We start from the raw sequence: 56,916 nt of genomic DNA, 5'->3' as shown, positions 1-56,916 counted from the left end.
GATAATAGCCTTTAACTTAACCCAATTATACTTTTTTAGAAACATTCGAGGATTCAGAGAAAAAAGGCTTTTGCAGATAAATATAATAGAAGATTTGAAAGATGAAATGTTGATAATTATGAATTGGATTAATCCAATTTTTAACACCGCATAGTCGATAATAAAATTGGAAATACAGCTTTTCATTATGATGGGGAGGGGGAAGGTGTATCTATATACATGGCCTACGGCCTTTTTCCCTTCCAAAATTTCAATAAAATAGAAAAAATCTAATTTCCTATAAAGAAAAAAGCTTTACTGGAAATTAGATGCGAAATCTCTGTAAATCTATTTTAAATCTTGTCTCATATATTTTTTTATCATATATACTTCTAGCATTTTTAAGAAGAGGTGCAAACTTTCCATTTTTTAGCCTTATAATTGATGGATTGTCAAACTCTACAATATACCCTTCACCACTACTGTAAATTTCAAGTATAGAAAAGGTAGAATAGGCAATACCTCTTTCTTTGCATACAGGAAGAGTTTTTGCTATGGTTTCTACTGCTTCATCTATGCTTGAGCCTTTAGAGAGCATAGTTCCTATTATTTTGCTAGTCATAGTTGCAAGTATATTAGCCTTAACTCCACTTCCAAGCCCATCTGCAAGAACCACAATAACCGAGTCTTTACTTTTTATGATTTCAACCTTATCTCCACAGAGCTCCTCATTAAATTTGTTAATACTCTCATAAGCTGCATCTATAAAAAAGTTCATTCGCTTTCACCCATCTTTGTTACTATTGTATCTTTTAGTTTAGTTAACGCTACTTTTGTCTCTGCCGTAGTCTCTCCAAGGAGACTTGCTATTTCTTGTGCAACTCTCATTTGTTTTTCAATAACTCTTTGTGCAATTTCAACAGTTTCTCTTCTAAATTTATTTAATTGCTCCTGATTTTTTTCTTCTTTTGTTATATCTTTCATTATTATTATAATTGCATCATGGTCCTTTACATATATTACTGACTGTTCCACAGTGACATCAAATTTTTCATAATAAACCTTTTTATTTAAAATGTCCTTTCCAGTGTCCATTACAATTACAAAATCAGGGCAATCAAAAAATTCAAACACATTTTTTCCAGCCAATTTTATATTTTCTATATTAAAAATCCTGTATACTGAATTATTAGCTTCTTGGATATAAAGCTCACTATTTAAAGCAAGTATTGCATTAGGAGAGGAGTTAATAATTATATTAGATATTGATTCAGCTTTTTCTTTCATATAAGGCAGACACATATTAAGATCCGCCTTATTATTATAAACTGCAATTGCCTTTTCCCTACAACTTGAATATCCGCATGCACCACAATTAAGCTCATCTTCCTTTTTAAACTTACCTATTTTTTTTAATATATAACTGATGGACTCATCATCAGGTATACTATTTTTTACTTCTCTATTACAAAAAAACTTTGACAAATTAACATTAACTTTAATATCTTTCAAATCACTTATTGTATTTTTATTACTTGCATAATTTAAAATATCATCATAGGCTTCAATAAAGCTTTTACTTGTATTGCATGGACCGTTAATGCATCCACCCCTGCAGCTGTTCATCTCAATAAAATATCCATTAATATTTCCTTTTACTATTGAATCAAGAGTTTCCATGCAATTCTCTAAACCATCTACGCTTAAAAGTTTATAATTGCTTTGATCATCTAAAGTTTTTAATATACCGCCAACTATTGGATAATATCTTTCAATAAGAGGTTCATCATATTTAATATTTTCATCTTGGAACTTATTCAAATTGATGCCTTCATCCTCAAACCATTTTTTTAGTTCATCGAAGGTAATAACAGCATCGATTAAATAATCATTTTCTCCATCTCTGTATTCTTTTTTCTTAGAAAGGCAAGGCCCAATAAATACAACCTTTATATTTTCCCCGTAGGTATGTTTTAACATCTTTGCATGGGCAATCATAGGGGATACTACAGGGGCAAGAAATTGTATAGCCACAGGATAATATTTTTCAACAAGGGATACAACAACTGGGCAAGCCGTTGATATAATATTGTTCATTTCACATTTTTTAATAAGTTTTTCATATTCCATAGATACGGCATAAGCTCCTATTGCAGTTTCTTGAATATAAGAAAAACCAAGTTTTTTAATGGCAGAAAACAGAGCTTTTGCATTATGTGATTTAAATGCAGAGGGGAAGGAAGGTGCAATACTTGCATAAACACTATACTTTTTTTCTATAAATTTTTTTACTTTTTCTGTTTCATCTATAACACTTTTAGCATGCTGAGTACATACTTTAAGACAGTTTCCACAAAGTATGCAATTATCATCGATTATTTTAGCTTGGTTATTATTAAATGATATGGCCTTTATGGGACAACTTCTTATACACTTATAGCAGTTTTTGCAGTTTGATTTTTTAAATTCTATTATATTAATCATTGTTATTAACCTTCTTTAGTATATATTCATCAAATTTTTCTTTTGCATTTTCAGGATTTATATTTCCAAAAATCTCGTTGTTAACCTTTATTGAAACACCTTTTGTACAATTACCAAGGCAAAATGATGCTTTAAGGTCAATTTTCTCTTCTAAATTTTTATTCTTTATTATTTCTTGAAATATTTTCATAATTTGATATGAACCTTTAAGATGGCATGAACTTCCTACGCATATATGCACACTTATCATATTGACCCCTCCAAATTATAATTGTCAATATATTAACAATTATAATTGTAACAAATAATAAAATCGTGTTCAATATTATCTATCTTATTTTTATTGCAGTCATATCACATATAACTTATGAGTGTAGTAAAAAAGATAAATTGTTGATTTATATGTATATAAGTTGAAAAAAATAATTAAATGTAATAATATAAAATTTAAGAAGATAATTATTACCAATCTCAAATAGATGTAATATATAAAAATTAGTAGGTGAAAATATGAAAATAGAAAATCCCCATCATAAATTTTTCAAAGAAACCTTATGATTTAAAAATGAAATTTCAAGAGTTAGGTGTAGCCATATTAGAAATTATAGTTTAAAATATATTAGATATGCAAAGCATAGATGAAATAAATATTTAAATAAGTAATTCGAAGGTTGATTCGGTAAGGATTAGATATATCACTTGATATATCTAAGTTTTATATTAAAAGGAGAAGGGTAAAATGGCAATAGAAAGGGTACGTGAATATTTTAGAAAATATAATAGAGATAAAGATATAATGGAGCTTGATGCATCAAGTGCAACAGTTGAATTGGCTGCTCAGGCTTTAGATGTTGAACCTGCAAGAATAGCAAAAAGCCTTGCTCTAAAAAATGGAGAGAGAGTAATTATGATAGTTACAGCAGGTGATGCCAAAATAGATAATGCTAAATTTAAGGCTGAATTTGGAACAAAACCTAAGATGTTAAGTATTGAGGAAACATTTGAATATACAGGTCATCAGGTAGGAGGGGTATGCCCCTTTGCATTAAAAAACGATATACCAGTTTATTTAGATATATCTCTAAAAAGATTCAAAACTGTATTCCCAGCTTGTGGTAGTAGTAATTCTGCAATTGAATTAACGTGTGACGAATTGAATTATTATTCTTTAAACCAAAAATGGGTTGATGTGTGTAAAAATTGGGAATAAAATTATATTTATTTTTTTTAGAAATTATAATCGAAAATGTAGATGTAGAACTATAGTTAAGAAAAATTAATAATATAGTTTAGATGAAGATAACAGAAAAAAGATAATTTTATAATTATCCATAAATTTAGCAATCATATGAAAGAAACTTTGTATCACTATTATCTTCCAAAGACAAATTAAACTATACTTTCACACGGTAGATAGAAGCCTTCAGAAATTAGGACTTTTTAATGACAGCAATATCACATATAATTTTTAGATTGGTGATATTGCTGTTTTTGTATTATTTTAGTGACGTAAATATAAACTTAGTTTAAAATAATTATAAAATAAAATAATATCTATAAGTATGAATGCAGTTTAAAAGGCGAATAGTGTAAAAATAATTCTATTAAAGCTAAATGTAGTAGATATACCACAATCTAAGATTATGAGCTACAGAGTTATAATATGTTCCAGTCTATCATAAGGAATCAGTGAGATGGATAATGCAATATTTTCAGAGAATATATTGACAACATCAGGGAAGATGGCTTAATTTTAGGTTACAAAGTTATTTGAACATAGTTAATATAAAAAACATCGATTTTATATTAAAATCCTGTCCAACATTTTGTATTGCTTCAATGTGATAGAGGAAATTATGTAATACATTTTTTAAATTATAAATAGGATGGAGGGGTATTATGTTTAATCTTTTGGGTACTATTGTAAATGCAATAGCTATTATGGTTGGGAGTTTAGTAGGAATTTTTATCAAAAAGGGTCTTCCAGATAATATAAAGGAAACAGTGATGAAGGGGCTTGCACTTTGTGTGTTGTATTTAGGTTTTTCAGGAACATTAAAGGGCAATAATCCACTTTTAATGATTTTGAGTATTGTAATTGGTGCAGTTGTTGGAGAAGCAATTGATATTGATAATGCGATTACAAAATTAGGCAACAATATAGAAAAAAGATTTAGGGGCGGAGAGAGTAAAATTTCACAAGGTTTTGTTGCTTCAAGTTTATTGTTTTGTGTAGGTTCAATGGCAATTGTCGGTTCTTTAGAAAGTGGACTTACAGGTAATCATCAGATGCTGTATGCAAAATCAATATTAGATGGTGTAAGTTCTATTATTTTTTCGTCAACATTAGGAATAGGAGTTATGATTTCAGCTATATCAGTATTTATTTACCAAGGGTTTATAACTATTTGTGCAGCTTTGCTCAAAGGCATTTTACTTGAAACCGTAGTTGCTAATATGACAGCCATTGGTAGTTTACTTATAATAGGTATAGGTCTAAATATGCTTGGTATTACAAAAATAAAGGTAGCAAATTTACTCCCAGCAGTATTTATCCCTATAATATATCAATTATTTATAAGATAAAAGGGGGACAAAAGATGAGAGTTAGTAAATTATTTATGCCAACACTAAGGGAAGTTCCATCAGAGGCTGAAACTGTAAGTCATCAGTTGATGTTAAGGGCAGCACTTATTAGAAAGTTAGCTTCAGGTGTATATAATTTTCTTCCATTAGGACTTAGAGTATTAAGAAAAATAGAAGAGGTTGTTAGACAGGAAATGAATAGAGAAGGTGCACAGGAAATTCTATGTTCAGCTCTTCTACCTTCAGAATTGTGGAAAGAATCGGGAAGATGGGAAGTTTTCGGCCCTGAAATGTTTAAACTTATAGATAGAAATGATAGAGAATTTTGTTTAGGGCCAACTCATGAGGAAATATTTACAGATATTATTAGAAATGAAATAAAGTCATATAAGGATATGCCACTAAATCTATATCAAATTCAAACAAAATATAGAGATGAAAGAAGACCAAGATTTGGAGTAATGAGAAGTAGAGAGTTCATAATGAAGGATGCATATAGCTTTGATACTTCTTGGGAAGGTTTAGATGAGTCATTTAATAAGATGTATAGGGCATATAATAAAATTTTTGAAAGATGTGGATTGGATTTTAAGGCAGTTGAAGCAGATACAGGTGCTATGGGCGGGACAGGTTCAATGGAGTTTATGGTTAAATCAGATATAGGAGAGGCAGAAGTAGTATTTTGTACATCGTGTGATTATGCGGCAAATGTTGAAAAGGCTCCAACCTTTGAAGCTGAAATCTTAAGCAGTGAGGATATGAAAAATATAGAAAAGGTTGAAACACCAAATGTAAGAACAATAGAAGAATTAGTAAAGTTTTTTAATACAACTTCAGAAAAGTTTGCCAAAACCTTGATATATAAAGCCGATGATAAAGTTGTTGCAGTTATGGTTAGAGGAGATAGGGATGTAAATGAAACAAAGGTTATTAACCAATTAAAGTGTATAAACTTTGAAATGGCAGATGCAGAAACAGTTAAAAGAGTAACAGGTGCAGATGTTGGCTTTGCAGGTCCTATTGGAATAAAAGTAGATGAGCTATTGATAGATTATGAAGTTAAAAACACAAAAAATATGATTGTTGGTGCAAATGAAACAGGATACCATATCATTAATGCTAATTTTGGAAGAGACTTTAATGGTATAGTTGGTGATTTTAGAAATATAACACAAGGTGATAGATGTCCTAAATGTGGTGGAAGTATAACAATAAATAGGGGGATAGAAGTTGGACATATTTTTAAGTTAGGAACAAAGTATTCTGAAAAGATGAATGCAACATTTGTTGATGAAAAGGGAGAACAAAAACCAATTATTATGGGTTGCTATGGAATAGGAATTAATAGAACAATGGCTGCAATAATTGAACAAAATCACGATGAAAAGGGAATTATATGGCCAATATCTATTGCACCTTATAAAGTAATAGTTGTACCTGTTGCTATGAAGGATGATGAACAAGTTAAGGTGGCAGAGGAGATTTATAATAAGTTAAATGATATGGGTGTTGAAACTTTAATTGATGATAGAGATGAAAGAGCAGGAGTTAAATTTAACGATGCTGACCTAATTGGTATTCCAATTAGAATAACTGTTGGAAAGAAAATTAAAGATGGCATAGTTGAGTTTAAACTTAGAAATTCAAGTGAAGTAATAGATATTAAGGTTGAGGATATCTATAATAGGGTACTTGAGGTAATTAAAGAAAATATAAAGTAAAATTGTTTGGAAATTATAAAAAACAAGAAGGAGAAGGGTATGGAAAAAAGTATACATATTTTAATTTGTGATGATAATTAAGCCATTCACGATACAATTGGTGCTTATATAAAGGCTGAAGGTATGACATATTCTTCAGCCTTTGATGGATTGGAAGCACTTGAAATTTTCAAAAAAGAAAAACCTGATTTTGTTATATTAGATATAATGATGCCTAAAATGTTTGGTACGGAAGTATGTAAGGAGATAAGAAAAATAAGTGATGTACCAATCTTAATGTTAACTGCAAAGGGAGAGGAGATAGATAGAATTGTTGGACTTGAAATTGGTGCTGACGATTATGTAGTAAAACCATTTTCACCAAGGGAAGTTGTTACAAGGGTAAAGACTATTTTAAAGAGATATCAAGCAAACAATAAAGAAATAAAAGAAAATAAGAAAGTTGTTAAAGTTGATAATTTAGTTGTAGATTTGGAAAAATATACAATAGAAATAGACAATCATCCTATAGATGCAACACCTAAAGAAATTGAGATTTTGTATCTACTTGCAAGTAATATAGGTAAAGTATTTACAAGAGAACAAATTTTATCAACAATATGGGGATATGATTATTTTGGTGATACAAGGGCAGTAGATACGCATATAAAAAGGTTAAGAAAAAAATTACCTGAAAGTGGTGTTAGTTGGGGAATTAAATCTATTTATGGAGTAGGATATAAATTTGAGGTGCAAAGATGAAAAAAAGTTTTATTTATTAATATAACTTTAATATTAGTAATTGTTTTTTCTATATCTTTGTTTGTAGGTAGATTTGTAATTGAAAAATACTATATTAATATTAAAGTAGATGAACTAAAACCTGAATTACAAAACATAATTGATGAAATTAATAGTAAAGGGAAAAGTAATGTTAATCTCAATAGATTACCTTTTATTGTGAAAGCTTATGATATTTATAAAAATGAGATGAATGTTTTTGAGAATCCATTTAAATCAATTGAGGAATATGGTGAAGATAAAGAACCATATTTTGAAGACAATATAAAAAAGTCAATAGAACCATTTATGAATGAAGTTTTTTCAGGTGAGGAGATTAAAAAAATAACCAATCTAGAAGCAATTGAAGGAACATCCATTGTTTTAGGAATACCTATTAAAAAAGATGGACAAATAATAGGGGGAGTGTTTTTATTAAAACCTGTTAGTGATTATATATCTGCATTAAATGGATTTAATATGGTATTTTTATTTATGAGTATATTGATATTAGTTATAATATTAATCTTATTATATTTCTCTATAAAACCACTTATAATTCCACTTAAAGATATGGCTTATAGTGCAAAAAAAATGGCACAGGGAGATTATAGTGTAAGGATACAAGAAAAAGGATATGGAGAAGTTGAAGAATTAGCAAACAGTTTTAATATTCTTGCTATTAATTTAGAAGAAGCATCTAAGTTGGCAGAGGGGCTTGAAAAAACCAGGAGGGAGTATGTAGCTAATATTTCACACGAATTAAGAACTCCAATAGCTTCTTTAAGAGCCATGAGTGAAACATTATTGGATGGAATGATTAATGATGAGCAAGAAAAACAAAGATACTATCAAATAATGCTGACAGAGTCTATAAGATTGCAAAGATTAATAAATGATATGTTAGAACTTTCAAAACTTCAATCAGGTAATGCATATTTAGAAAAGAGTACAGTAGACATATCAAAACTAATAAATTTAGTTTACCAAAAATTTGCTGGTATTGCAGATGATTTGGGAATCGAATTAAAATTAAAAAATGATATAAAAAATTTGCCTTTAACATACACAAATGCTGAAAGAATAGAACAGGTTTTGATTATTTTATTAGATAATGCTTTTAAATTTACCCAAGAAGGTGGTGTAGTTACTATTTCCTCAAATATAGATAATGAAAAGGTAATCATTAGTGTTGAAGATACAGGGGAAGGGATTAAGAAGGAGGATATTCCATATATATTTGAAAGATTTTACAAAGTAGATAAATCCAGAACAACACAGGGTACAGGATTAGGCCTTGCGATAGCAAAGCAAATAATAGAGGCATTAGATGAAAAAATTTGGGTTGAGTCTACAATAGGAAAGGGTACTAAATTTAGTTTTACAATAGGAATAAAAAAATAAATTCCTTTTTAAATCAAATTACCGCCATTTTTTTGCCACAATTATATCTTATACTTAAAACATCAAGAGGAAAACAATAAGAAAATGGAGGTAATAAAATGAAAAAGTTAACTGTTTTAACATTAGGATTAGTATTAACAATTTCAACTTTAGTAGGTTGTGCTAAAACATCACAAAACAATTCAACAAATAATACAAATACAGCTCAAACTCAACAAGGAGCTCCACAAGGAGGAAGACCTATGGGTGGAGGATTAGGTGGTCAATCTCTAGATACATCAAAGTACACAAAAAAGTATCTTGATATAGCTTATGCAAATAAGTCACAGAGCCAAAAATTAGACATATATCTACCAAATGAAGGGGATGGACCATTCCCAGTAATCATTGCAATACATGGCGGAGCATTTAAAATGGGAAATAAAACAGGTGGAGATTTAGCCGCTATGTTTGAAGGATTAAATAGAGGATATGCAGTTGTTTCTGTTGATTATAGATTATCAGGAGAGGCTACATTCCCAGCAGCTGTAAATGATATAAAGGCAGCAATAAGATTTATAAGGCAAAATGCTTCAAAATATAATTTAAATCCTGATAAGATAGCACTTTGGGGAGATTCAGCAGGTGGAAACTTGGCATCAATTGCAGGAACTACAGGAGGTACAAATGAACTTTATGATACTTCATTAGGATATGCAGATGTTTCAGATGATGTAACTGCAGTTGTTGATTGGTTTGGACCAATTAATTTCTTAGAAATGGATAGCCAGTTTGAGAAATCAGGCATAACACCAAGGTTTGGGAAAACAAGCAGTGAATCTTCACCTGAATCTGCATATATTGGAAAGCTAATCACAGAAGCTAAAGACCTTGTTGCAAAGGCAAACCCAGAAACATATATATCAGCTGACGACCCAGCATTCTTTATAGAACATGGGACACAAGATGCAAATGTACCAGTACAACAATCAATTAATTTCGCACAAAAATTACAATCAGTTTTAGGAAAAGATAAGGTTGAACTTGTTCTTTTAGATGGTGCATCACATGGAGGTCCACAATTTGAAGAAAAGAGTAATTTAGATAAGGTATTTGCATTCCTTGATAAGTATATGAAGTAAATATTAAAATTCATATAAATTGTTGAATATTATATATTATAAAAGGGCAGTTAGCTAATGATAGCTGTCCTTTTATATTTTATCTTAATTAAATTAATAAGTAGTATTTACTTTTGTGTGAAAATAGTTCATATATATAGTTAGTTTTAAAAGATTGAAAAAAATTTGACTGCGTGGTAAAATTTCAACAAGAAGAAAAAATTTATTAAAAGTTTTTTAAAATATACATAAAATATAAAAAAACATTTATATTAAAACATTATTTTAAAAGAAGAGAGAGGATAAAATGGCAGTAAAAATTTTGACGGATAGTACAAGTTATTTAAGTGAAGAAATCTGCAGAGAATTAGACATCAAAAAAATTTCACTTAGTGTATCTTGGAATGATATGAGTGTGAAGGAAGTTGATATCAATAATGAAGATTTTTATCGTATGATGGAAGAAAAGGGAATACCTAAGTCTTCACAGCCTTCCATCGGAGAAATGTTAGAGGAAATGAAAAGGGTTGTAGCCAATGGAGATAGCCTTGTTTGCATATTTCTTTCATCAGAAATGAGCGGCACATATTCATCTGCACTTATGGTAAAAGATATGGTGCTTGAAGAATATAAGGATGCCCAAATAGAAATTATTGATTCAAGGTCAAATTGTATGCAGCTTGGTTTTGCAGCAATAGTTGGTGCAAGAGCTGCAAAGGAAGGCAAAACACTAAATGAGGTTGTTGAATTAGTTAAGCAAAACTTAAGACGAAGCAGATTCCTATTTATCCCAGATAATCTTGAATATTTGAAAAAAGGTGGTAGAATAGGTGGTGCCAAAGCACTTATAGGAAATCTTTTAAAGATTATTCCAATATTAACAGTTGAGGATGGAAAAACCGCAATTCTAACTAAGGTTAGAACGAAGAAAAATGCTGTATCTGCAATGATAGATAAGTTGGTTAAGGATAGTTCTATTTATGGTCTTAAGGAAATAGTTGTTCATCATATCAATTGCTATTCAGAGGCATTAGACCTTTCAAAATTGATAGAAGAAAAGCTTGGAGTTAAAGCTGATATTGTAGATATTGGCCCTGTAATTGGACTACACGTAGGTCCAGGTGCAATAGGGTTTGTTTACTATACTGAAAAGGATATGAGATAATATCAATAATATGTTAAAAAGCCTTGTTTTTTCAAGGCTTTTTATTTTATAGAAACGTTTATATTGTTTATGTATTATTTAAAAACTTATTTTTCTTGAAATAATATTTATAAAGTAATATAATTATTAACAAATAATAATTTTCTAAAGAGGTGTTTATTATGGAGTTTTATGATAAGTTGATGTCATATTTAGAAAAAGAAGATAAAGAATCAGCAGTAGCGTATGCAATAAATCTATTAAGTGAATAGATTCAGAATCTACAGAAGCTGTATATGAGATAATGAGGGATATTAATAAAAAAATGGGTACAACGTTTATAGTGATAACACACGATAGGAGAATAGCAGAAAAGGCTGATAGGATAGTTGAGATTAAAGATGGAAGGGTATATATGGATATAGTCAGATAAAAATATAAAATTTTTTAGACTCAAAATATTATTAAGTCTATTGATAACTTTGTATTATTTTATATTTTAAATTCTAATAAAAATTACCCAAAAATATGCTAAATTTAATCTCCTTTTAGTGAGGTGATATAATGAGTTTTTCTAAATTTAGTCCAGTAATATTAGCATTATTTGGGACACTTTTTACTTGGTTTTTAACAGCTTTAGGGTCTGGGATGGTTTTTATATTTAAAGAACTCAATAGAAAAGTATTAGATGGAATGCTTGGATTTGCAGCAGGAGTTATGATTGCTGCAAGCTTTTGGTCTCTTTTAAATCCAGCCATTGAAATGGCTGAGAATATGGGAATTATTCCTTGGCTTCCTGCTGTTGTAGGATTTTTATTAGGAGGTTTCTTTTTAAGAGCAGTAGATATGTTTATGCCACATCTACATATGTTTTCAGATGAGGCAGAGGGAATAAAGACAAGTTTAAAAAGAAGTATACTTCTTGTACTTGCTATAACACTGCACAACATTCCAGAAGGGCTTGCGGTTGGAGTTGCCTTTGGTGCCTTAAATAATGGAGATGTATCGGCTAATTTGGCAGGGGCGATTGCACTTGCAATAGGAATTGGGCTTCAAAACTTTCCAGAGGGAGCAGCAGTTTCTATTCCACTTAGAAGAGAAGGACTATCACGATTTAAAAGTTTTATGTATGGTCAGGCATCTGGGGTAGTAGAGCCAATTGCAGCTGTTATTGGTGCATCTTTAGTTGTCTATATGAAGGGTATATTACCCTATGCATTATCCTTTGCAGCGGGTGCAATGATATTTGTAGTTGTTGAGGAACTTATTCCAGAATCACAGGCAGGGGAACATACGCATATAGCCACATTAGGAACTATGGTAGGATTTGCTGTTATGATGCTTTTAGATGTGGCTTTAGGATAAAATATGATTACGTAATAAGAGTTGGGATATATACCCAACTTTTTAATTTTAAGATCATTCGTATCTCTTATAACATATTAATTTAGGGAAATAATTTAAAATGACTGTACTTAATTAAGAGTTTAGTAAATATTTATATAATATGAATTAAATTTTTGTGGGGGAGTTTTATGTCAGAGAACCTAAGAGGTATGACAGAGATAGTATTCAATATTACGTATTTATTCTTAATATGGTTAATGGTTATAAAGATGAAATTAAACAAAGTAAAATTACAAGATAAGCAGCAAAAAGTGGGGGGATATTTGCTTTTAGCGTTCTTTTTACTTGCTCTTGGAGATACAGGACACGTTGGATTTAGAGCATATGCATATATGTTAGGGGGAATAGAAAAGTATTCAGTATTAGTTGGATATGGTGCCTTAGCAACAGCTATTACGGTAACATTATTTTACATTGTTTTTCTATATGTTTGGAGATATAGATTTAACAAGGAGTTTGGAATATTTCACTATTTTTTAATAGCATTAGGTATTTTAAGAATATTTATTTTATTTTTACCTCAAAATAATTGGTCAAGTTTAAACCAGCCATATATTTGGTCTATTATAAGAAATATCCCTCTTACAGTTCAAGGCTTAAGTGTTGCCTCTTTGATGTATATTGATGCACAAAAGGCTAAAGATATAACCTTTAGATGGATAAGTATTATGATTTTTGTATCTTACTCCTGTTATATACCTGTAATACTTTTTAATAATATAAACCCAATGATAGGATTATTGATGATACCAAAGACAATTGCATATCTTTTAGCAGGATATATAGGTTATAGAGGAGTATATAAACCTTAAATCCATATCCTGCTTATTTTGTTTTTATGATAATGCAACAAAAACAATAAGAAAAAAGGATTGGGATGATTTTATCAGACAGTTGAAATAGTATTTTTTTAGAATTTATTATAGATTCCTTCTTAGTTTATTTAAAAATTATAGCTGAGAAGGAATTTTTTGATAGTTTATATGCTATAAATTAAAGTATTAACAAAAATATAAATAGATAAAAATTCATTATATTGAAGGAATAATAAATTTTTACACGAATATATATTGATAAAAGTATATAAATAAATTTATATTAAATAATTTTTAACTAAAACAAGAAATGTACCTTATAAAATTAAGGGATGGAGGGGGTAATGTGAGGATTGAGGAATTTACATTTAAAGATAAGCAGAATGTGGAAATTTATACTTACAAGTGGCTTCCAGATGAGGATAAAAGGATTAAAGGTGTAATTCAGATAGCACACGGAATGGCTGAAACGGCTGCAAGATATGAGAGATTTGCAAAATTTATAACTAACGAAGGGTATGTAGTATACGCAAATGACCATAGGGGGCACGGTAAAACAGCTAAATGTATTGAAAATGTCGGATATATAGGAAGAGATGGATTCTACTGGATGATAGAGGATATGAAGCAACTAAATGATATTATTAAAAAAGAATATGCTAATATTCCAGTATATTTAATGGGACATAGTATGGGATCATTCCTTTCACAGGGATATATTCAAAAGTATGGCGATAGTATAGATGGAGTAATTTTATCAGGAACTGCAGGTAAACAGGGATTTTTATTGGAATTTGGAATACTTATTGCAAAACTTGAGATGAAAAGAAAAGGTGAGAGGTGGCAGAGTAACTTATTAAATAAACTATCCTTTGGAAATTATAATAAATCATTTAAGCCCACAAAAACAAATTTTGATTGGCTAAGTAGTGATGAAAAAGAGGTAGAAAAATACATAAATGACCCATTTTGTGGAACTGTATTTACATCAAGCTTTTTTTACGACTTTTTAAAGGGACTCAAGATGATACATCAAAATTGTAATATGTCTAAAATACCAAAGGACTTACCTATTTATATTTTTGCAGGTGAACTTGATCCAGTAGGAAATAAGTGTAAATCGATTATATGGTTGATAGAAAGATATAAAAAATTAGGAATCAAGGATATAGAGTATAAGTTCTATAAAAATGGAAGACACGAGATGCTAAATGAAATTAACCGTGATGAAGTTATGAGGGATATTTTAATATGGCTTGAATCACATAAAAATAAGTGATATGGTTGTCATATCACTTATTTTTATTAATTTATTTTTTTTGTAATTTTATTTCTCCATAATTAGGTATTATTAGTTTAAACAATTTGTGTTCTTCGTAAGAGCTTATTTTAAAATTAGTGGATATTGTAGTTTTACCGTCATTAGTATTCATAGAACAGATATTTGTTTTATATTCGTTGCCATTTTCATCGATAAGTATTAGATTGTCTATAGGGAACTCTTTATTTTCATATACTTGATTTACGTTAAAGATAATATTAAGTGAAGTAGGCTCAGCCTTAATAGAAACTATATCTATATTCGGTATGCTGTTTAAAGCACTATAATTATATTCTTTAACATACTCCAAATTATTTTGTATTAATTTTAAAGTCCAGTTACCTTTTATTGAAGTTTTATTATTTTTATATAATATATTAACTTTATCTACTTTTATAACTGCTTCTTCTATTTTAGGTATAGAACTATCGCAGGATTCAAGAATTATGTCATACTGTACTTCACCTTTTTCTAAATCGAGTAGTTCAAATTTATCTTCTACACTTGATATGATTGATTTTTTTATATTTAAATTTTCTTCTTCAGTATAACCAGATTGTCCAATATAATTACCATTTTTATCGATAATGCTATAACTTAAGTATATTTTTTCTATATCTCCTTTTAATAATGATAAATCTTCAATTTTTATTTTAAAACTAATACCTATTTTATTAGAATCAGCAAAATAGCTTTGTAATTTTATTGATATATCATTATTAGTTGTTTCTGATTCTATCCTATTTATATAGCCATTATTAATAGCTGTTTCAATACCTTTATCGTTAAATTTAAAAAATGATTTTATTACACTTGCTATTACATCATTTGACAGAATAGCACAAACCATAAGTAAACACATAGCAGCAGCAATTGTATTTTTAAAATATTTTTTTCTTTTATTTTTCTTTCTTATTGATTCATATGCATTATCTATTGATGCTCTAACCTTATCAGAAATTGCACATTCACTATTTAAAACCTTTGATAATTCAATTTCAAAATCATATCTCATTTAATATCACTCCTTCATCATCTAAAAAATATTTCTCTCTCAATATAGTTTTTGCTCTTGATAATCTTGATTTAATTGTACCTTCAGGTTCATTAGTTAATTCACTTATTTCCCTTATGTTAAAGCCAGCAATGTAATAAAGAACTAACACCAATTTATATTCTTTATTCAAAGTATTAAGTGCATCATTTAATTCAACTTTAAAAAATTCGTTATTGTTGTTATTCTTTTGAGGTAATATATCTTCTACAGGGATAATTTTTTTATTCTTATTTAAAATAGAATTACATTTATTAATGAGAATTTTGCATATCCAAGTATTAAAATATTTTTCATTTTTAAGTGTTTTTATGTTTTCATATGCTGAAATAATTGTATCTTGAAGTGCATCTGCAACATCATCTTCATTAATAAGCATACGTTTTGCAACTTTATAGAGAACTATTTCATACTGCTTCATAAGATTAATAAAGGCTTCTTCATCTCCTTTTTTAGCCTTTTTAACCATCAACGATATTTCCAAACTATTGCACTCCCTTCTAAGTGTAGTCTAATATGTGCACATATTGTTTCATTCACTTTATTAGATAAATAACGAGCTTGTTTAGTTGCATAACTTTAAAAAAATATTATCAATTATGTATGTTGCTATTATACGTTATAATTAATAAAGTTAAAATAAAAAAGAGATAGTAATATTAATCACTACATTATTAGCATAAGATAATAACCTTTACAAAATGGATTTATGTGTTAGAATAAAATTAAAAGCAATGTTAAATTTTTAGGAGGAATTATGAGTATAGAAAAGGATATGATTTTGCTTGATATTGTAGAAAAATATCCAGAGACAGAAGATGTTTTTCATATGTATGATGAGAGAGCAGGTGTATGTATTATGTGTTCTCATCTGTTTGATTCATTAGAATCTGTAACAGAAAAATATGGTATAGAATTAGATGAAATATTAAATAAACTAAATAGAGCTATTAATAGTTAAAGTTATAATATTAAGAGGTGAGTAAATGTATACTTGTGCAGCCTGTAATGAACATTATTGTAGAAGAGGAGAGTTAGAAAAAACACCCTCAAACTGCCCTTGTAATGAAACTGAAGAAGTTGAGAAATTTAAGGAATTATATTTACAGGAGGAAAATTATAAATTATCTTATAATTCTGCTTTGGTGGAAGCAGAGGGTTATTGTAAAAAAACCAGACTTGAAGAAATAATGGATTTTGCAAATAAATGTGATTTTAAAAAATTAGGAATTGCATTTTGTGTTGGTTTAAACCAAGAAGCTAAAAAGTTAGCTCAAATACTTAAAGAAAATGGATTTGAGGTATGTTCTATTATATGTAAAAACGGAAGTATTCCTAAAGAATTTTTGAATATTAAAGAACATCAAAAAGTTAGGCCAGGTAACTTTGAAGCAATTTGTAATCCAATAGGACAAGCGATGTTTTTAAACAATGAAAAAACAGATTTAAATATAATATTAGGGCTTTGTGTAGGTCATGATTCGTTATTTATAAAATATTCAGAGGCACCTGTAACTGTTTTTGCAGTTAAGGATAGAGTATTGGCACACAACCCATTAGGTGCACTTTACCTTTCAGATAGCTATTATAAGGATAAATTGCATAAAAAGTAATATAACTATTTAAAATTTATATAAGGAGGTACAGAATATGAATTGGAAATTTGAAGACGGGCGTATATATAGTGTAGATGATAAGGGTGAATTAATGGCAGAGACAACTTATGTTTTAAAAGAAAATGGAGAAGTTGATATTGACCACACCTATGTTAATCCAGTTTTAAGAGGACAAGGTGTAGCCTCAAAAATGATGGAGGTTGTTGCAGAGTTTTTAAGAGAAAAAGGATTAAAGGCAACAGCAAGCTGTTCTTATGCAAATAGTTGGCTTCAAAAGAACAGAGAAAAATATTCAGATATAATATCAAAAGAAATTGAAAATGAAGCTATTGCCTGCAAAATAGGTGGAAAACATTAATAGAAACAAAAAAAAGTTGAGGTATTAAGTACTTCAACTTTTTTTGTTTCTACTGCTTTATAAACCTCGTGATGTTAATAAATTCCTTGCTTCAGAAAAAATTTCAATCATAGATACATAAACCATAACACCAGTAGAAAAACCGAGACTTATTGAAAGAAATTTAGTATTTATCTTTTTAGCAAAAAATGCTATATCACTTCCTATACCTGTTGATAGACCTGCAATTAATGTTAGCGAAAATGCTATAAGTATATTATTAAGTTTTGATGAAATATGTTTTTTTGGTCATTTTTTTGTCAAAGTTGAAAAGGAATTCTTTAAAATTCATAGAATATTTATAATATAAGTTTCATTTTAAAAATTAAATATATTATGTGCTACTTTAATTATTATTTTCATAAATATTTTATAGATGGAGGTGCAGGTGTATGAATACCTATAAAATTATTGAAATTAAAGAAAGCATTTTCTCTAATAATGATAGACAAGCAGATAAACTCAGGGAAGAGCTAAAAAACAAAAAGACATTCTTACTAAATCTTATGTCTTCACCTGGTTCAGGTAAAACTACTACTGTTTTAAGGACAATTGAAGCATTAAAGGATGAAATGAAGATAGGGGTTATGGAGGCAGATATTGATTCTGATGTTGATGCAAGCTTAGTTGCAAAAACTGGTGCAAAGGTAATACAGTTACATACAGGAGGAATGTGCCATCTTGACGCAGATATGACAAAACAAGGATTAGATGCACTTGAGGCAGATGGACTTGACTTAGTTATACTTGAAAACGTAGGAAATCTTGTTTGTCCAGCGGAGTTTGACACGGGCTCCTCAAAAAATGCAATGATTTTAAGTGTTCCAGAGGGAGATGATAAACCACTAAAATATCCTTTGATGTTTTCAGTTGTAGATGTTCTTTTAATAAATAAGATTGATGCAATGTGTATATTTGATTTTGATATTGAGAAGGTAAAGGAGCGTGTTAAAAAATTAAATCCAAACATAAAGGTTATACCAATCTCTGCAAAAACAGGGGAGGGGTTTGATGAATGGATAGATTGGTTAAGAAATGAGGTAAAGGCTTGGAAGGAATAATTTTTGAAGGGGGATAAAATTATGGTAAAAGAAAAGGTACTTGATTTAGCAAACAAGATAAGCAGAACAAAGCGTGGTTCAAAGGATGAAATTACTCCAAATGACCCAGAATACAAAATATTAGAGCCTATAGTTACGGAGGAGATGGCAGAGGTAGCTCTGTGCCTTGAACTTAGAAAGCCACAAAGTGCAGAAGAAATAAGTAAAAAATGTGGCAAATCTTTAGAGGAGACAGAAAGATTACTTTGGGAATTAGCAAAAGCTGGTGTTGCTATTGTAAATAAAATTGATGGTGTGGATAAGTTTTGGCACGAAATTTGGGTTCCAGGTCATATGGAGATGATAGTTAACAATAAAGAAAACGCAAAAAAATATCCACAGCTTGGTATGGCCTTTGATGCATATGGTAAAAAGAGAGGGCCTAAGATAGCAGGTAATGTACCAGTAGGGCTTGGCCCAATGCGTGTTATTCCTATTGAACAGGCTATTGAAGGCGAAACAAGAAGAGCTTCCTTTGAAGAAATTTCAAAATATCTAAATGAAAACACTATTTTTTCAGTTTCCGACTGTTCCTGCCGTACCGCAAGAGAGGCAATGGGAGAGGGATGTGGTCATTTAAAGGAAGATATGTGTATTCAACTTGGACATGCAGCTGAATTTTATATCAGAACAGGAAGGGGAAGACAGATTACTCGTGAAGAGGCATTTGAAATAATAAAAAGAGCAGAAGAAAATGGGTTGATGCACTGTGTTACAAATACTGATGGGCCTGGGAAAATCCATGCTATTTGCAATTGCTGTGGATGTGGATGTTTTGCTCTAAGAAATGCTAATATGTTTGTAAACCCAGATTTGGTGCGTTCAAACTATGTTTCTCAGGTTGATAAGGATAAGTGTGTTGCCTGTGGAGAGTGTGTAGAAAACTGTCCAACAAATGCCCTAAAACTTGGTCAAAAGTTGTGTTCCAAAAAGCCTATTCCTGAGAAGAAAAGAGAACTCCCCTATGATACTGAATGGGGACCTGACAAGTGGAATGTAGATTATCGTACTAATAGAAGGGTAGTGTTAGAGACTGGTTCAAGTCCTTGCAAAGCAGAATGCCCAGCCCATATTGGTATTCAAGGATATATAAAGCTTGCGGCACAGGGAAGATATACAGAGGCACTTGAACTTATAAAGAAGGAAAATCCATTCCCAGCAGTATGTGGACGTGTATGCCCAAGATACTGTGAATCAGCTTGTACGAGAGGGGATATAGATGATCCTGTTGCTATAGATGAAATTAAAAAGTTTATTGCAGAACAGGATTTAAATAAAGAAAGAAGATATATTCCAAAAAAGAGACACAACTATGGTAAAAAGATTGCAGTAATTGGAGCAGGTCCTGCAGGATTATCTTGTGCTTATTATCTTGCAATAGATGGTTATAAAGTGACTGTATTTGAAAAGGAAAAGGTATTAGGAGGAATGTTAACTTTAGGAATACCATCCTTTAGACTTGAGAAGGATGTCGTTAATGCTGAAATAGATATATTAAGAGAATTGGGTGTAGAGTTTAAAACAGGTATTGAAGTTGGTAAGGATATTAAGTTAGATGATTTAAGAAAACAAGGTTTTGAAGCTTTCTATATTGCAATTGGTGCTCAAGCTGGAAGAAAACTTAAAATTGAAGGAGAGGAAGCAGAGGGAGTAATAACTGGTGTTGATTTCTTACGCAGTGTAAATTTAGGAGAGCTTAAAAATCTAAATGGCAATGTTGTTGTGATAGGAGGAGGAAATGTTGCAATAGACGTTGCAAGAACAGCAGTAAGAGTTGGGGCTTTAAATACTTCTATGTATTGCTTAGAGAAGAAGGAGGAGATGCCAGCCCTCAAGGAAGAAATTGAGGAGGCGGAATCAGAGGGAATTATAATAAATAACTCTTGGGGACCAAAACGTATTTTAACAGAAAATGGTAGAGTTGTTGGGGTTGAGTTTAAAAAATGTGTTTCAGTATTTGATGAGAATAAGAAGTTTAATCCAAAATATGATGAAAATGAAACAAAGGTAGTAAAGGCTGATTATGTTCTAATTTCAGTAGGCCAAGCAATTGATTGGGGAGGATTAATTGAAGGTACAAAAATTGAGCTTAATCCAAACAACACAATAAAGGTTGACCCAGATACTTATCAAACAGGAGAAAAGGATGTATTTGCAGGTGGAGACATTGTAACAGGACCAAAGTTTGCAATAGATGCAATAGCTATGGGAAAAGAAGGAGCAATATCAATACATCGCTTTGTACATCCAGGACAGAGTTTAGTTCTTGGTAGAACTAAGAGAAATTACAAGCCTTTTGATAAAGAAAATGTTGTACTTGAGGGTTATGACAGAATGCCAAGGCAAAGACCCCTTCACGTAGATGGAGATAAGGCAAAGACAACATTAAGGGATTTACGTGGTACATTTACAGAAGAACAGGTTAAAAAGGAAACAGAACGCTGCTTGAGCTGTGGGGCAACAGTTGTTGACGAGTTTATGTGCATAGGCTGCGGACAATGTGTGACAAAGTGTAAATTTGATGCAATCAAGCTTGTTAAAAAGTACGATGCACAAAATCCAGAGTTTAGTAAAATGAAATCAACAATAGTTAAATATGCTCTAAAACGAAAAATTAGGATTACTCTTAAAAAGCCTTTAAAGTATATGCAGTCTGTTTTTACAAGAAAAAAATAAGGGGTTAATATTTAAAGTAGTTTATATGACGCTTAAGTTTTTAATAGATTATATATTGTCGCCAACGTTTAAGTTGGCGACAATGTTGTAGGGCTAAAATTTTTAAAGAGGTGTTAATATGCATGAATTAGGTGTTATAATTGAAGTTGTTAAATATGTTGAGGATTTTGCAAAGAAAAATAAGTTAACAAAAATAGATACTCTTGTTCTTCAAATAGGAGAGCTTTCTGCTATGATTCCAAGATATATTGAGGCTTGTTATCCAGCTGCAGTAGACGGGACAATGCTTCAGGATACACAATTGAAAATTGAAATTTTACCTGCAAATGCAATATGTAGAGAATGTGGTAGTGTATTTAATGTTATTCAAAATAATAAGGTATGTCCTAATTGTAAAAGTGAAGTTTGGGAACTTCTTTGTGGAAGGGAGTTTATGATAAAGGAAATTGTAGCCTATTAATATAGGTATTCCCCCTCTTGATAGGTGTTAAATTTTATTAATAAAAAGACTATATCTGCATTATTATTTTTGTATAACTTCAATTGCAAAATATTCACAAAATTAAATATTAACTATAACTTTTTATAATTGAATATAACAAGTTTTTTAATTCATAATTAAAGGTCTTACATTTTAAATTCATTATATAGTGAATAGAAATCAATTTATTCAGTCAAATAAATAAAAAAATCAAAAAATTAAGAATATAAAAACTTTTTATAGAATTATTGCGGATGTTGTCGAAATGTGTATAATAGTATTTGTGTGATGAACAAATAAGAAAAAATACCTAAGGAGGGGGACAAACAATGGCATCAAATAAGAAGCCAACAGGCAAACTTACGCTGGTATCATTGATACTTATGATTTTTACTTCAGTGTACGGCTTTAACAACATTCCAAGATCATTCTACAAGATGGGATACGCTGCTATTCCATGGTTTATACTTTCAGGAATAACTTTCTTTATTCCTTTTGCATTTATGATGGCTGAATATGGTGCAGCCTTCAAGAATGAAAAGGGTGGAATTTATTCTTGGATGGAAAAATCAGTAGGAGCAAGATTTGCATTTATAGGTACATTTATGTGGTACGTTTCATACATTATATGGATGGTTAACGTATCACAAGGTATGTGGGTTCCTTTCTCAAATGCTATATTTGGTAAGGATACAACAAAGGATTGGGTAATTCTTGGATTATCAGGACCAAAGCTACTTGCTGTACTTGGTATATTATGGATAGTATTCGTAACTTACATCTCAACAAAGGGTCTTGACAAGATAAAGAAGATTACTTCACTTGGTGGTTCAGCAGTTGCAGCACTTAACATAGTTCTATGGATAGGTGCTATAGCAATACTAATATTAAACAAGGGACAACTTGCTCAACCAATAGAAGGACTTAAGTCATTTACTCAATCACCAAATCCTAAGTATGCAGGAAATATAATGGCAGGACTTGCGTTTATAGTTTATGCAATATTTGCATACGGTGGAATTGAAGCAGTTGGTGGTCTTGTTGACCAAACTGAAAATGCTGAAAAGACATTCCCAAAGGGAGTTGCTATATCAGCAGCAATAATATCAATAGGTTACTCAATGGGAATACTACTTGTTGGTATATTTACTAACTGGACAAATGTTATAAATCAAGAGGGTGTTCACTTAGGAAACGCAGGTTATGTTGTTATGACAAACCTTGGTATTGAATTTGGTAGAGCTATAGGTGTTAGCGATGCTACAGCTATGGCAATGGGAGCAGGAATTGCAAGATTCGTTGGTATATCAATGTTCTTAGCTCTAATGGGAGCATTCTTCACACTAACTTATGCACCACTTAAGCAAATGATAGAAGGTACGCCATCTGAATTATGGCCATGGAAGATGGGTGAACTTAAGGATGGTATGCCAATATATGCAATGTGGGTACAAGCTGGTATAGTTGTTGTTATGATAGCTTTACTTGCAGTTGGTGGAGATTCAATGTCAAAGTTCTTTGATATACTTGTTGCGATGACTAACGTTGCAATGACTCTACCATATATGTTCCTTTCAGGTGCATTTGCTCCATTCAAGAAGAAGACAGAAATACACAAGCCATTTGAAGTGTTCAAGAGCTATAATAGTGCACTATTTGCATCAATAGTTGTAACACTAACAGTTGGATTTGCAAACTTCTTCACAGTACTTGAACCAGCATTATCTGGAGATATGAAGACTACAATCTGGTCAGTTGCAGGACCAATATTCTTCTCAATAGTAGCTTTCATAATGTACTATGTATATGAAAAGAAGACTGAATCAAAGAAGGCAGATAAGGTTGCATAATATGTTATTATAAAAAGAGGCTGTATTTACGGCCTCTTTTTTGTTCGATAATATTTGACAAATTACGATAATAGTTATATCATAATATTGTATTATTGTGATATAGGAGGTATAGTATGAAAAAAGCTGTTGATTTTCATAGAGAAGGATATAACTGTGCAGAGGCAGTAATAAAAGCAGCAAATGAAAAATTTAATTTAGATATTCCAGTAAATTTAGGAAGTGCCTTTGGTGGGGGGATGGCAGTAGGAAGTACCTGCGGTGCGGTAACTGCTGCAGCTGTAGTTTTAGGATATCTAAAGGGAAGAAAGGATGCTTCAGAAAGAAATGAAGCCAGAACTCCAATGAGAGAAATTATGAAAAATGTAAAAGAGTCTTATGGAACAGATAATTGTATTCAATTAAAGAAAAATGGTGTTTCTTGTGATGAAATCATTGATTATATAGATAATTTGCTTGAAAATGTTGTGAAATAGAATGAAAAAGTATTCATCATAGATATAATATATGCTAATTTTAAGATTACGATCTAATATATTTTATATAAAAGCAGGTGTCGAATTCATACTTAAAAAAGACATCTGCTTTTATTGTTTTCAAAGTAAAATACAGTTTGCTTTTTTAGAATGTTTAGAAATATAATATAATTAGACTTTGACTAAATAGAAGGTGAGACGATATGAGAAATTTTATTTTATTAATAAGAACAATAATAACAGGATTGTTTACAGGAATAGCCTTTGCACTACCCCTTGGGCCGGCAGGTTTAGAATCTATAAAAAGGACAGTAAATAGTGGTATTAATGAGGGGTTAATGGTTGCAATTGGAGCAGTTTTAGCGGATGCCTTTGATATTTTGTTTATTAATATAGGTCTTTTTAGTTTGTTGAATCAAAATAAAAGGACTGAGGGTCTATTCTTCATTATATGTGGTCTTCTTATTTTATTTTTTGCTTTTCAGGATATTAAAAATTATAAGGGTAATAGGGATGAAAATATAAAAAAATATGATTCAAAGCCTGTTTTAAAGGGGTTTATAATAGCCTTCACAAATCCTATGACACATTCCTTTTGGTTAACCATAAGTGGTACGCTTATACATAGATTTAGTGATATGAAGCCTATTTACTATTATATATTTTTGATATTTATTATAGTTGGGATGTTTATTTGGTTTGTGTTTTTAAATTTAGCAGCATTAAAGGGAATCAAGAGGTTGGAAAATAATAAAAATAATGAAATAGTTGAAAAGCTTACAATAGTAATAATGTTTTTGATAGGTATTGGGTTTATTGTATTTGGTCTATATAATTTGATAAATCTAAAAAGGGTGATTAAATGAAGGAGAATATAAGATTAGAAATTAGAACTAAAGATACAATAGGAATAACCTTAAAAATACTTGAAAAGTTGTATGAAATGAATATAGATTTAAGGGCTGCTGAAGTTTTTTCTAAGAAGGTTTGTATTAAAATAGATGAAATTTCAAAGGAAAGGCTTCAACGATTAATAGAAAAGATTTTTGAAATTAAAGAGGTGTTAAGTGTTGATGAAGTTGAATTGTTATCCTATGAAAAAAATGAAAGAAAGTTAATTGCAATAATTGATGCTGTAGATGAGGGAATACTAGCAGTAAATAAGGATTATAAAGTTGAAATATTTAATAGATATTGTGAAACACTTTTTAAATATAATAAGGATGAAGTAATTGGAAGTGATATAAGAGCAATAATAAATAAAGATGCTCCAATGTTTAAATTATTTAAAGATGGTATTCCCTATGATAATGTAGAGCAAATAGTAGATAGAGGGGATTTTAAGATACATTATTTAACATCAGGAAGACCAGTATTAGATGATTTAGGAAATACGATAGGTGCAGTGGCTTCGATTAAGGATATTAATAAGGCTATGCAGCTTGTTGAGGTAGTAAACACAATAAAGGATGGGGCCTTTTCGGATATCATAGGTAAAAGTAATAAAATAGAATATGTAAAAAGAATTGTATCATCTGTTGCAAAAACAACCTCAACGGTTTTATTGCTTGGAGAAAGTGGAACAGGAAAGGAACTTTTTGCAAAGGCAATTCATAGGTTAAGCAGTAGAGCAAATAATAAGTTTATTGCTATAAACTGTGCAACTCTTCCAGAAAACCTTTTAGAGAGTGAACTTTTTGGTTATGAAGAGGGAACCTTTACAGGAGCCCTAAAGGGTGGGAAGAACGGCATTTTTGAAGAAGCAGATGGAGGTACACTCTTTTTAGATGAAATAGGTGAAATGCCATTAAAATTGCAGGCTAAGATTTTGAGAGTCCTTCAAGATGGAGTAGTTAGGAGAATAGGCTCCAGTAAGGAGACAAAGGTAGATGTCAGAATTATAGCTGCTACAAATAGGAATATAGAGGATATGGTTAAAAATGGAGAATTCAGAGAGGACCTTTATTATAGATTAAGTGTAATGCCTATTTATCTTCCTCCACTTAGAGAAAGAAAGGAGGATATTCCGCTACTTGTTAATTATTTTGTAGAGAATCTAAATAAAAAATTTAATAGTAAAATAAAGAGAATAGATAAAGGCTATATAGAAGAGTTAATGAAATATAGTTGGCCAGGCAATATTAGAGAATTGCAAAATGTTGTAGAGAGGTCAATTATATTATGCGAAGGAGACACATTAATAAAGGATAACATCTACATAAATACCGATAAGTTTATACAAAATAATATTATTGATATAAGTGAAGAAGAAAGAACACTTGAAGAAATTGTATCTGAATGTGAAAGGGAAGTGATAAAAAGGGCATTAATTAAATACAAGAGCTACAGAGAGGTAGCGAAACATTTAGGAGTTTCCCATACAACTATAATGAATAAAATAAAAAAATATAAACTCTATTTGTAAACCTATCTTTACTTGCGTAAAAATAAGTTTACAAATTTTAAGTTAAAATGTAAATAAAACTTTACAACAATTTAAAATCCTTTGAACTTTCAGTGTTGTATTTTTGGCATCATATTTGCTTATACTTCATTGATAAAAGTTCAAAGGAGGAACCTTTATGGATAGGGAAAAAGCAAAAAATATGGGATTTTCAACAAAAGCAATACACGCAGGAAACCATAAAAATGAATTTGGTACATTAGCAACTCCAATATATCAAACTGCTACATTTGTTTTTGATAGTGCACAGCAGGGAGGAAACAGATTTGCAGGAAAAGAAGAGGGATATATTTATTCAAGGCTTGGTAATCCAACTGTTAGTGTGCTTGAGGAAAAAATAGCAATTTTAGAAGGTGCAGAGGCCTGTGTTGCAACATCATCTGGTATGGGAGCTATTTCTTCAGCACTTTGGACAGCACTTAAGGCAGGAGATCATATAGTTGCTGCAGATACACTATATGGCTGTACCTTTGCATATTTAAACCACGGACTTACAAGGTATGGAGTTGACGTAACTTTTGTAGATGCATCAAATCCAGAAAATATAAAGAATGCGATGAAGGAAAATACAAAGGCTATTTATATAGAAACTCCAGCAAATCCTAATCTTAAATTAATAGATATAAAAAAGGTAGCAGAAATCGCACATAGCAAAGAAGACTGCATATTAATTGTAGACAATACCTTCTGTACACCATATATTCAAAGACCAATTGAACTTGGTGCAGATGTAGTTGTGCACTCTGCAACAAAGTTTTTAAACGGTCACGGCGATGTTATTGCGGGCTTTGTTGTTGGAAAAAAGAGCTTCATAGATCAGGTTAGATTATTTGGTATAAAGGATATGACAGGTGCTTGTTTAAGCCCATTTGATGCATACCTAATTTTAAGGGGACTAAAAACACTTGAAATTAGAATGGAAAGGCACTGCAGTAATGCTTTAAAGGTTGCAAAGTTCTTAGAAAAACATAAGGCAGTTAAAAAGGTATACTATCCAGGTCTTGAGAGCTTTGAACAATATGAACTTGCAAGGGAACAAATGAGCCTACCTGGTGCTATTATTGCCTTTGAATTAAATGGTGGCGTTGAAGAGGGAATAAAGGTTCTTAATTCTTGTAAAGTATGCACCTTGGCAGTAAGCTTAGGGGATGCAGAAACTCTAATTCAGCATCCAGCGTCAATGACTCACTCACCTTATACAAGGGAAGAGAGATTAAAGGCTGGTATATCTGATGGACTTATAAGACTTGCTGTTGGACTTGAAAATGCGGAGGATATTATAGCAGATCTAAAACAAGCTTTAGATGCTATAATATGATATAAAAATCTATAGAGGGGTAACACTATAAAAGGAGCAAAATATTTTGCTCCTTTTATTAATTAGGAATTTTTAATTTTTTCTTAATGACTTTATAACTACAATGGTATATAATAGCTGTAGAGGTGGTAATATGTTGTATATATGGATATTAGTTTCACTTGCAGCAATCTTAATTGATGCACTTACAAGTAGTTTTATATTTTTTAGCTTTGCAATAGGAGGAATTGGAGCATTAATTCTTTTAATGTTTAATGCTTCAATTGCAGTACAGGTTATTGTATTTATGGCACTTAGTATAGCGTCTATACTTTGGGTTGCACCATATGTTAGAAAAACACTTAAAAAAACACCACCTGCCTTTAAACCAATGGAGCAAAATTATATAGGTAGGGTATTGACGGCAGAGGAAGATATACAAGATAAGACACAAATTAAATATGAAGGTATATATTGGTATGTCTTGAATGTAGGGGAGCCAATAAAGAGGGGGGATAAATTTAAAATTACAGGTATAGAAGGAAATAAGTTGATTGTTGAAAAATATTAATTTCTTTTTTAAAAGGAGGGCTTATTTTTTTATGAACAAAAAAGTTGTTAGAGGATTATGGATTTTAGCTGGTTGCTGTTTTATTATAGCTTCATTAATAAACTTAATTTCAAATACCGGAAAATGGTATATAATGATTATACAATTAGTTACGGCAATTTTAATGTTTTTAAGTGAATACAAAATAAAAAATTCAATTAAGAAATAGTGGAGGGATTATAATGGACAAAATTTTATTAATAGTAGTGTTGTTGTTCTTACTTATCATTATATTTTCAAGCATAAAAATAGTTAACACAGGTTATCTTTATGTAGTAGAAAGATTTGGTCAATTTCATAAAGTATTAGAGCCAGGATGGCATATACTAATACCATTTGCTGACTTTGTTAGAGCAAGGGTTTCAACAAAGCAACAGATATTAGACATTGAGCCACAATCAGTTATAACTAAGGATAATGTAAAGATATCAATAGATAATGTTATATTCTATAAGGTTATGAATGCAAAGGATGCTATATATAATATTGAGAATTATAAATCAGGTATTGTTTATTCAACAATAACTAATATGAGAAATATAGTAGGTAATATGACACTTGATGAAGTTTTATCAGGAAGAGATAAAATAAATGCTGAGCTTTTAAGGGTTGTAGATGAAATAACTGATGCATACGGGATTAAGATACTATCAGTTGAAATCAAAAATATAATACCACCTGCCGAAATACAACAGGCAATGGAAAAACAAATGAAGGCAGAAAGAGATAAGAGAGCAGCAATACTTCAAGCAGAAGGTGAAAAACAAAGTGCAATTGCAAGAGCAGAGGGACAAAAGCAGGCGATGATACTTCAAGCTGAGGCAGAAAGAGAAGCAAATATAAGACGTGCAGAAGGTATGAGGGAAGCACAGCTTCTTGAAGCAGAAGGTAAAGCTATGGCAATGGAAAGAATTGCACAGGCTCAAGCAGAGGCTATTAGAAAGGTTAATAATGCAATTCACGAATCAAATACTGATGAAGTGGTTATTGCATTAAAGCAGGTAGAGGCACTTCAAGAAATGGCTAAGAATCCGGCAAATAAGCTTATTATACCAAATGAGGTTGTTTCAACATTAGGAAGTATATCTGCTGTTGCAGAGATGATTAAAAAGTAAAGGAAGGCTGCATATGCAGCCTTCTGACTGTTGAAAAAGTTAGCCCCATGAAGGATTTCTTGGGCATCGCTTCATTTCGCTAAGCAATTCTAAGCTTTTCTTTGTTTGAAAAAGTCCTACCCTCGCGATGCCATCGTCCTGATGGCCGCTCGACTCGGCACGTCCTGTGCCGAATTATGGACTTTTTCAAAGTTGAAAAGCAAGAATTGCTATAGCTCATGAAATATGCCTTTTTAAAATCCTTTCATGGGGCTATTTTCATACTTTAGCTAACAAGTGGGGGTGTCATTAATCTGAGCCTTTTTATTATTGCTTTAGTTTAAGAGTTATACTATAATGTAGGATGACAATATTTTGGGGAGTGAAAGGTAAAATTATGATAAAGTTTTACAATAGAAGAAATAAAGAATATCAAATAGAAAGGGTAGCGGGTAATTGGGCTATAAAATGGATATATGGTTCAAGGCTTTTTGGTGCAGGACTTCTTCACTTTTTAATTAAGAGAAGAATAGCTTCAAGGCTTTATGGTATTTATTGTTCAATGTCTGTTAGCAGAAAAAAGATAGATAAATTTATAAGGGATTTTAATGTGGATATGGATAGATTCCAAGTTCCAGAGGGTGGATTTAAGAGCTTTAATGAGTTTTTCTACAGAAAACTTAAGAAGGATATGATGAATATTGAAAAAGAGGATAGGGTTCTTATATCACCCTGTGATGGGAAGGTTTTGGCATATCAAAATATAGATATAGATATGCTTTTGCAGGTTAAGGATATAACATATTCCTTAAGGGAATTAATTGGTGATGATGAGGTGGCTGACAAATATAATAAAGGAACTTGTTTAGTTTTTAGACTATGTCCATCTGACTATCATAGATTTCATTTTATAGATGATGGAATATGCGAAAAGACAAATAAGATAAAGGGATGCTATTATTCGGTGAATCCTGTTGCACTTGATAAAATAGAAAAGTTATTTTGTGAAAATAAGAGAGAATGGAGTATTTTTCATTCTAAAAATTTTGGGGATGTTCTCTATGTAGAGGTTGGGGCAACCTTTGTTGGTTCAATTGTTCAAACCTATAAGCCAAATGAAGAGGTTAAAAGGGGAGATGAAAAGGGATATTTTAAATTTGGTGCGTCAACAGTTATTCTTTTCTTTAAAGAAAATATAGCCATAATAGATGGTGACATATTAGAACAGACACAAAAGGGTTATGAAACCTATGTTTATATGGGTGAAAAGATAGGAATAAAAAGGGAGGAGTAATTCCTCCCTTTTTAATTTAAAAAAAATTAAAAATTTAATTTTAAAACATAGAGGTAAATGTAGAAAAAACAAGAAAATATATGCAAATATTTGAAGGTATTAAGATACTAAAAAAATATCAGATAATAAAAACTAATACATAAAATTATTCAATTTATAAAATTTGTAAAATTAAAATTATGGGAGTAAAATTGTTTTATGATTTAGTTCAGGGGGGTGAGAAAATGGAGGATAATGTTGAAAAGGTTATTCAAAATATAATACACATCGATAGGAGTGCTGAAGAACTTAGGAGAAAAGTTGATGAGGATGTTGGAAGAAAAAAAGCTGAATTTAATAGAAAAATAGAACTGATGAAAAAGGAGATAGTGGATAAAAAAATTAATGAATTACAGGATATAAAAGATAGGGAAATGAAAAATATTCAAAATGAAGAGATGAAAATAATCGGAATGTATAATTCAAAAGCAGATGGAATAGAAGGAAAGTATAGTTTAATAAAGCAAGAGTTTTTAAAAGAAGTATATTGTGATATTTTTTTTGAAAAAGATAGGTGATGCTTATGCCTGCTGTTGTAAATTATGAAGCAATTAATACAAAGGTACATTCAATTTTAGGAAGAAGATTAAAGGGAGACGACTATAAAAAATTATTATCACTAACTTCAGTTAATGAAATTGCTCTATATCTTAGCAAAAATAGTGATTATGGAAGATATATAGCAAGTGATAATCTAAATGACATCCATAGAGATGAATTAGAAAAAAAGTTAAAAATGATGTTAATCTATTATATTGACAAATTTGATAACTATTTTAGTGGAGAGTATAGGGATTTTTTTATGACCTTCTATTCAAAATATGAAATTTATGATTTAAAGAGGCTTGCAAGGCTTATACACATTGAAGGTGAACTACAGTCCCTAAGAGAATACTTGGTATTTGTTGATTATTACAAAAACATTAATGTCGATAATATTATAAAGGCAAAATCAATTGTTGAACTAATAGAGTTTCTAAATAATTCTGTTTATTATCCTTATTTAAAAAATTTATTAGACGGTAATAAAGAAGAAAATCTATTCAGATTTGAAATGGTATTAGATAAAACATATTTTTTAATTCTATTCAAGAAAATAAAAAAATTATCAGGAATTGATAAAAAAGCATTCTTTGAAGTATTTGGACCCATTATTGATATGATAAATCTCCAATGGATATATAGAGGTAAAAAATTTTATAATATGTATCCAGATGAATTGTTTAATTACACCATAGATGGTGGCGGAAAGTTAAATTATAAAAGCATTAAGGAATTATGTTATTCAAAAAGCGTTGAGGAATTAGAGGATAGAATAAAGCTTACTCCATATTCATTTCTAATTAAAGGAGATGATATGCAGGATATATATATGGAAAGAAGGATGAACAGATATATATATTATAAATTAATAAATACAATAAGAAAAAATAAGAGGGACATATCAAATGTATTAGTCTTAATGCAGATAATAGAATTTGAAATAAGAGATATTGTTTCAATTACTGAAATGGTTAGGTATGGAATAGAACTTAGTCAGTCAAATAATTTTTTAATAAAGGCTGTCTAACTGTGGGGTGGTTTTATGGCGGTTGCCAAGATGGAGTTTGTCAACATTATTGGGCATATGGATATGCTGGAGGATATAGCAAAGAGGATTGTGTTATCTGAATCAATACATTTTGTAAATGCAATGTCAGAGATTAATGAAAATAATTTCCCGATACTTCAAGCAAAGGACGAAGTTGACGCGGTTATAGATTTTAATTATATAAAGCAGTATCAATCTAATTTAGATTTAAATGAGATAAATAAAGTTTATGATGAACTCTGCGATATGTTTGAAATAAGGAAAAAATATCAAAAAAAGATTGTAGAACAGGACTATGTGTTTTTAGATGATGTAAATAAACTTAAGAGAATTTATGAGGAGGTAAACGAGGAAAACAGAGAGCTAAATAGATTGCAGGAGGAGTATAGACAGATTGGTGAGATTGAGAATTATATTAAAAAAATGAAGAATGTTAATATCAATTTAGATGACCTGTTTAAAATGAAATATATTGATTTTATTATGGGAAAAGTTTTAAACTACAATATGGAAAAGCTAAAAAAGAATTACGAGAATATACCTGCAATAGTTTTGAAACTTGATAAGAATCAAGATTACTCAATGATAATGGTGTTTGTTCCTAAGGTTGTTGAAATTGAAGTAAGAAGGGTATTGAATTCATTAGAGTTTGATGAATTGCAGTTGAATTTTAAATTTAGTGGTAGCCCTAATCAGTGGGTTGCTGATATAGAGAATAGAAAAAGGCAAATAGAGAAGGAAATAGCAATAATCAAAAACAAAATAAAGGAGCTTAAAAAGGAATATATAAATTTTATTGAAGTATTTTATTCTAAACTTTTGATGCAATATAAGATAGAAGAGCTCAAGTCAAATATGGGCTGTACAAATGAATTTTTCTATATGAGTGGATGGATACCAAGTTTTAAAAAGAAGGCTCTATCAAAATACTTGGGAGATTATGAAAATAAGTTGATTATAATTTATAAGGATTATAAAAATTTAAGGGAGGGATTAGAGCCACCTACCTGTATCTATAATGGTTTCTTATTACGTCCCTTTGAGTCGGTGGTTAAACTTTATGGTATACCGTCCTACAATGAATTAGATCCTACTGCCTTTGTAGGATTAAGCTATATGTTTTTATTTGGAGCTATGTTTGGTGATGTGGGACAAGGGCTTGTTCTTTTGACCTTAGGATTAATTTTGGAAAAGAAAAAGGCAAGACCTAATTTAGGTGGGGTTCTTGCAAGGCTTGGTATAAGTTCAACAGTTTTTGGTTTTTTGTATGGAAGTGTCTTTGGATTTGAGGATATCATTGAAGCACTTTTAGTTAGACCTATGGCAAGTATAGATAAGGTTCTAATTTGGGCAGTTGGTATAGGTGTTTTCTTGTTAAGTATAGGATATTTATACAACCTAATTAACTGTTTTATAAAAAAGGATGTTGAAAATGGTTTGTTTAGCAGAAATGGATTGGCTGGACTTGTTTTTTATTGGCTTCTTTTATACTTAATAGTTTCAAATGTAAGAGACGCAAAGAGAATTATACCAAGTTCACTAATAACACTAATACTTGTTTTTCTATTGATTTTAATGCTGCTTAAGGAACCTTTAGCTAATTTAATAAAGGGAAATAAAAAGCTCTATAGTGAGTCAAAGTCAGATTATTATATTGAAGGTGGATTTGGCGTACTTGAAACACTACTTAGTATGCTAAGTAATACGTTATCTTTTATTAGAGTAGGAGCCTTTGCAATAAATCACGTTGGTCTTTTTATAGCCTTTGAAACATTGGCTAAAATGATGGGAAATGAACTTGAAAGCATTTTAATGATTGTATTTGGAAACATTGTGATTATTGGGCTTGAGGGCTTGATAGTTTTTATCCAAGGTTTAAGGCTCGAATATTACGAACTCTTTAGTAAATTTTTTAGTGGTACAGGGTATGAATATAATCCAGTAAAACTATAAAAGGGGAGGAATTTTTATGTATGTATTTATAATATTAGCTGTTTTAATTGTTGTATTAACAATCTCAAAAGGAGTAGTAAAGCTCTTTAAGGGAGAAGAAACAAATGCATTAGGTGTAAAAAAGGCTATAAAGGCAAATGTATTTTCATTTATACCTGTTTTAACAGGACTTATTATAACAATGATACCACAGGTTGCAAATGCAGCAGGAACTAATAATCCTTCTGCAGGTATTGGTTTTTTAGCTGCAGGATTAAGTACCGGACTTGCTGCAATAGGTGCAGGTTATGCGGTAGGTTCAGTTGGTTCATCAGCACTTGGGGCGGTATCTGAGGATCCAAAGATATTAGGTAAAACACTTATTTTTGTAGGTCTTGCAGAGGGTATAGCAATTTATGGATTAATCATTTCAATAATGATATTAGGAAGGTTGTAGGAAGTGGTTTTATGATTATATATTTAATTTCTGATAATAGAGATACATTAGTTGGTTTAAGACTTGCAGGAATAAAGGGGAGGGTTGTTCACGAAAGAAATGAAGCAAAGGAAGCCTTAAATGTAGCTTTACAGGATAAAAATATAGGAATACTTGCGATAACGGAAAAGGCGGCTGAACTTATTAAAGATGAAATTACCGAGATTAAACTAAAAAAACCTTATCCACTAATTGTAGAGATACCTGATAGACACGGTTCAAATAAGGATAATGATTATATATTAAACTATGTTAGAAATTCTGTGGGCATAAAAGTTTGAGGTGATTTTTATGATAACTATAGAAGAAAAACTAAATCTTTTTACTAAATTGGTCTATGAAAAGGTTGAAAAGGAAAATAGAATTGTTATTCAAAGGTTTGAGGAAGAATATGGAAAAATTTTAAGTGAAAAAAAGAAGGAATTTGAAGAAGAGGCAAGTAAGTTGGATAAGAAGGTAAAAAGCGAAATAGAACTTTATAGAACGCAAACATTATCTAAGGCACACATAAGAGGAAAGAAAATTATATTAGAAAGAAAAAATAGCATTTATAACAAAGCAATAGAGGATGTGATTTGTTATATAAGTGAAAATAAGAGTAGAAAAGAATATAAACAATATTTTTCTAACAAGCTGATTAGCATAATAAAAAATAATGATATTAAAGAGGCTAATTTGATAGTGACTAGGCAGGATTGGGATTTATGGGGTAAAGATCTAGATAAAGAGACAAGACTTTTAAATGTAGTTTTTGATGAAAGTGTAAGTGGAGGTTTTATATTAATTGATTTAAAAAATAATTTTAAATATGATTTTTCTATTGAAAATATAGTAGATGAAAATAGAGAAAAAATAGGAGAAAAATTATTTGCTATGCTATAGGTGGTGGTAAAATGGAGGGTTCAGCAGGAAGAGTAGTTTATGTAAATGGTCCTGTTGTAAAGGCAAGGAATATGAAAAACTTTAAAATGAGAGAAATGGTTACTGTTGGTGAAAAAAAATTAATTGGAGAAGTTATTTCTATTGATGGAGAATTAGGCACAATTCAGGTTTATGAAGAAACAACTGGAATAAAAATTGATGATGAAGTTGTTTCAACACAAAAACCTTTGTCAGTTACATTAGGGCCTGGCATAGTTGGAAATATTTTTGATGGTATACAGAGACCATTAAATATTATTTTTGATAAATCAGGAAATTTTATTAAAGAGGGCATAGGACTTGCAACAATAGATAAAAAGAAAAAATGGTATGTAGAATTAAAGGTTAAGGTTGGTGATGAACTAAAGGAAGGAGATATATTTGGTACTGTAGATGAAACTCCTTTAATAAAACATTATTTAATGGTTCCACCAAATATAAAGGGAAAGGTTGAAGAAGTTAGGCAGAATGGAGAGTATGATTTAGAAACGATATTAGTAAAGTTAGATAGTGGTGCTGAACTTAAAATGTATCAGGAATGGCCGGTTAGAATTCCAAGGCCAGTTAAAGAGAGACTACCTATACAAAAACCTCTTATAACTGGTCAAAGAGTAATTGATACATTTTTCCCTATAGCAAAGGGTGGAACTGCTGCTATACCAGGTGGTTTTGGAACTGGTAAAACAATGACTCAGCATCAACTTGCTAAGTGGTCGGATGCCGATATAATTGTGTATATTGGATGTGGAGAACGTGGAAATGAGATGACGGAAGTTTTAGAGGATTTCCCAAAGTTAATAGATCCAACATCAAATCTACCCTTAATGAATAGAACAATACTTATAGCAAATACATCAAATATGCCAGTTGCTGCAAGAGAAGCATCTATATACACAGGAATAACTATAGCTGAATACTTTAGAGATATGGGATATAATGTCGCTGTTATGGCAGATTCAACTTCAAGGTGGGCAGAGGCACTAAGAGAAATATCAGGAAGATTAGAGGAGATGCCAGCAGAAGAAGGTTATCCTGCATATCTTCCATCAAGATTGGCAGAGTTTTATGAAAGGGCAGGTTATGTTAAGACACTTAATAATAAAGAGGCTTCAGTTACAATAATTGGAGCAGTTTCACCAGCAGGAGGAGATTTCTCAGAACCTGTTACACAAAATACAAAGAGATTTGTTAGTGCTTTTTTAGGATTAGACAGAAAGCTTGCCTATTCAAGACACTATCCTGCTATAAATTGGCTATCGAGTTATAGTGGATATATTACACAACTTGAGGATTGGTATAAACAAAATGTAGCAGAGGATATGATATTTTTAAGAGGAGAAATGATAAAGGTTTTGCAGGAGGAAAGTAAGCTGTTAGAGACAGTAAAATTAGTAGGTGAGGATGTACTTCCTGATCAGCAGAGATTAATTCTTGAGATTGCAAGACTTTTGAAGGTAGGATATTTGCAGCAAAATGCCTACCATAAGGATGATACATTTGTTCCATTAGTTAAGCAGTATATGATGCTTAAAGTTATTGATAATTTTTATAAACTTGCAAAGGAAGCTGTTAAGGTAGGGGTTCCTATTTCTGTAATTAAGACGAGTGAGTTGTTTTATAGAATAATAAAAATGAAATATGAAATACCCAATGATTATGGAGATAAATTTGATTTGTTGATGGAAGATATTAATGAATATTTCTCTAATTTAATAAGAGAATATGAGGGTGATTAATATGCATAAGGAATATTTGAGTTTAAAGAAAATAGAAGGCCCTCTTATAGTAATAGAAGGGGTTGAGGGTGTATCTTATAACGAAATGGTAGAGATAAAGGTGCAGGGAGAAACAAAACACGGTAAGGTTGTACAGCTCAATAACGATTTAGCAATAGTGCAGGTTTTTGAGAATACATCCGGAATGTCTGTAAATAATATTTCTGTAAAGTTTACAGGAAAACCTTTGGAGATTAAACTTTCAAGGGAAATATTAGGTAGAATGTTTAATGGAATAGGTCAGCCTATAGATGGAGGGGGTCCTGTTTTTAGTGGAATTAAGTTTGATGTAAATGGAAGCCCAATAAATCCAGTTGCAAGAAGGTATCCACGAAACTATATTCAAACAGGTATATCAGCTATAGATACACTTACTACTTTGATAAGAGGTCAAAAACTCCCTATATTTTCAGGAAATGGTTTGCCACATAATCAAATAGCTGCACAAATTGTAAAGCAGGCAAAGGTTGCAGAGGGAGAAGGAGAATTTGCAGTTGTTTTTGCTGCTATGGGAATAAAGCACGATGATGCCCATTATTTTATAAAGACATTTCAAGAGGCTGGAGTTTTAGATAAGGTTGTTATGTTTATGAATTTAGCAGATGACCCTGTAGTTGAAAGGATTGTAACACCAAGATGTGCATTAACTGCAGCAGAATATTTAGCTTTCTATGAAAATATGCATATATTAGTTATTATGACTGATATTACAAGTTACTGCGAAGCCTTAAGAGAAATATCTGCAGCAAGGGAGGAGGTACCAGGAAGAAAGGGATATCCTGGGTACTTATATTCAGACCTGGCAAGTCTATATGAAAGGGCTGGTATGGTTGAAGGTTCTAAAGGGTCAATTACTCAAATACCAATATTAACAATGCCAAATGATGATATAACACATCCTATACCGGATTTAACAGGATATATTACAGAAGGACAGATAGTTTTAAGCAGAGAAATATATCAAAGAAATATTTATCCACCAATAAATATACTGCCCTCACTTTCAAGACTTATGAAGGATGGAATCGGTGAAGGATACACAAGAGAAGACCATCCTGATGTGGCTAATCAATTATTTTCCTCCTATTCAAGGGTTCAGGAGGTTAAGGCACTATCTCAGGTTATAGGAGAAGATGAACTGTCCGAAATAGATAAAAAGTATTTAGAATTTGGAGAAGCATTTGAATATAGATTTTTAAGGCAGGAGTTTAATGAAAATAGAGACATAGATAGAAGTTTAGAAATTGCTTGGGAAATATTATCAATACTACCTAAGAATGAATTGGATAGAATTAACCCTAAGTTCTTAGATGCATATTATAGAGGGTGATTAAATGGAAAATATTGCGCCAACAAAATCTAACCTTATTAGTGCTAAATCAACATTAGAGTTTTCTAAAAAGGGATATGAACTTTTAGACCAAAAGAGAAATGTACTAATTAGAGAAATGATGGCATATGTTGATAAAGCAAAGGACATACAGGAGATGATAAATAAAAAGTTTGAAGAGGCCTATGAGGCACTTAGAATGGCAAATATAACAATGGGTGTTTCAACGGTTGAGGAGATATCCCATACTGTTCCCGAAAATGGGCAGTTTAATTTACTGTTTAAAAGTGTAATGGGGGTTGAAGTGCCCATAGTACGATATGATAAGAAACATAAAGAGCCAACTTATAGCTTTTATCAAACAAATACTGCTATGGATATTGTCTTTATTAAGTTTTCGGAAATAACATATCTCATTATGGAATATGCAGAGGTTGAAAATGCAGTGTTTAAACTTGCTATGGAAATAAAAAAGACTCAAAAAAGAGCCAATGCACTTCAAAACATACAGATACCAAAGTATGAGGAGATAGTAAAATATATACAGGATGTTTTGGAGGAAAAGGATAGAGAGGATTTCTTTAGGTTGAAGGTTGTTAAAAAGAAGAGTCAAAGGAAAAAAGCTAATCCATAGGACTATTATCCTATGGATTAGCTTTTATATATTTATAGATTTTTTTATAGCACGTTTGTAGGTTGGATTATAGTCTGTCCAAGCGTCTGTTCCTGCATCCCTTTCTATTGCAAGATGGAAGGCATTAATTTCAGCACTTGCCTTATCTGCATTATGAACAGCTATTGCCTCAAGAGTCATAGGAAGAACTGGTGAACCCATCTCTAAGGTTCCGTGGTGAGAAAGAATACAGTGTTCAAGTTCATATTTTAAGGCTTGAGGGAAATCTTGTATTTTTGTTATAAAGCTATTTAGTATTTCAATTCCAATGTTTATATGGCCTATAAGTTTTCCCCTTGTTGTATATTTGTTTTCAGGAAAATCTGATAGCTCAATTATTTTACCGATGTCGTGTAGTAATGCAGAGGCTACAGCAATATCATAGTTGACATATGGAAATATTTGTGTAAAATTAATTACAATTCTTGCAACTTCAATGGTATGCTGTGCAAGACCACCTATGTATGCGTGATGTATCTCTGCACCAGCCGCTTTTTTTAAAAAAGAAGTTTTAATATTTTCATTTGTAAATATATTATTTAATAGTTGTTTTATTTTTTCATTTTTTATAGTATCAATTATTTCAAATAGTTCTTTTTCTATTTGTTCGCTATTTAAATAACAGGAGGGTATAACTTTATTTATTAGTTCTTGGCTTGGATTATCGACTTTTTCTATTTTGTTTATGTGTATTTGAAGGGTTCCTTTGAAATCTTTAGCAACTCCTGAAATATAGGCAAAGCATCCGGGTACTATTTTTTCTGCAATATCAGGACTGTCATTCCAAATCTTAGCATCATAGTTTTTTATACCAGAGCTTATTTGAAGATGGTAGTATCCTTTATCATTTTGACCTATTTTTTTTTCAATTTTTCTTACTACAACAGGTTGATTTTCTATTTTTTCGTTTGGATATAAATTTTGCATAAAATCACCTCGTTAATATTATACATTAAATTTATAAACTTTACACATAAATATTAGATTGGAGGGATAAAAATGGAAAAAACATTAGTTTTAATTAAACCTGATGGTGTAGAGAGGGGGCTTATTGGAGAAATAATAAAGAGGTATGAGATGAAGGGATTAAAAATCAAGGCAATAAAGTCTGTATTTCCTACAAGAGAATTGGCAGAGAAGCACTACGAGGAACATAAGGGAAAGGAGTTTTTTGAGGAGCTTATAAAATACTTAACATCTGGAATGGTTATAGCTATGATAATAGAGGGTGAAAATGCAATAAAATGTGTAAGAAATATAAATGGTGAAACAAAATATCAAGATGCACTGCCAGGAACAATAAGAGGGGATTTTGCATATAAAGATACATATAATTTAGTTCACGCCTCTGATTGTAAAGATTCAGCTGAAAGAGAAATAAAGCTTTGGTTTGAATAGTCTCACTTATGTGAAATGTTGTACCATATATGACTAAAAAAGCCTTGGCATATGCCAAGGCTTTTGGTCTGGGTGACTGGACTTGAACCAGCGGCCTCAAGAACCCCATTCTTGCGCGCTACCATCTGCGCCACACCCAGATATATTTGACACATATATTATAAATCTAATTTTAAAATAAATCAATACTTATTAGTATATATTCCCTTGAATCTTATTTTATTATTGAATACAATTTTTAGAAATATGAGTTGTATTTTGAGCGTCAGAATAGTATAATTATATTGAAAATAATAAAGCAGACGCTGGGGGAGCCTTAGGCTGAGAGGAAGGTAAAACCTTCGACCCTTAGAACCTGAACTGGGTAATGCCAGCGAAGGGAAGCGGAAAAGTACTCCTTTTTGCGTCTGTATAAAAAAAGGAGGTTTTTTTATGCATTTTTTTGAAGGACTTTTAAAGATTAAGCCCTATGTTTGGGCAATTCTTGGGGCGTTGGTGCTTATTGCCATTACATCAATCTATCTAAACAAATCTAATACTAAGGAGAAGAAATTTGACACAAGAAAAATAACAACAGCAAGTCTATGTATTGCCCTTTCCTTTGTGCTATCCTACATTAAGATTTTTAAACTTCCACAAGGTGGTTCTATAACACTTGGAAGTTTAATACCACTTTTTATATTTGCATATACCTATGGAGTGAAGGATGGAGTAATTGTAGGTGCAATTTATGGGATACTTCAATTTATACAAGAGCCTTATATTGTTCATTGGGCACAGGTTATAATAGACTATCCACTTGCCTTTGGAGCGTTAGGGCTTGCTGGTTTATCAAGAAAAAATATACCTGTTGGTATGGTGTTAGGAGGGGTTGGAAGGCTATTCTTCCACGTTATTTCGGGAGTAATATTCTTTGCATCCTATGCACCTGAAGGACAAAATGTATTAGTGTATTCTTTAGTATATAATTTAACTTATCTATTACCAGACCTCATTTTATGCATTGTAATAGGGTTTATACCACAATTTAAAAATGCAATAAATAGGTTATCTACTGAAAGATGTTGATTAAATTACAAAAAGAATCCGTGAACAAAATATGTTCACGGATTCTTCTGTTTTATATAAATCGCATGAAGGGGAAACTTTATAGGCTATTTATTAATTCAAATAAAGCTTTCGCAGCAAGGGTTGGTCCTTCCTTTTCTAAACCTTTTATTCCAAGCTGTGTTTTTATTTGACCAACCTTTATTCCTTTATCAAATAGGGTTTTAAAATATATTTCAATTAATTCGTTAGATCTATCTTGCCATTGAAGTGGTCCAAATGGATTGGCAAAATATGATGATACAAGACCTACTTCATTTGTTGTTCCTTTTGCAAGCCTTTTACCTGATTTAAAAACATCTATTGCCTTTTCAACATCATTAAATAATTCTATAGAATTACCATCATCAACCTTATCATAATTATTGGCATATAAGAATAAATCAACTTTATGGCCCTTGATAATTTCTTTATAGCTTGATACTGGTATTATAAGTCTTGCATTTGTTTTATCAGGATTCATAAAAATACTTCTATCTATTTCTTTAAAGGCATAACCTTGGTCAAGGTCATCAAGTCTTACAAAGGCACCTATTTCAGTACCATAGGCAAGAACGTCATCATTCTTTAGTCTAATTGTTCCCATATCATCAAATATTATAGATAGCTCACTTACAAAGTTTGCTTTAAGATTTCTAATAGCTTCAAGGGTTTCAGATTTACCAGCACCACTATCTCCAATAAAAATTACATTAGCCTGTTTGCCGTTTTTTAGTATAATATTTGCCATTGCCCCGTGGAGTGGTAGATAACCCCTCTTTAGCATAATTAAATTATGAAGAGTTAATGTCATCTTCTTCATATATCCAAAGTAATCTATCTCATCGCTATAAGAAACTAAACCAAGCATAATGTCGTTTTCTATATCATTATAAAATACGGTTTTTGTTTCATTAGAGTTGCATCTTGCACCAAATACATATACTATATCCGGTTTTTTACCTTGGTATTCTTCCTTTTTTGCAATTTCAAACAAATTACAAAGTGAAATTCCGTGAGACATAAAATCTCTATGAAAATAGATATAGGCTAATAAATCCCCAACTTTAGCAGGAAAGCAAAACCAGTGCCTTGTTGTAATCTTGCAATCTTTTATTGGATTTTCAAATACTTCCTTAAATGTTCCTTCTCGCTTGTTCTTCTTAGGATATACAATGAAGGGGGGATCAAGCAAGATATTTTCAATAAAAGGAATATTCTTTAGTGGCTCATACAGAGGGGGAATTTTCCAGTCATTATTACTTAAAACAAGGCCTGCGTTGCCTCCTGCGGGGAGTTGTCTATATACATTTGGGGTTATTTGCAATATATTTTCTTCAACTTTTCTATATAGTGATAATACTAAATTAGAAAAATCTTGATTTGCTTCAATAAAGCGAGTTTTTTCAAGTCCTTCGGTAACCTTATTGTTAAATATTAGTGTGTATCTTTCAATCTTACGCCAATATCTATATAGATCTTCCACAAAATCAATAAGTTCCTCTTTATAACTTGAAAATGTGCTGTATTTTTCGTTTATTTTTATTATTTCATCAAGGTTCATAATAGAAAGTAATTTAAAAAGTGATATAACTTCTTTGTTTATAATTGATAGGTCATCAGAGCCTAATTTACCTGATATAAATCTGTAGGCTTTAGTATTTGTATTTTTAGATTTTGAAAGATATGAGGATAATACCTTTTCAAATCCTTCGCTATCAAGCACCTTTTCATAGGAGTCACAGTAGTAGGAAGAAAAGTTGATCATTGCTTTGTTGTTGCTTAATGAAAATGCTTTATACATAAGAGACCTCCGTGAAAGTTTCTAAATTAAATCTTGCAATTATTATACAATTACTATTTGGTGCTTGTCAATGATTTATATAGATATTTTATTTGGAATTATAAAGTTTTATAATTTCATCTACATATAACTTAAGATTAGAACGTAAGCTTTTAGATATATTTATGTTTATGCCTATAGATTCGACCTGTATTCCATATAGCGTTATTTTTTTGTATTTATAAAATAATATATCGTGATGAAAGTTATAAAAAGGTTTATATTCAAACTGGGGAATTATAATAGAGCTTCCTGCAGGTAGATTAAAGTCAACAGCATCTACTACAATTACATCATCATAGCTATTTAATACTTCATTTATAAAGGCGATATCTGTTTCGCAGATTATACAATCTATTCCCTTTTTCCTAAGTATATGACCAATTACAATACCTATCCCATCATCCTGCATCAGAATATTACCTATGCACAAAATGGTTTTCATTTAATAATACTCCATCTTTACTTACTAAATGAGTTGCACAAGATACACAGGGGTCAAAGGAGTGAACGGTTCTTATAATCTCAATTGGATTTGAAGTGTCTTCAATATAAGTCCCAATAAGAGCTCTTTCAAGAGGTCCTTTAATACCATTATATGTAGGTGATAGGTTAAATGCTGATGGTGTTATTATATTATATTGATTTATTTTTTTATTTTGAATCTCTACGCTATGGTAAAGAGCACCTCTTATTGTATCTGTAGTGCCTATTCCAGTTCCATCTAATACATCTTTGCTTGTGGAGTTTTTATTTATTGCTACTTCCTTGAGCATATTTTTTATATTTTCTGCAATTGACTTTGCTTCATAAACCCTTGATTTAATTCGGCCTAATGTAGAGCTTTTAACCCATCCGTTTTTGATGCAATTTCTTGATAGAGGACCTACCTCCATAGGTAGATTTAAATATCTTGGAGCTTTTATGAAAGAAATATCATCTACAAACTCATATTCTTTTAAATCATTTAAATTAAGTTCAGAGTATTTTCTATTAATTAAAACTCCACTACTACATATGTTAAACTCAGGAGTATCATCAAATAGTCCGAAGCTTAAATAGTTACTACCAGAATCACCAATATTAAAATATTCAGTATAATATTTTTCTATAATATAGTAGTCCTCAAGCATATATTGACAAAAACTTAAAAGCTCATCTGCAATTTCAACTGCCTTTGAATATTCATATTGATTAAGTTTTGTGGTAACTCCTCCAAAAACAATTGCGTGATTATGTGGAGCTTTTCCACCTAATATACTTAATCCCTGATGTGCCAATGTCGAATAATATAATGATTTAATATAATTATCGCCTATTTTTATTTCTAAATCTCTTGGAACTTTGCTCTTAAAGTTTTCTGTTTCTATATTTACAAAATCGGGTATCGAGAATAAATAAAATTGTCGAATATGGTTTTGAAGTATATCAAAACCGTGTATAATGTTCCTAATAATTCTGCTGTTATAATCAACTATTAGTGAAGAACAATCCTCAAGAGCACGGCTTGATGCAATACTGTGGGCAGAAGAGCAAATACCGCATATTCTTTGTGTTAAATAAACTGCATCAAAAGGGTGTTTACCTATGAGTAATTTTTCAAATCCTCTAAACATTGTTCCTTTACACTTAGCATCTACAACAATATTGTCATCTACCTGTGCTATTATTGTTAAAAAACCACTTATTCTGGTTATAGGACTTAAAACTATTTCCATTTACACTTCATCCTCCTTAAATAATGTATAGTTAGGGAAATCCTTTGAAGAACAACCAATACAAGGTGAATTTACACCAATAGGCCACTTTATATACCCATTCCATCTTGTATATGGACAGGGTGCCTTAGTTGAGGGACCAACGCATCCAATCTTTAAGTAGCAACCTACGTCTCCAATTCTTTTAGCAAATATATTTCTTTCAAAAAAGGTTCTTCTTTCACAAAAATCGTGGACTGTATTTCCATAGAGGTAGATAGGTCTTCCTATTGGGTCTAATTCTATTTGATTTCCTTCGATAAGATTTAATAGTAGAGATGCCATCCAGTTTCCAGATACAGGACAACCAGGCATCTTTATTATTTTTTTATTTGGTATAACTTCACTTAATGCCTTTGATTCAGAAACATTTGGGAATGCGGCAGAAATCCCACCAAAACAGGAACAGGTTCCTGCAGAAATAATAAACTTAGCATTTTCGGAAGCTACTTTTACAGCTTCAAGGGCAGTTATATATTTGTCATTGTAGTAGCCAATTATGTTGTAATTTCCGTTGTCCTTTGTAGAAATAGCACCCTCAACAACAAGAATGTAACCTCCCTTTTCTATAGTATCAAAGAAAGCATCCATAGCCTTTGTTCCAAACGGGTACATTTCACTGTTGCTAAAGGTTATGTTTACCCTTTGTTTTAGAAATTCAAAGGAAGGATTTTCGCTGTTTAAAAATGATATAATGTTTCCTGAACATCCATTAGTTTCAAGCCAAATAAGGTTCATTTTAACTCTCCTTTTTTACAATATCTAATAGATTTTATGAAATGTTTAAGTAAATATATTCAAGGTATAGTAAAAACTTTGTGAGAAAAAATAAATTATAGGAAGGAGTGATAATATGAATGAAATTTTCAAGAGAAGAAGCATAAGAAAATATCAATCAAAACCTGTAGAGAAGGAAAAGATTAATGAACTTTTACATGCAGCAATGGCTGCACCATCAGCGGGAAATGAACAGCCTTGGCATTACATAGTTATAGATGACAGAAATATTTTAAACAACATTGCAAATACACACCCTCACGCTGCGATGCTTAAGGAGGCACCAGTTGCAATACTTGTATGTGCTGATTTAACAAAGGAAAAATATGAAGGTTTTTGGGTACAGGATTTATCGGCATCTACACAAAATATACTTTTAGAGGCAGTAAGTTTAGGACTTGGGACTGTATGGGTTGGAGTATATCCAAATGAAAATAGAGTGAATGAAATAGTCAAAATTTTTGGATTACCGTCCAATATAATTCCTTTTTCAATAGTTGCAGTAGGTTATCCAGATGAATATAAGGATGAGGCAGATAGATATGATGAAGACAGAGTGCATTATAATAAATGGTAATTAAATAAGTAAACAAAAGGTGATAGTCACCTTTTGTTTACTTATTTTATATGTTATAATACCTATGTATGGTATAGGGGGGTGACATAATGGAAATACTTGAAAAATTTAAAAAACTAATTAAAGAAATTTATAAAGATTATAAAGAATCAGGAAATGTTTATAGAACTGGATGTGGATGAGGTGTAAATCCATATTATAATGAGCGTGCTCTGGAGGAGCACGAAAAAAACAAAACAGAAAAATAAAATTGTTTACATTTATTCTAAATGATAATATAATATAGTATAAATACCTATATAAGGTATATATGGAGGTGGAAATATGGAAATAAAGATTACTCAGTCTGCTGCTGAGGAATTAAAGAAAAAGTTAGAAGGAAAGGACCAAAATATTGGAGTTAGAGTTTATATTGCAGGTGTTGGATGAGGTGGCCCAAGTTTTGGTTTAGCTCTGGATGAGCAAAAGAATACTGATAATGTTTATGAAGTTGAAGGAGTTAAAGTTTTATTTGATAAGGAGCTTTCAAGGTATACAAAGGGATTTATAATTGACTACAGGAATTCCTTTTTTGGAAAGAGGTTTGTTGTTGATCAACTATATTCAAGAGGTGGATGTTCCTGCTAAAAAAAAAGTGCCATAAAATTTTATGGCACTTTTTTAGAACTTGAAAAGGTCGTTTTTAATCTTTTTAAATAATGGTGGTAAGTTCATTGTAACTACTTTATCCTCAAGATATTTTAGATTACCACCGATATTTTTAAATATTAATTTATTTGCAACAAGAAGTTGATGGTTTAATCCAAATTTGTTGAAGAAGAAACTATTAAACTTTCTGTTTCCATACTTTGGATCACCAACTATTGGATTGCCTAAATATGATAGATGAGCTCTTATCTGATGGCTTCTTCCTGTCACTAAATCAATTTCAATAACCGAAGCAATTCCAACAGATTCTACATTTAATATTTTTGTTATTATCTCTTTTGAATTTTTTACCTTTCTATCCAATATCATTACTTTATTAGTTCTTTCGTTTTTTGTTATATATCCTACGTATTCGCCAACTGCTATTTTACCTTTAACCAATGCGGTATATATTTTTTGTATTCCACCTAATCTTATTGCTTCATTTATTTGTTTTAGTGAATCATAGTTTTTTGCAAAAATAACAAGCCCTTCTGTGTTTCTATCCAATCTATTGCAGGGTGATGGTGCAAAGGTTTTTTCTTCATCAGGATTGTATTCACCCTTATCATAAAGGTATGCCCATACCTCATCTGTTAAGGTTATTTCATTTCCTTCATCTGGATGAACTAATTGATTAGGTCTTTTTTCAACAATTAATATATTTTCATCTTCATAGGCAACCTTTAAATCATAATCAATCTCTAAAAACTTTTTAGTTTCTTTATCTTTAGCTGTACTTATTTCAATATTAAAATTTAAAATATCTCCCTCATTTAATATGTACTTTTCACTTTGTTTTTTATTATTTATTTTTATTTCGCCTTTTCTTATTGATTTATATATAGCTCCAAGTGACATATCCTTTAAATATTTCCTTAGGAATTTATCAAGTCTCTGACCAGCTTCGTTTTTAGTTATAATAATTTCCTTCATAACATCACCTCTAAATTTATAGTACAATTTATATTATATATATTATCGTCATAAGTCAACAAAAAAATTAAAAGAGTATTTAATTTTTGTATTAGGATAAATTTTAATAATTTAATTCATATATATTATTAAAAAATATTTTTGGTGGTTTTATGAGGAATAGAATAATTAGGATTTTGACGATAGTTTTGGTGGTGTGTATTTCATACATAAATTATTATAGGACAGCTATTAACATTGTATTCACTTCAAAGGTTAATAAAAGTGATAATGTTACTTTAAAATCAATAAAATATCACGTATTGACGGAAAGTTTTAGTGAAAGTCAAGGCAAATTTGTAAAACACCAAGATGTTTATTTTGTTTATCCATATAAATTAAGGATAGACACAGTGAGTGAAAGTAAAACAATAGAGATATACAATAATGAAAAACACTTTTATTATGATGACGTAACCAACAAGATTAGAGTAAAACAAGCGTTTCCTCCAAGGGAGCCCTATGTAGTGGAAATTGCAAAAAAAGTAATGGATGTAGTAAACTCAGGAAGGTATGAGTTTTTTGGATATGAAGAAAAGAATAACTTAAAAATTGAGGTTCTTGGTATTAAGAATAACATAGATCAAAACAATTATATGCATAAAATATGGATTTCACAAATAAATGGGATTCTACTTCCTATAAAGGAGGAATATTTTATTAATGGGCAAGTAGTAGAAAAAAGTGAATACACTTATGAAATAGTAAATGAAAGTATAGAAAAGGATATATTTGAAATAGATAGTTTGCCAAAGGTTGAAATAGTTGATGATGGATATTTAGCCAAGCATTTTGAAACAATACAAGAGGCAAGAAAGTATTTAAATTTTAAAGAACAACTTCCGTTAAATTATGCACCAACCTATATTTCTGTTAGTCCTCCAGATAGCAATCCTTGTTTAACGGTTGTATATATTGTAAACAACAAAAGAATAATATTAAGTGAATGGGTAGGTAAAATGAATTTTAATCCAAATGCTAAAATGGGTAGTATAGATGTCTTAATAATAGAGAATAGTTCAGTTGTATTTGTAAAGTGGGTTAAGGATAATATAGTATATGAAATTTGTGGTGAAAAACAAAGTTTTGGTGATATAATAAGGATTGCAGAGGAGATTACAAAGGCTAAATTTATATTACAAGGAGAGTGAGTATGAATAAGTTAGTTTTTAAGGTAGAAGATAATGGAGTAGGCGTAAAGATATCAAATTATTTAAAATATGAAAAGAGTATGTCGACAAGATTGATTCGTAAACTTTCAAGAAGGGGTAATATATTAGTAAATGATATGCCTATAAAAATGGACTATGTTTTAAAATTAGATGATAGGATTGAAGTTATATTAGAAGCAGAAGAAAATCAAGATATTCTTCCTGAGGATATTCCTGTTGATGTTGTATATGAAGATACAGACTTATTAATAGTGAATAAGCCGCCCTTTATGGTTGTACATCCTACAAAGGGTCATCCAAATGGAACTCTTTCAAATGCTGTTATGAATTATTTAAAAAATACAAATCAAAGTTCAATAGTAAGACTTGTTAATAGATTAGATAGAGATACTTCAGGGCTTGTTATAATTGCAAAAAGTCAATTTGCACACCAGCAGATGGCTAATAAAATGGACAGGGATGAGGTTGAAAAATATTATATTGCTGTTGTAGAAGGATGTATTGAGGGAAGAGGTACTATTGATTTACCAATAGGTAGACCATCAATGGATTCGATAAAAAGAGAAGTTTTAGAGTCAGGGCAAAGAGCAGTTACCCACTATGAAGTATTAAAATCTTCAGAGGATATGAGTTTAGTTTTAATAAGGCTTGAAACTGGAAAAACTCATCAGATAAGAGTTCATTTTAGTCATATAGGACATCCATTAGTTGGAGATACCTTATATGGAAAAGAGAGTTCATTGATTAATAGGCAGGCACTTCACGCATATAAATTAAGATTTAAGAGTATTAGACAAGAAAATATAATTGAAGTTGTGGCAGATATACCAAATGATATAAAAAGTTTGATTAATAATATCGAAAAATGAAGTAAATTGTATATAATTTTTCGTTGAATTATAATAAATTGTATAGTATAATTTATATAAAGTAGGAAGAGCGAGATGCGCGTTGAGAAAAAGTGGCAGAGCCGCTTGCACTCGCTCTTCTTTTTTTGTTATTTAACTCTTTCTCTATTTTTAAAGAATGTTCCAATATAAACTGTAAGTGGTATAGCAATAAGATGTAGTATAATCCAATAAGTCCAGCCCATTCTTGGTGTATACATAAATCATTCTCCTTTCTATTCTATTCCTTTATTTCTTCTCATTGATGCACCCCAATATAGAAGTAATGGTATTGCTATTATATGTAAAAGTAGCCACCAGCCCCATCCGATATTTGGAGTTAAATTGTACATAGGAACACCTCCTTTAAAAATTCTATTTGTATTTTTTGCTAAAATCCAAAGTTTATACATAAAAATAAAAGCTTCCCCCCTTTTATTTGGAGAAGCTTAATTTTTGTATAGTAATAAAAATTATTCCATAGAGCATATAGCATATCAATATAAAAAGCTGTACAGAAAGAAGAGTTTTAAGTATTGAACCTAAGATATAAATAAGTATTCCAATAAGAAGAGGTATAACTATATTTTTATATAAATCAAAATTAAACGACTGAAGAGTTTTATAAATACATTTCATATTTAAAATTAAACCTATGAGGGCTGATAAAGCAAAATTAATACAATATCCATATATATTTATACTTTGTATTGCCATTAAAAAATAGATTAACGTGATATCAATAATAGAAACTAATATTGAATTAATTAATAAATTAAATTGTCGTCCTAATCCATTTAATATTGAAAAACTAAGGATTTCAAAATATACAATTGGTAAGCCAAAGGATAAATAATATATTAAGCTTCCTACTGAAGTATCTTTATATATAAGCATAGATATTTCTCTTGATGAGTTTAAAAAAATTGCACAGGATGCAAAGGCAACAGCCATAGTAAATTTAATGGTAGAGTTAATTCTATGATTTAATGTTTTATAGCTTTTGAAGGCAATTCCTTCAGAAAGAGAAGGAATCAATATGGTACTTAAGGAAGAAATTATTATAGCAGGGAAAAATACAACGTTCATAGCCATACCCTGAAGCTTACCAAGCATAGAAATTGATTCTTCATAGGGTATACCTGCAATATGTAGCCTTTTAGGAATTAATATTGCAATTATCGAACTAAACATTGTGGATAAAATTCCGTTTAGTGCAAGAGGAATTGATAGTTTAAGTAGATTAAATAAAAGTTGGAGGCTGTTATCTGATTTACCCATTGGGGGATTTTGACGTTTAAAATTGATAAAGCATAAAATTAAAAAGAGTAAACTTGATAATTCCCCTATAGAAAGAGAAATATAGGCAGCTGCTGATTTAATATTTAGATCATATCCCTTAAAAATTTGAATTAATAGATATATGCTAAGTATTCTAATTGCCTTCTCTAAAACATCGATTATGGCAGGTTCTACTACTCTTTGATATCCATAAAAAACTCCTTTGAATACTGAAGAAATTGAAACTATTATTAGTGCGGGACAGAAGCACAGTATGCTAAGTTGAGTTCTATCATCACTTAATATATTTTTTGAAACAAAACTTGATAAAATAATAAGAATAGTGGTTATGAAAACTGACCAAATAATTTCAAATATGCAGGTAACTTTAATTGTATTGTATAGTTCACGTGTTTTACCCAATGCCTTTTTTTCAGCACTAATTTTAGATATAGAAACTGTAACTCCTCCACCTGTAAAGAAGAGAAACATAGTATAAAGAGGTGATACAAGTTGATAAAGTCCCATTCCTTTAGAGCCTATTTCTCGAGATAAAATTACTGTAAACAAAAAGGCAAGTGAACCTGTTAATATGTTTGATAAGGTTAATATAAAAGTGTTTATAAAAAACTTAGAACGCATTTTACACCCCTAAAAACATTTTTACATACTATAATAATATGGTGTAATTTTTTCTATTATGAAAAATAGAATCTAACATAAATAAAAAGTGCCGCTATTATAAGCGGCACTTTTTAATAATAAAAGTCTATAGATTACTTTAAGTTTTCTGGATTTAATCCCTCAAGTTCTGGTATTACAAATCTACCATCTTTTCTTATTAGCACGTCATCGAAGTAGATTTCTCCTCCACCGTATTCAGGTGTTTGAATATAAACTAAATCCCAGTGTATTGCTGATTTGTTTCCATTAAATGCATCGTCATAGGAACTTCCAGGTGTAAAGTGGATTGAACCTGCTATCTTTTCATCAAATAGTGTATCCTTCATAGGTTTAGTTATATATGGATTTACACCTATAGCAAATTCACCAATATATCTTGCACCTTCGTCTGTATCAAATACCTTATTTATTCTTTCTGTATCATTTGCTGTAGCCTTTACAATTTTACCATCCTTAAATTCAAGTCTTATATTTTCATAAGTAAAGCCTTGATATTCAGCTGGTGTATTGTATGTAATGTATCCGTTTACTGAATCCTTTACAGGTGCAGTATATATTTCACCATCTGGAATGTTCATCTTACCATCACATTTTACTGCAGGTATTCCCTTTATTGAGAATGTAAGGTCAGTTTGAGGTCCTACTATTCTTACCTTATCTGTTTTATTCATAAGGTCAACTAATGCGTCCATTGCCTTTGACATCTTTGAGTAGTCAAGATTACATACATTAAAGTAAAAATCTTCGAAGGCTTCTGTACTTGTATTTGCAAGTTGAGCCATTGATGGTGATGGATATCGTAATACAACCCACTTAGTCTTTGGAACTCTAATCTTTCCGTGAACTTCACTCCAGAAGTACTTGAAATATAGGTCCATTCTTTCTGATGGAACATCTGATAACTCAGATGAGTTATCTCCTGAACGAATACCTATGTATGCGTCCATATCACTCATTCTTGCAGCTTCATATTTAGCCATCATTTTCATTTGTTCTTCTGTTGCACCCATTAATATAGCTCTGTCAACAGATTTGTTTTTGATTGTTACAAATGGTACAGCCCCTACCTTGTAGGCTTCCTTTACAAGTTCTTTAACAAGTGGAAGTTCAAGTCCTATTGTTTCAATAAGAACCTTTTCGCCTTCCTTAAGTCTACAAGAATAGTTGATTAGATTGTGGGCTAATGTTGTTATTCTTGGATCTACCATTTTTCAGTTACCCCCTGTCTTTATACTATATGCAAAATTATTATAACACGAAATTTGAAATTTTACAAAAATAATATTAAATTTTATGAAGGAAATATTTCAGTTTTGTATAAAAAATTATGGTCATTTTTTAAAAAAACTATTTACAACTTGTCGAAAATTAGCTAAAATAATAAAAGTGTGTTGGAAAAACGTAAGGTCTTAAACATAAAAATTTAAAAGCTCCACCTTTAAAATGCCTATAAAGGCATTTTTTTTTATCCCTATACATATATTTTAGGTGAATAGAATGTAGGGGGAATAATATGAAAAATAAAAATTTATTTATTGTTTTAATCTTGGTTTTATTATTAGGAGGTTTATCTATAAATTTTTTAATAAGAGTGAATGAAGAAAACAGCGATATAACAAGTAAACTTATAATACAAGACGGATATAATGTAAAAAAAATAATAGAGGGTTTAAATGAACCTACATCCTTTGCAGTGGATGCAAATGGGAATTTTTATATAGCAGAAAGAATAGGAAGTGATGTTGTAATAAATAAGTACTATAAAAATGGAAAGAATGAAACTTTTGTAAAGGGATTTAGTTATCCTGTAAACTCTATTTTAATATATAAGGACTACTTATTAGTATCTCATAAGGGAAAAATAAGTAAAGTAATAGATAATAAAGTTGAGGATATAATAACTGGTCTACCAAGCTATGGTGATTATTCAAATAATGGCATACAAATAGGCTATGATGGTCATTTATATATTTGTCAAGGTTCAGCCACTAATTCTGGTGTTGTTGGTCTTGATAACTATGAAAGAGGATGGCTTAAGGAAAATCCGTATTTTCACGATTTTTATCCTGTTGATGTTGTATTGTCTGGTATAAATTTTAAATCATCCAATCCTATGACAGAATCAAAAAACGATAAGGCTATAACAGGTGCTTTTATGCCCTTTAATATGCAGTCGAGTAAAGATTCTGTAATAAAGGGTAAAACACCTGGAAATGCAAGTATTTACAGAACCTATGTTGGTTCTACTAATCTTGATTTGTTTGCTTATGGAATAAGAAACCCTATAAATATAGTATTTACCCACGATAACAAAGCATATGTTTCTGTTCAGGGTATGGAAAATAGAGGTCAAAGACCGATTGAGAATGGATGCGATTATATATACGAAATAAAAAAAGGTGATTGGCTTGGATGGCCTGATTATGAAGGTGGAGAGCCTGTAACATTAAAAAAATTTAAACCTAAGAATGCACCTCAACCTCAATTTATAACCGAAATGCATCCAACAACAACTCCACCAAAGCCACTAATATCCTTTAATGAAAGTGGAAGGATAGGAGTTATGGATATTTCAAGACAAAATGCCTTTGGATATGTTGGTAATTTATTTATACCTTTAAGAAGCGGAAAAAATGAGGAGGCAAAAATAGTTGCCTATGATATAAAAGGCAATTTATTGGTTGACTTTATAAAAAATAAAGAAGAAAAAATAATAAAGGAACCTATTCAATGCAGCTTCTCTAAAGATGGTATATTATATATATTAGATAAAGGAAATGGCTGTATATATTGTGTTGAAAAAGTAGAAGAGAAACAGCACAGTTTAAATAGAATATACATCCCTGTTGAGTATTTAATTGGAACAGTAGTCATAGCTTTGATTGTAATACTTATACTTCAGATTAGAAAAACTAAATAATAGTGGTGGATAATTGTTCTAAAAAGGATTAAAATAAATATAAAAGTACACAGGGATGATGATATATGAAGAAGATTATAGAAAATTCCTATTCAACTATATTTAAGGGAATGTTAAAGGCTGTAAATCCTATTAAAAAAAGAATAATTAAAACTGAGTGTAAAGTACACCAGTATATAAACAATCAAGCCCTAACAATTTTAAAAAATGATGGTTATGATTATGCCTATAGAGAGATGAGTCTTAATATAGATAAAATAAATGAGGGTGTTGTTTGGGCTGATCAGGATTTTAAAAGTAGCAACCATTTTTATAATCCACAAAGGAGCAAAGGCCTTTATGGATGTAGCAATGCTCTAAAGGAATGTTCCTACTATTATGCAAGAGCATTAACTAAATTTAAAAAGGGAGATAAGGATAAGGCATATTTTTATCTTGGGGCAGCCTGTCATTTAATTCAAGATGTTACTGTACCTCATCACGTTAATATAAAATTACTTGATAGTCATAGAAAATACGAGCAGTGGATAATAAAAACATATAGACACCACGACAGTTTTAATGCCTATGATGGTGGTTTATATTTTAAATCTATAAAGGAGTTTATAGAATTTAATGCAAATTCATCAATAAGAACATATAATAAGTTTACAGAAGTTTCGCAGATTAAAAAATAAATAGGGCGTAGCCCCTTGATATGTAATGGTTTAGATGAATAATAATTGAAATATGTAAATTCCGATTTTTACTGGAAAAAATTTAGGGTTTAAAAATGAAAACATCCTTTCTATAATGAATTTTGCTACAAACCTAATAGAAAGGATGTTTTGAGATGAACAAGCGTTATTTAAAACAAATGCTCACCTACTTCTCTAAGGTATACCATCTTGGAGAAAAAATCAAGGGGTTAAAAGATGGAAGAATAAATCCTCAAATTGAAACTTCAACTATTTCATTTATAGTTCTGTTCACATTTATCTGTAGAC

General features: G+C 30.7%; 56 protein-coding genes, 1 tRNA gene, 1 pseudogene and 1 riboswitch. Of the genes and pseudogenes, 42 read left to right on the top strand and 16 right to left on the bottom strand.

Features of this window, described 5'->3' with window-relative positions; all coding sequences use genetic code 11:
* Window positions 1-304: 304 nt before the first annotated feature.
* Genes BUB63_RS03795 through BUB63_RS03785 form a run of 3 tightly spaced genes read right to left on the bottom strand, consistent with a single transcriptional unit; the run spans window position 305 to window position 2,713 of the window.
* Window positions 305-757: a SpoIIE family protein phosphatase gene (locus tag BUB63_RS03795; protein ID WP_073247995.1), complete on the bottom strand. Its 453-nt coding sequence runs from the start codon at window positions 755-757 to the stop codon at window positions 305-307.
* Window positions 754-2,463, bottom strand: a complete 1,710-nt coding sequence (locus tag BUB63_RS03790; protein WP_242947340.1) for a [Fe-Fe] hydrogenase large subunit C-terminal domain-containing protein — start codon at window positions 2,461-2,463, stop codon at window positions 754-756. Before BUB63_RS03790 ends, BUB63_RS03795 begins: the two co-directional genes overlap by 4 nt.
* Window positions 2,456-2,713: a (2Fe-2S) ferredoxin domain-containing protein gene (locus tag BUB63_RS03785; RefSeq protein ID WP_073247994.1), complete on the bottom strand. Its 258-nt coding sequence runs from the start codon at window positions 2,711-2,713 to the stop codon at window positions 2,456-2,458. Before BUB63_RS03785 ends, BUB63_RS03790 begins: the two co-directional genes overlap by 8 nt.
* Before the next feature lie 489 nt (window positions 2,714-3,202).
* On the opposite strand from BUB63_RS03785, the gene BUB63_RS03780 reads away from it, so the two are divergent.
* From BUB63_RS03780 to BUB63_RS03730, 10 genes are all read left to right on the top strand, one after another.
* On the top strand, window positions 3,203-3,673 hold the full coding sequence (locus BUB63_RS03780; protein WP_073247993.1) for a YbaK/EbsC family protein: 471 nt from the start codon (window positions 3,203-3,205) through the stop codon (window positions 3,671-3,673).
* 689 nt (window positions 3,674-4,362) lie between these two features.
* Complete coding sequence (locus tag BUB63_RS03775) at window positions 4,363-5,049, top strand: DUF554 domain-containing protein (RefSeq protein ID WP_073247992.1); 687 nt, start codon at window positions 4,363-4,365, stop codon at window positions 5,047-5,049.
* 14 nt (window positions 5,050-5,063) lie between these two features.
* The gene (locus tag BUB63_RS03770) at window positions 5,064-6,770 is read left to right on the top strand and encodes a proline--tRNA ligase (protein ID WP_073247991.1); all 1,707 of its coding nucleotides are present in this window, start codon (window positions 5,064-5,066) and stop codon (window positions 6,768-6,770) included.
* An 84-nt stretch (window positions 6,771-6,854) separates the two neighbouring features.
* Window positions 6,855-7,511, top strand: a complete 657-nt coding sequence (locus BUB63_RS03765) for a response regulator transcription factor (protein ID WP_341465370.1) — start codon at window positions 6,855-6,857, stop codon at window positions 7,509-7,511.
* Window positions 7,512-7,568: 57 nt separating this feature from the next.
* Complete coding sequence (locus tag BUB63_RS03760; protein ID WP_084106488.1) at window positions 7,569-8,933, top strand: sensor histidine kinase; 1,365 nt, start codon at window positions 7,569-7,571, stop codon at window positions 8,931-8,933.
* A 98-nt stretch (window positions 8,934-9,031) separates the two neighbouring features.
* Complete coding sequence (locus tag BUB63_RS03755) at window positions 9,032-10,054, top strand: alpha/beta hydrolase (protein WP_200790150.1); 1,023 nt, start codon at window positions 9,032-9,034, stop codon at window positions 10,052-10,054.
* A gap of 286 nt (window positions 10,055-10,340) precedes the next feature.
* The gene (locus BUB63_RS03750; RefSeq protein WP_027308460.1) at window positions 10,341-11,198 is read left to right on the top strand and encodes a DegV family protein; all 858 of its coding nucleotides are present in this window, start codon (window positions 10,341-10,343) and stop codon (window positions 11,196-11,198) included.
* Between the two features lie 543 nt (window positions 11,199-11,741).
* Entirely contained in the window at window positions 11,742-12,542 is an 801-nt protein-coding gene (locus BUB63_RS03740; RefSeq protein ID WP_073247989.1) for a ZIP family metal transporter, read from the top strand.
* Between the two features lie 170 nt (window positions 12,543-12,712).
* Window positions 12,713-13,396, top strand: a complete 684-nt coding sequence (locus tag BUB63_RS03735; RefSeq protein WP_073247988.1) for a hypothetical protein — start codon at window positions 12,713-12,715, stop codon at window positions 13,394-13,396.
* A gap of 349 nt (window positions 13,397-13,745) precedes the next feature.
* Complete coding sequence (locus BUB63_RS03730; protein ID WP_073247987.1) at window positions 13,746-14,678, top strand: alpha/beta hydrolase; 933 nt, start codon at window positions 13,746-13,748, stop codon at window positions 14,676-14,678.
* Between the two features lie 31 nt (window positions 14,679-14,709).
* Here BUB63_RS03730 and BUB63_RS03725 read toward each other — a convergent pair whose 3' ends face one another.
* Window positions 14,710-15,735, bottom strand: a complete 1,026-nt coding sequence (locus tag BUB63_RS03725; protein ID WP_027308452.1) for a DUF4179 domain-containing protein — start codon at window positions 15,733-15,735, stop codon at window positions 14,710-14,712.
* Window positions 15,725-16,258, bottom strand: a complete 534-nt coding sequence (locus BUB63_RS03720) for a sigma-70 family RNA polymerase sigma factor (protein ID WP_242826185.1) — start codon at window positions 16,256-16,258, stop codon at window positions 15,725-15,727. The genes BUB63_RS03725 and BUB63_RS03720 overlap by 11 nt, the downstream gene beginning before the upstream one ends.
* A gap of 273 nt (window positions 16,259-16,531) precedes the next feature.
* On the opposite strand from BUB63_RS03720, the gene BUB63_RS03715 reads away from it, so the two are divergent.
* From BUB63_RS03715 to BUB63_RS03705, 3 genes are read left to right on the top strand one after another with little or no spacing between them, the layout of a single operon-like run.
* The gene (locus BUB63_RS03715) at window positions 16,532-16,735 is read left to right on the top strand and encodes a hypothetical protein (protein WP_035165979.1); all 204 of its coding nucleotides are present in this window, start codon (window positions 16,532-16,534) and stop codon (window positions 16,733-16,735) included.
* Window positions 16,736-16,760: 25 nt separating this feature from the next.
* Window positions 16,761-17,387: a DUF1847 domain-containing protein gene (locus BUB63_RS03710; protein ID WP_073247986.1), complete on the top strand. Its 627-nt coding sequence runs from the start codon at window positions 16,761-16,763 to the stop codon at window positions 17,385-17,387.
* A gap of 37 nt (window positions 17,388-17,424) precedes the next feature.
* The gene (locus BUB63_RS03705; protein ID WP_073247985.1) at window positions 17,425-17,748 is read left to right on the top strand and encodes a GNAT family N-acetyltransferase; all 324 of its coding nucleotides are present in this window, start codon (window positions 17,425-17,427) and stop codon (window positions 17,746-17,748) included.
* 75 nt (window positions 17,749-17,823) lie between these two features.
* Here BUB63_RS03705 and BUB63_RS13825 read toward each other — a convergent pair.
* Window positions 17,824-18,024 (bottom strand): annotated as a pseudogene (locus BUB63_RS13825) (zinc transporter ZupT); the annotation flags it as partial.
* 155 nt (window positions 18,025-18,179) lie between these two features.
* On the opposite strand from BUB63_RS13825, the gene hypB reads away from it, so the two are divergent.
* The 21 genes from hypB (at window position 18,180) to BUB63_RS03600 (ending at window position 39,847) form a co-directional block, all read left to right on the top strand.
* Window positions 18,180-18,848 carry a hydrogenase nickel incorporation protein HypB gene (gene hypB / locus BUB63_RS03695; protein WP_073247984.1) on the top strand — a complete coding sequence of 223 codons (669 nt, stop codon included), beginning with the start codon at window positions 18,180-18,182 and terminating at the stop codon, window positions 18,846-18,848.
* Window positions 18,849-18,869: 21 nt separating this feature from the next.
* Window positions 18,870-21,563, top strand: a complete 2,694-nt coding sequence (locus BUB63_RS03690; protein WP_073247983.1) for an FAD-dependent oxidoreductase — start codon at window positions 18,870-18,872, stop codon at window positions 21,561-21,563.
* A gap of 118 nt (window positions 21,564-21,681) precedes the next feature.
* Window positions 21,682-22,023 (top strand): hydrogenase maturation nickel metallochaperone HypA, encoded by a 342-nt coding sequence (locus BUB63_RS03685; RefSeq protein WP_073247982.1) that lies wholly within the window; start codon window positions 21,682-21,684, stop codon window positions 22,021-22,023.
* Window positions 22,024-22,373: 350 nt separating this feature from the next.
* On the top strand, window positions 22,374-23,894 hold the full coding sequence (gene yjeM, locus BUB63_RS03680) for a glutamate/gamma-aminobutyrate family transporter YjeM (protein ID WP_073247981.1): 1,521 nt from the start codon (window positions 22,374-22,376) through the stop codon (window positions 23,892-23,894).
* 116 nt (window positions 23,895-24,010) lie between these two features.
* Window positions 24,011-24,370: a C-GCAxxG-C-C family (seleno)protein gene (locus tag BUB63_RS03675; RefSeq protein ID WP_073247980.1), complete on the top strand. Its 360-nt coding sequence runs from the start codon at window positions 24,011-24,013 to the stop codon at window positions 24,368-24,370.
* A gap of 203 nt (window positions 24,371-24,573) precedes the next feature.
* Entirely contained in the window at window positions 24,574-25,236 is a 663-nt protein-coding gene (locus tag BUB63_RS03670; RefSeq protein WP_073247979.1) for a LysE family translocator, read from the top strand.
* Window positions 25,233-26,795, top strand: a complete 1,563-nt coding sequence (locus BUB63_RS03665) for a sigma 54-interacting transcriptional regulator (RefSeq protein ID WP_027308440.1) — start codon at window positions 25,233-25,235, stop codon at window positions 26,793-26,795. The genes BUB63_RS03670 and BUB63_RS03665 overlap by 4 nt, the downstream gene beginning before the upstream one ends.
* Before the next feature lie 157 nt (window positions 26,796-26,952).
* Window positions 26,953-28,152 (top strand): methionine gamma-lyase, encoded by a 1,200-nt coding sequence (megL, locus tag BUB63_RS03660; RefSeq protein ID WP_073247978.1) that lies wholly within the window; start codon window positions 26,953-26,955, stop codon window positions 28,150-28,152.
* 133 nt (window positions 28,153-28,285) lie between these two features.
* The gene (locus BUB63_RS03655) at window positions 28,286-28,702 is read left to right on the top strand and encodes an NfeD family protein (protein ID WP_159431452.1); all 417 of its coding nucleotides are present in this window, start codon (window positions 28,286-28,288) and stop codon (window positions 28,700-28,702) included.
* A gap of 31 nt (window positions 28,703-28,733) precedes the next feature.
* Window positions 28,734-28,910 (top strand): hypothetical protein, encoded by a 177-nt coding sequence (locus tag BUB63_RS13575; protein WP_159431451.1) that lies wholly within the window; start codon window positions 28,734-28,736, stop codon window positions 28,908-28,910.
* A gap of 13 nt (window positions 28,911-28,923) precedes the next feature.
* Complete coding sequence (locus BUB63_RS03650; RefSeq protein ID WP_027308437.1) at window positions 28,924-29,856, top strand: SPFH domain-containing protein; 933 nt, start codon at window positions 28,924-28,926, stop codon at window positions 29,854-29,856.
* A gap of 376 nt (window positions 29,857-30,232) precedes the next feature.
* Window positions 30,233-31,129 carry a phosphatidylserine decarboxylase gene (locus BUB63_RS03645; protein ID WP_073247977.1) on the top strand — a complete coding sequence of 299 codons (897 nt, stop codon included), beginning with the start codon at window positions 30,233-30,235 and terminating at the stop codon, window positions 31,127-31,129.
* Between the two features lie 224 nt (window positions 31,130-31,353).
* Complete coding sequence (locus BUB63_RS03640) at window positions 31,354-31,686, top strand: hypothetical protein (RefSeq protein WP_027308435.1); 333 nt, start codon at window positions 31,354-31,356, stop codon at window positions 31,684-31,686.
* A gap of 5 nt (window positions 31,687-31,691) precedes the next feature.
* Window positions 31,692-32,738, top strand: coding sequence for a V-type ATPase subunit (locus BUB63_RS03635; protein ID WP_073247976.1), 1,047 nt, complete (start codon window positions 31,692-31,694; stop codon window positions 32,736-32,738).
* Window positions 32,739-32,753: 15 nt separating this feature from the next.
* Window positions 32,754-34,712 carry a V-type ATP synthase subunit I gene (locus BUB63_RS03630; RefSeq protein WP_073247975.1) on the top strand — a complete coding sequence of 653 codons (1,959 nt, stop codon included), beginning with the start codon at window positions 32,754-32,756 and terminating at the stop codon, window positions 34,710-34,712.
* A gap of 16 nt (window positions 34,713-34,728) precedes the next feature.
* Window positions 34,729-35,148 carry an ATP synthase subunit C gene (locus BUB63_RS03625; protein ID WP_027308433.1) on the top strand — a complete coding sequence of 140 codons (420 nt, stop codon included), beginning with the start codon at window positions 34,729-34,731 and terminating at the stop codon, window positions 35,146-35,148.
* Between the two features lie 11 nt (window positions 35,149-35,159).
* Complete coding sequence (locus tag BUB63_RS03620) at window positions 35,160-35,468, top strand: V-type ATP synthase subunit F (RefSeq protein WP_073247974.1); 309 nt, start codon at window positions 35,160-35,162, stop codon at window positions 35,466-35,468.
* 10 nt (window positions 35,469-35,478) lie between these two features.
* Window positions 35,479-36,069 (top strand): V-type ATP synthase subunit E, encoded by a 591-nt coding sequence (locus tag BUB63_RS03615; protein ID WP_027308431.1) that lies wholly within the window; start codon window positions 35,479-35,481, stop codon window positions 36,067-36,069.
* An 11-nt stretch (window positions 36,070-36,080) separates the two neighbouring features.
* Window positions 36,081-37,844 carry a V-type ATP synthase subunit A gene (locus BUB63_RS03610; RefSeq protein WP_073247973.1) on the top strand — a complete coding sequence of 588 codons (1,764 nt, stop codon included), beginning with the start codon at window positions 36,081-36,083 and terminating at the stop codon, window positions 37,842-37,844.
* Between the two features lies 1 nt (window position 37,845).
* Complete coding sequence (locus BUB63_RS03605; protein WP_073247972.1) at window positions 37,846-39,213, top strand: V-type ATP synthase subunit B; 1,368 nt, start codon at window positions 37,846-37,848, stop codon at window positions 39,211-39,213.
* A 4-nt stretch (window positions 39,214-39,217) separates the two neighbouring features.
* The gene (locus BUB63_RS03600) at window positions 39,218-39,847 is read left to right on the top strand and encodes a V-type ATP synthase subunit D (protein ID WP_073247971.1); all 630 of its coding nucleotides are present in this window, start codon (window positions 39,218-39,220) and stop codon (window positions 39,845-39,847) included.
* A gap of 24 nt (window positions 39,848-39,871) precedes the next feature.
* Here the strand turns inward: BUB63_RS03600 and BUB63_RS03595 are convergent, their stop codons facing one another.
* The gene (locus tag BUB63_RS03595; RefSeq protein ID WP_073247970.1) at window positions 39,872-40,813 is read right to left on the bottom strand and encodes a 3'-5' exoribonuclease YhaM family protein; all 942 of its coding nucleotides are present in this window, start codon (window positions 40,811-40,813) and stop codon (window positions 39,872-39,874) included.
* A gap of 72 nt (window positions 40,814-40,885) precedes the next feature.
* Here BUB63_RS03595 and ndk point away from each other — a divergent pair, with 72 nt between their 5' ends.
* The gene (ndk, locus tag BUB63_RS03590; protein ID WP_073247969.1) at window positions 40,886-41,284 is read left to right on the top strand and encodes a nucleoside-diphosphate kinase; all 399 of its coding nucleotides are present in this window, start codon (window positions 40,886-40,888) and stop codon (window positions 41,282-41,284) included.
* Window positions 41,285-41,348: 64 nt separating this feature from the next.
* On the opposite strand, the gene BUB63_RS03585 is transcribed toward ndk, so the two are convergent.
* A tRNA-Pro gene (locus BUB63_RS03585) sits at window positions 41,349-41,424 on the bottom strand.
* 157 nt (window positions 41,425-41,581) lie between these two features.
* A riboswitch (TPP riboswitch) is annotated at window positions 41,582-41,683 on the top strand.
* 33 nt (window positions 41,684-41,716) lie between these two features.
* On the opposite strand from BUB63_RS03585, the gene thiT reads away from it, so the two are divergent.
* Window positions 41,717-42,352 carry an energy-coupled thiamine transporter ThiT gene (gene thiT / locus BUB63_RS03580; protein WP_073247968.1) on the top strand — a complete coding sequence of 212 codons (636 nt, stop codon included), beginning with the start codon at window positions 41,717-41,719 and terminating at the stop codon, window positions 42,350-42,352.
* Window positions 42,353-42,431: 79 nt separating this feature from the next.
* On the opposite strand, the gene BUB63_RS03575 is transcribed toward thiT, so the two are convergent.
* The 4 genes from BUB63_RS03575 to BUB63_RS03560 all read right to left on the bottom strand — a co-directional run bounded on the left by BUB63_RS03575 (window position 42,432) and on the right by BUB63_RS03560 (window position 46,708).
* The gene (locus BUB63_RS03575) at window positions 42,432-44,174 is read right to left on the bottom strand and encodes a phosphoenolpyruvate carboxykinase (ATP) (protein WP_073247967.1); all 1,743 of its coding nucleotides are present in this window, start codon (window positions 44,172-44,174) and stop codon (window positions 42,432-42,434) included.
* A gap of 88 nt (window positions 44,175-44,262) precedes the next feature.
* The gene (locus tag BUB63_RS03570; RefSeq protein WP_035165976.1) at window positions 44,263-44,658 is read right to left on the bottom strand and encodes a hydrogenase maturation protease; all 396 of its coding nucleotides are present in this window, start codon (window positions 44,656-44,658) and stop codon (window positions 44,263-44,265) included.
* The gene (locus BUB63_RS03565) at window positions 44,633-45,931 is read right to left on the bottom strand and encodes a nickel-dependent hydrogenase large subunit (RefSeq protein WP_073247966.1); all 1,299 of its coding nucleotides are present in this window, start codon (window positions 45,929-45,931) and stop codon (window positions 44,633-44,635) included. The genes BUB63_RS03570 and BUB63_RS03565 overlap by 26 nt, the downstream gene beginning before the upstream one ends.
* Window positions 45,932-46,708 (bottom strand): hydrogenase small subunit, encoded by a 777-nt coding sequence (locus BUB63_RS03560; RefSeq protein ID WP_051350620.1) that lies wholly within the window; start codon window positions 46,706-46,708, stop codon window positions 45,932-45,934. It abuts the gene before it with no gap.
* 115 nt (window positions 46,709-46,823) lie between these two features.
* On the opposite strand from BUB63_RS03560, the gene BUB63_RS03555 reads away from it, so the two are divergent.
* Together BUB63_RS03555 and BUB63_RS14060 are read left to right on the top strand one after the other, a co-directional pair.
* Entirely contained in the window at window positions 46,824-47,324 is a 501-nt protein-coding gene (locus tag BUB63_RS03555; RefSeq protein WP_073247965.1) for a nitroreductase family protein, read from the top strand.
* Between the two features lie 324 nt (window positions 47,325-47,648).
* Window positions 47,649-47,951: an iron-sulfur cluster assembly accessory protein gene (locus BUB63_RS14060; RefSeq protein ID WP_341465369.1), complete on the top strand. Its 303-nt coding sequence runs from the start codon at window positions 47,649-47,651 to the stop codon at window positions 47,949-47,951.
* A 33-nt stretch (window positions 47,952-47,984) separates the two neighbouring features.
* Here the strand turns inward: BUB63_RS14060 and BUB63_RS03550 are convergent, their stop codons facing one another.
* Window positions 47,985-48,947, bottom strand: coding sequence for an RluA family pseudouridine synthase (locus BUB63_RS03550; protein ID WP_027308422.1), 963 nt, complete (start codon window positions 48,945-48,947; stop codon window positions 47,985-47,987).
* Between the two features lie 152 nt (window positions 48,948-49,099).
* Here BUB63_RS03550 and BUB63_RS03545 point away from each other — a divergent pair, with 152 nt between their 5' ends.
* Entirely contained in the window at window positions 49,100-50,137 is a 1,038-nt protein-coding gene (locus tag BUB63_RS03545) for a hypothetical protein (protein ID WP_027308421.1), read from the top strand.
* A gap of 2 nt (window positions 50,138-50,139) precedes the next feature.
* On the top strand, window positions 50,140-51,027 hold the full coding sequence (locus tag BUB63_RS03540; protein ID WP_073247964.1) for an RluA family pseudouridine synthase: 888 nt from the start codon (window positions 50,140-50,142) through the stop codon (window positions 51,025-51,027).
* 254 nt (window positions 51,028-51,281) lie between these two features.
* Here the strand turns inward: BUB63_RS03540 and BUB63_RS13570 are convergent, their stop codons facing one another.
* From BUB63_RS13570 to BUB63_RS03530, 3 genes are all read right to left on the bottom strand, one after another.
* Window positions 51,282-51,458, bottom strand: coding sequence for a hypothetical protein (locus BUB63_RS13570; protein ID WP_159431450.1), 177 nt, complete (start codon window positions 51,456-51,458; stop codon window positions 51,282-51,284).
* A gap of 22 nt (window positions 51,459-51,480) precedes the next feature.
* Window positions 51,481-52,968 (bottom strand): stage V sporulation protein B, encoded by a 1,488-nt coding sequence (spoVB, locus tag BUB63_RS03535; protein ID WP_073247963.1) that lies wholly within the window; start codon window positions 52,966-52,968, stop codon window positions 51,481-51,483.
* A 134-nt stretch (window positions 52,969-53,102) separates the two neighbouring features.
* Entirely contained in the window at window positions 53,103-54,218 is a 1,116-nt protein-coding gene (locus BUB63_RS03530; protein WP_027308418.1) for an aminopeptidase, read from the bottom strand.
* A 305-nt stretch (window positions 54,219-54,523) separates the two neighbouring features.
* Between BUB63_RS03530 and BUB63_RS03525 the strand changes: the two genes are divergently transcribed.
* Both BUB63_RS03525 and BUB63_RS03520 read left to right on the top strand, forming a co-directional pair.
* The gene (locus BUB63_RS03525; RefSeq protein WP_073247962.1) at window positions 54,524-55,930 is read left to right on the top strand and encodes a PQQ-dependent sugar dehydrogenase; all 1,407 of its coding nucleotides are present in this window, start codon (window positions 54,524-54,526) and stop codon (window positions 55,928-55,930) included.
* Between the two features lie 65 nt (window positions 55,931-55,995).
* A complete protein-coding gene (locus BUB63_RS03520) occupies window positions 55,996-56,607 on the top strand; it encodes a zinc dependent phospholipase C family protein (RefSeq protein ID WP_073247961.1) in 612 nt (203 codons plus the stop codon).
* Window positions 56,608-56,916 lie beyond the last annotated feature (309 nt).

Source organism: Caloramator proteoclasticus DSM 10124, from assembly GCF_900129265.1.
GTDB lineage: Bacteria > Bacillota > Clostridia > Clostridiales > Caloramatoraceae > Thermobrachium > Thermobrachium proteoclasticum.
The sequence above is the reverse complement of the archived record's forward strand: the minus strand, read 5'-3'. Positions and strand labels throughout refer to the sequence as shown.

Bases quoted from the DNA above. Each gene is read 5' to 3' on its own strand.
- BUB63_RS03645 (WP_073247977.1), top strand. From the start codon at position 30,233: ATGATAAAGTTTTACAATAGAAGAAATAAAGAATATCAAATAGAAAGG.
- ndk (WP_073247969.1), top strand. From the start codon at position 40,886: ATGGAAAAAACATTAGTTTTAATTAAACCTGATGGTGTAGAGAGGGGG.
- spoVB (WP_073247963.1), bottom strand. From the start codon at position 52,968: ATGCGTTCTAAGTTTTTTATAAACACTTTTATATTAACCTTATCAAAC.
- BUB63_RS03650 (WP_027308437.1), top strand. From the start codon at position 28,924: ATGGACAAAATTTTATTAATAGTAGTGTTGTTGTTCTTACTTATCATT.
- BUB63_RS03755 (WP_200790150.1), top strand. From the start codon at position 9,032: ATGAAAAAGTTAACTGTTTTAACATTAGGATTAGTATTAACAATTTCA.
- BUB63_RS03520 (WP_073247961.1), top strand. From the start codon at position 55,996: ATGAAGAAGATTATAGAAAATTCCTATTCAACTATATTTAAGGGAATG.
- BUB63_RS03635 (WP_073247976.1), top strand. From the start codon at position 31,692: ATGCCTGCTGTTGTAAATTATGAAGCAATTAATACAAAGGTACATTCA.
- BUB63_RS03630 (WP_073247975.1), top strand. From the start codon at position 32,754: ATGGCGGTTGCCAAGATGGAGTTTGTCAACATTATTGGGCATATGGAT.
- BUB63_RS03550 (WP_027308422.1), bottom strand. From the start codon at position 48,947: ATGAAGGAAATTATTATAACTAAAAACGAAGCTGGTCAGAGACTTGAT.
- BUB63_RS03605 (WP_073247972.1), top strand. From the start codon at position 37,846: ATGCATAAGGAATATTTGAGTTTAAAGAAAATAGAAGGCCCTCTTATA.
- BUB63_RS03565 (WP_073247966.1), bottom strand. From the start codon at position 45,931: ATGGAAATAGTTTTAAGTCCTATAACCAGAATAAGTGGTTTTTTAACA.
- BUB63_RS03715 (WP_035165979.1), top strand. From the start codon at position 16,532: ATGAGTATAGAAAAGGATATGATTTTGCTTGATATTGTAGAAAAATAT.
- BUB63_RS03770 (WP_073247991.1), top strand. From the start codon at position 5,064: ATGAGAGTTAGTAAATTATTTATGCCAACACTAAGGGAAGTTCCATCA.
- BUB63_RS13575 (WP_159431451.1), top strand. From the start codon at position 28,734: ATGAACAAAAAAGTTGTTAGAGGATTATGGATTTTAGCTGGTTGCTGT.
- BUB63_RS03735 (WP_073247988.1), top strand. From the start codon at position 12,713: ATGTCAGAGAACCTAAGAGGTATGACAGAGATAGTATTCAATATTACG.
- BUB63_RS03555 (WP_073247965.1), top strand. From the start codon at position 46,824: ATGAATGAAATTTTCAAGAGAAGAAGCATAAGAAAATATCAATCAAAA.
- BUB63_RS03530 (WP_027308418.1), bottom strand. From the start codon at position 54,218: ATGGTAGATCCAAGAATAACAACATTAGCCCACAATCTAATCAACTAT.
- BUB63_RS03625 (WP_027308433.1), top strand. From the start codon at position 34,729: ATGTATGTATTTATAATATTAGCTGTTTTAATTGTTGTATTAACAATC.
- BUB63_RS03570 (WP_035165976.1), bottom strand. From the start codon at position 44,658: ATGAAAACCATTTTGTGCATAGGTAATATTCTGATGCAGGATGATGGG.
- BUB63_RS03675 (WP_073247980.1), top strand. From the start codon at position 24,011: ATGAAAAAAGCTGTTGATTTTCATAGAGAAGGATATAACTGTGCAGAG.
- BUB63_RS03710 (WP_073247986.1), top strand. From the start codon at position 16,761: ATGTATACTTGTGCAGCCTGTAATGAACATTATTGTAGAAGAGGAGAG.
- BUB63_RS03690 (WP_073247983.1), top strand. From the start codon at position 18,870: ATGGTAAAAGAAAAGGTACTTGATTTAGCAAACAAGATAAGCAGAACA.
- BUB63_RS03560 (WP_051350620.1), bottom strand. From the start codon at position 46,708: ATGAACCTTATTTGGCTTGAAACTAATGGATGTTCAGGAAACATTATA.
- BUB63_RS03750 (WP_027308460.1), top strand. From the start codon at position 10,341: ATGGCAGTAAAAATTTTGACGGATAGTACAAGTTATTTAAGTGAAGAA.
- megL (WP_073247978.1), top strand. From the start codon at position 26,953: ATGGATAGGGAAAAAGCAAAAAATATGGGATTTTCAACAAAAGCAATA.
- BUB63_RS03620 (WP_073247974.1), top strand. From the start codon at position 35,160: ATGATTATATATTTAATTTCTGATAATAGAGATACATTAGTTGGTTTA.
- hypB (WP_073247984.1), top strand. From the start codon at position 18,180: ATGAATACCTATAAAATTATTGAAATTAAAGAAAGCATTTTCTCTAAT.
- BUB63_RS03775 (WP_073247992.1), top strand. From the start codon at position 4,363: ATGTTTAATCTTTTGGGTACTATTGTAAATGCAATAGCTATTATGGTT.
- BUB63_RS03655 (WP_159431452.1), top strand. From the start codon at position 28,286: ATGTTGTATATATGGATATTAGTTTCACTTGCAGCAATCTTAATTGAT.
- BUB63_RS03685 (WP_073247982.1), top strand. From the start codon at position 21,682: ATGCATGAATTAGGTGTTATAATTGAAGTTGTTAAATATGTTGAGGAT.
- BUB63_RS03610 (WP_073247973.1), top strand. From the start codon at position 36,081: ATGGAGGGTTCAGCAGGAAGAGTAGTTTATGTAAATGGTCCTGTTGTA.
- BUB63_RS03795 (WP_073247995.1), bottom strand. From the start codon at position 757: ATGAACTTTTTTATAGATGCAGCTTATGAGAGTATTAACAAATTTAAT.
- BUB63_RS03540 (WP_073247964.1), top strand. From the start codon at position 50,140: ATGAATAAGTTAGTTTTTAAGGTAGAAGATAATGGAGTAGGCGTAAAG.
- BUB63_RS13570 (WP_159431450.1), bottom strand. From the start codon at position 51,458: ATGTATAAACTTTGGATTTTAGCAAAAAATACAAATAGAATTTTTAAA.
- BUB63_RS03575 (WP_073247967.1), bottom strand. From the start codon at position 44,174: ATGTATAAAGCATTTTCATTAAGCAACAACAAAGCAATGATCAACTTT.
- BUB63_RS03780 (WP_073247993.1), top strand. From the start codon at position 3,203: ATGGCAATAGAAAGGGTACGTGAATATTTTAGAAAATATAATAGAGAT.
- BUB63_RS03725 (WP_027308452.1), bottom strand. From the start codon at position 15,735: ATGAGATATGATTTTGAAATTGAATTATCAAAGGTTTTAAATAGTGAA.
- BUB63_RS03665 (WP_027308440.1), top strand. From the start codon at position 25,233: ATGAAGGAGAATATAAGATTAGAAATTAGAACTAAAGATACAATAGGA.
- BUB63_RS03790 (WP_242947340.1), bottom strand. From the start codon at position 2,463: ATGATTAATATAATAGAATTTAAAAAATCAAACTGCAAAAACTGCTAT.
- yjeM (WP_073247981.1), top strand. From the start codon at position 22,374: ATGGCATCAAATAAGAAGCCAACAGGCAAACTTACGCTGGTATCATTG.
- BUB63_RS03705 (WP_073247985.1), top strand. From the start codon at position 17,425: ATGAATTGGAAATTTGAAGACGGGCGTATATATAGTGTAGATGATAAG.
- BUB63_RS03640 (WP_027308435.1), top strand. From the start codon at position 31,354: ATGGAGGATAATGTTGAAAAGGTTATTCAAAATATAATACACATCGAT.
- BUB63_RS03600 (WP_073247971.1), top strand. From the start codon at position 39,218: ATGGAAAATATTGCGCCAACAAAATCTAACCTTATTAGTGCTAAATCA.
- BUB63_RS03740 (WP_073247989.1), top strand. From the start codon at position 11,742: ATGAGTTTTTCTAAATTTAGTCCAGTAATATTAGCATTATTTGGGACA.
- BUB63_RS03525 (WP_073247962.1), top strand. From the start codon at position 54,524: ATGAAAAATAAAAATTTATTTATTGTTTTAATCTTGGTTTTATTATTA.
- BUB63_RS03670 (WP_073247979.1), top strand. From the start codon at position 24,574: ATGAGAAATTTTATTTTATTAATAAGAACAATAATAACAGGATTGTTT.
- BUB63_RS03785 (WP_073247994.1), bottom strand. From the start codon at position 2,713: ATGATAAGTGTGCATATATGCGTAGGAAGTTCATGCCATCTTAAAGGT.
- thiT (WP_073247968.1), top strand. From the start codon at position 41,717: ATGCATTTTTTTGAAGGACTTTTAAAGATTAAGCCCTATGTTTGGGCA.
- BUB63_RS03595 (WP_073247970.1), bottom strand. From the start codon at position 40,813: ATGCAAAATTTATATCCAAACGAAAAAATAGAAAATCAACCTGTTGTA.
- BUB63_RS03615 (WP_027308431.1), top strand. From the start codon at position 35,479: ATGATAACTATAGAAGAAAAACTAAATCTTTTTACTAAATTGGTCTAT.
- BUB63_RS03545 (WP_027308421.1), top strand. From the start codon at position 49,100: ATGAGGAATAGAATAATTAGGATTTTGACGATAGTTTTGGTGGTGTGT.